Source organism: Streptomyces sp. TP-A0356 (genome assembly GCF_001417775.1).
Lineage (GTDB): Bacteria > Actinomycetota > Actinomycetes > Streptomycetales > Streptomycetaceae > Streptomyces.
This window is the reverse complement of the sequence record NZ_BBZJ01000031.1, coordinates 56,647-112,475: the sequence shown is the minus strand read 5'-3', so window position 1 is coordinate 112,475 and position 55,829 is coordinate 56,647. Positions and strand designations below refer to the sequence as shown.

The window sequence follows — 55,829 nt, the reverse complement described above, 5'->3', positions numbered from 1 at the left end:
CGGCGTTGGAGGTCGACGAAGACGCCGATGCGGCAGCGGCGGGCCCAGCCGATCCACCGGTCCAGTGCCCGCAGGGCGGCGGCGGGGCGGGACTTGGCCAGGGTGAACACGGCCCGCAGGGCCTCCTTCAGGCGCCAGGCGCGGTGCAGGCGGGGATCGGTGGCGGCGATCCAGGTGAGTTTCGCGGCCTGCCGGTCGGTGAGGTCGGCTTCGTTCTTCCACAGGGCGAAGCGGGAGTCTTTCAATGCCCGTGCCCGCTCGTGTCCTGGGCCTGGCGGCGGGCGCGGTTCCAGCTCGAGCGGCGTTCGGCATCCAGGGCGTCGGTGGCCCAGGCGATGACGTGGAAGGGGTCCATGACGCGCAGGGCATGCGTGGCCCGGTGTTCCAGGACGTCGGCGATCCAGGCGGCGCCGTCGGCGCTGATGTGCGTCAAGCGGGCGGCGCGGTCTGCGCCGAGTTGGTCGAAGAAGCGGTGCAGGACGTCCTTGCCGTGTCCGTCGGCCATCCACACCACCCTCGCGGTGTCGTGGTCCACGGCGACCGTCATGTACTTCTGTCCGCGGCGGTGGCTGATCTCGTCGATGCCGATCCGCCGCAGCCCCGACAGCCGGTCGACCAGCCGGTCGCGGTCGGCGACGTACCGCTCGACGATCGCGCCGATGGTCCGCCAGGAGGTACGCATCAGTTGCGCGGCCGCGCTCTTGGAGCACTCGGCAGCCATCCATGCCGCCTGGGCGTCGAAGGCGTGGGTATGCCCGGCGCCGTGACGGGCCCAGGGCACCGCGGCGACGGTCGTCCCGTGCTCCCGGCAGGCCACCCGCGGCGCGTCCGCCTCCAGGAACACCCGCAGCACCCCGTGGTCGAAGTGCCGTCGGTGTGTGGCTGTAATGAGTCGCACACCCGTGGCCCTGTCCTTGCCGAAAACCTCATCCGCCCAGGTGGCGAGGCGGTGGGCGGCCGTCGCGGAGCTTCGACGATGGATGCTCACGCCGCGGTTGCGCGGAAGCCGATCAGCACTGCAACGTGATCGTCCGTGCTGCTGCGACTGGCCTACATCGGTGTGAGCAACGCGCTCGCGCTGCTGCGTCTACTGCCGATGAGCGATCGGGACCAGGACATCGAGACCTTGGTGCTACGGCATCAGATCACGGTGCTGGAGCGGCAACTGGGCCAGCGCAGACCGCGGTTCGATGCGGCCGACCGGGCGTTCCTGGTGGCGCTGCTGCACCGGTTGCCGATGGATGCGCTGCGCCGGGCGCGGCTGCTGGTGCGCCCGGAGACGGTGCTGCGGTGGCACCGGGACCTGCTCGCACGCCGGCATGCCGCCCGGTCCCGGCCGAAGCGTCCGGGCTGGCCGCGGACCGTGCACTCCATACGCGCCCTCGTACTCCGCCTCGCGCGAGAATGCCCACTGGGGCTACAGGCGCGTGCACGGCGAACTGCTCGTCCTGGGCACCAAGGTCGCTGCCTCCACGGTCTGGGAGATCTTGAGGGAGGCCGGAATCGACCCAGCGCCCGAACGCGGTGCCGGCACGTGGGCCGATTTCCTGCGCTCCCAGGCCGACGCGCTGCTGGCCTGCGGCTTCTTCGAGGCGGTCACCCTGTCCGGTGCGCGTCTGCAGGTGCTGGCGGTGATCGAGCACGCCGGCCGACGGATCCGCATCCTCGGCGCCGCCGCGCACCAGACCGCGGCCTGGGTGGCGCAGGCGGCGAAGAACCTCGTCATGGACCTGGAGGACGCGGGCTGCCGGGCCCGGTTCCTGATTCCGGACCGGGACGGGAAGTTCCCCGCCCTGTTCGATGACGTCCTCAAGGACGCGGGCATCCAGGTTGTGCCAAGCGGTGTCCGGATGCCGAGGATGAACGCCGTCATGGAGCGGTGGGTACAGATCTGCCGGCGTGAGCTCCTGGACCGCACCTTGATATGGAACCAGCGCCATCTGCTCCATGCTCTGCGCGAGTTCGAACACTTCTACAACTCGCATCGGCCCCACCAGGGCATCGCTAACGCCCGCCCGCTCCGCCCGTTGCCCGAGCCGATCAACGACCCGGCCCGGATCCTTCGCCTTGACGTACGAAGACGCGACCGACTCGGCGGCATACTCCACGAGTACCAGCATGCCGCTTGACCTGGACGGATGAGGTTTCCGGCAAGGACAGGGCCGACTCCGCCTACGCCGGCCAGCTCGTGACCTGGGCCGAGGACTTCCTCCACATCACCCTCAAGACCGTCTCCCGCCCGAAGGGTGCCAAGGGGTTCGTGGTTCTCCCGCGCCGCTGGCGTGCCGAAACTGAGCGAAGCGTGCAACGTCGGGATGACCCCGGTCATCAAGGCGGACGTCCCGGCGCTCACCCGGGCCCGCCTGGTCCACTTCGAGGTGCCACCCGGATGGCCTTCGCACACTCGTTGCGCTTAGGCTCTCCGCTGGCCCGCGTCGCGCCCGGTGGCTGCGGGAGGTCAAGGAAGGTGGAAAGCCGATGCCCGAGCAGGCTTCGGCATCCGAGGACGGCGTTCCTGGCAAGCGCCTGCATCTGGTGCCCGACGAGGTCGTCGAGGCCGGCCGGATGGAAGCGGTGCGCCGCTACGACATCCTCGACACCCCGCCCGACGGGGCGTTCGACCGGGTGGCTGCGCTGGCAGCCCGCCTGTTCGACGTCCCGGTGGCGACGGTGACGATCGTGGACGAGGACCGGATCTGGTTCAAGGCCACGCACGGCCTGGACGGGGTCAGTGAGATCGGCCGCGACCCGGGCCTGTGCGGCTCGGCGGTGCTGCGCGACGATGCCCTGGTGATCCCCGACACCCTGCTCGATGACGTCGCCTGCGGCAACCCGCTGGTCACCGGTCCGCTGGGGGTTCGGTTCTACGCCGCCGCGCCGATCACCACCGCGGACGGGCACAAGCTGGGCACCGTCAACGTCCTGGACACCAAGCCCCGCTCCATCACCTCCGAACAGACTGCCACCCTGACCGATCTGGCGGCGATCGTGATGGACGAGATGGAGCTGCGTCTGTCCGCGCTGCGCACGGTGCGCCAGGAGCAGCGGGCCGCCGAGGCTGAGCGGGCGGCCCGGGAGCAGGCGGAGAGGGACAAGGCGGCGATCGCCTCCTTCGCCTCCACCTTGCAGCGCACTCTGTTGCCGCCGGCGCTGCCGACTGTGCCCGGCCTGGAGCTGGCCTGTCATTACCACACCGCGTCCGTGCACGATGTGGGCGGCGACTTCTACGACGTCTTCCTCCTGCCCTCCGGGAAGTGGGGATTGTTCCTGGGGGACGTGTGCGGCAAGGGCGCCGAGGCGGCCACTATCACCTCCCTGGCCCGCTACACCCTGCGGGCCTCCGCCCAGCACACGGACGATCCCGTCACGGTACTTGAGGCCCTGAACAGCGCCCTGCTGGCCGATGTGTGGGCGGGCAGCCGGTTCTGCACAGCTTTCTTCGCCACCCTCACCCCTGATGCGGCCGGGGGCTTCACCGTGGAGCTGGCCACCGGTGGGCACCCCCCGGCCTACCACCTCAGCCCCGCCCCGCCCGAAGCCGGGCCCGCCACGCACACGCGGGTGGGAGCGGTCCGCCCCAAGGGCGGCATGCTCATCGGGGCCTTCCCCGGCGCCCGCTTCGCCTCCACCACCCTTCACCTCGCCCCCGGCCAGGCCCTGCTCCTCTACACCGACGGCCTGACCGAGGCACACACCAGCACCGGCGCCATGCTCGGTGTCGAGGGCCTGACGGCCTTCCTCACCGCTCGTCCCGCCTCGTGTGGGGCGGCGCAGTTGATCCAGGACACCGTCGGTTTGCTGGACGCCCTGCCCGAGGGCGCGAGTGACGACGTCGCCCTGCTGGCTCTGTCGGTCCCCGCTCCCGACCAGGCCGCCGCCGCGACGGGGGCCGGATCCCCCGCCCACACCACCGCCGCGCCCGTCGGCGAGGAGCACTGACGGCCATGACCGACGACATCGAGCTGGCCCTGACCGCCACCCCCGGTCCCGCAGCGGTCGCCACCGTCGCCGGCGAGATCGACCTGCATACCGCACCCGGCTTGCGTACCCGCGCGCTGGAGCTGATCGACCAGGGCCACCACCACTTGATCCTGGACCTGTCGGGTGTGGGCTTCTGTGACTCCGCCGGGCTCAGCGCACTGATCGGCATCTGGCACGGCGCCCAGGAAGCGGGCGGCTCCCTGGCCCTAGCCGCCGTCCCCGACCGGCTGATGCGTATGCTCACCCTCACCGGAGTGGACAGCCTCCTGCCCCATTACCCGAGCACCACCGACGCGCTCAGCGCCCACCAGGGCGCCCCCGACGCCGCCTGAACCGCTCCTTCGCCAGCCTCTCGCGTCGCTCCCCGGCCGACAAAGCCCCGGCCTGCGCGGTGGTACAACGAACGGGCCAGGCGCCTCGGGTGCGGTTCAGTCTTCGGCGTCGTGCTCGCCGGCGTCCGGGTCGCGTAGCGGGCGCAGGCCGCAGTCGGCCGGGACCGAAGCGCGGATGCTGTAGCGGCCCAGCACGTTGAGGTTGGCGTGCTTGAGCGGGGAGAGCCGGGTGACGTCCTCATCTCGAACGTCGTGCTCACGCTCCTCGGGCGTAGGCGAGGAACGTGCCGATCTGGCAGTTCTCGGTCCGGCCCGCGGTGCCGGCGTACTGCCTCTGCACTCCAGCCGAGCGGGCTCCCTTTCTCAGGAACCCGGTGTCGTCACCGATCAGGACCGCGTCCTTGTCACCGATGCTCTCGATGATGAAGTCACGGACGTCATCGCGGACCCCGTCAGCGTCCCAGTCCGCCTCGCCCAGCAGCCGCTGCATCCCAATCGGATGCGTCTCACCGGCTCGTTCCGCCAGCGACCAGCCGTTCTTGCGCTCCAATGGCGCAATCAGCCCGGCCATTACTCCAGCGCCCGGCCCCTCGGCTCCGAGCGGGCAAACCGCACAGCGAACCGCGCGTGTAACCCCGCCAACGCCTCACGCCAGGACTCGACTTGACGCACATCAAGATCCACGGACACCAGGACACTCAATCACACCTGACCCCATAACTGTGATTGCAGTACTAGCAGGTTCGGGCGGGCCGGGGGAGTGGCGGAAGCAGGCAGACATGCGGGCCAGAGGCCCGACCTGAATTCGCCTGCTTGGGGTACTCGCGCCCGCATCGGATGGTCGGGCGCATGACGCAGTCCGGCCCGCAGGAACTTGAGAGGGACGGGAGGTGACCGCCGTGTCGAGCACGCAGCCGCACCATGCCGGATCCGGCCAGAGCACGGACCGCTCCAGCCAGGAGCCCGTGGGCGAGCTGGTGCAGCGGGCCTCGCAGCAGCTGACCGAGCTGGTGCGCGGCGAACTGCGCCTGGCGCAGGCGGAGATGAAGGAGAAGGGCAAGCTCTACGGCAAGGGCGGTGGCCTGTTCGGCGGTGCCGGCGTGGTCGGCTTCCTGATGGCGCAGGCGCTGGTCGCCACCGCGATCGCCGCGCTGGCGGTGGCGCTGCCGGTGTGGGCGGCCGGGCTGATCGTCACAGCGGTGCTGGGTGTGATCGCCGCGGTGCTGGCCATGAGTGGAAAGAAGCAGGTCGACCAGGCCGCGCCGCCCACGCCCGAGCAGACGGTAGAGAACGTGAAGGCCGACGTGGCCGAGATCAAGGAGAGTGCGCACCGATGACCCAGCCGCCTCACGACGAACCCACCGCCTCCAGCCCCGAGGAACTGCGCGAGCAGGTCGAGCAGACCCGTACCGAGCTCGGTCAGACGGTCCAGGCACTCGCGGCGAAGACCGACGTCAAGGCGCGCGCCCGGGACAAGGCCGCCGAGGTCAAGGAGCAGGCCGCGGCGAAGGCCGGCGAGCTGAAGGAACACGCCGCCCTCAAGGCCGGGGAACTGAAGGCGAAGGCCGCCGACCTGGCCCACCAGGCACAGGACCAGCTGCCCGACCCGGTCAAGGACAAAGCCGCCCAGGCCGCCGGGCAGGCCCGGGCCAAGGCCGCTCAGGCCGGTCAGCTGTGGCAGGAGAAGGCACCCGAGCCGGTAAGGGAGAAGACTGCCCAGGGGGCGCAGCTGGCGCGTGACAACCGCAAGGTGCTGCTCGCGGCGGCGGGTGTGGCCGCCGTGATGTGGCTGGCCTGCCGCCACCGGAAGGGGTGAGCGGGGTGAAGGCATCGAAGATCGCCTACAAGCCGGTCGGTCTCGCGCTCGGTGCCCTCAGCGGCATGGCCGCAGGAGCACTGTTCAAACAGGCCTGGAAGATGCTCGGCCACGACGAGGACGCCCCCGACGCCACCGATGAAGACCGCTCCTGGCGCGAGGTGCTCCTCGCCGCCACGCTGCAAGGCGCGATCTTCGCCGGAGTCACAGCGGCCGTCGACCGCGCCGGCGCCACCGCCGTCCGCCGCCTGACCGGAACCTGGCCCGGCTGACGCGCATAAGAAGGTGGGAGGGCCGGTACCGGCCCTCCCACCACGATTGATTACCCGGACGAAGGACGCTCACAGCCATGTCCGATCGACACGCAGCTGCCGCACTGACAGCCACAGTAGTCATCGCCACGATCCTGGCCGCCCGGGCAGTCGTGTGCCGCCGGAGCAGCCAAGAACGCGTCGTCCGCGTTGCCCACCCGGAGCGGGGTTGCACCACGCACCGAGCCGACACGGTCACGCCACCTGCAGCGGCGCTCTCAACCGAGGCCTCCTGGGCCGTGCGAGATGCTGAGCAGCACGTCCACGACTGCTGGCAGCGGCTCCGAACACAGGTGGACCCACCCGGAGGGACCGGAGGGAATGGACTCCCCGCATGAAATGGCGGGGCCTCGCGGTGCGGTCCGTGGTCGGTGTGGATGTTGCAGCCGTCCTCCAAGCGACCTGTCCGGCGTCCATGGCAAGGGTGTCGGCGACCAGAGCGGCGCGGTGGCGGCCCAGTCGCGCCAGGTCGCCGGGCGGTGCCGGCCTCGGCGTTGGCGGCGTAGTCGTCGGCCAGGTGGGCTGCGCAGACGCCCTTACGGCAGGACGATAGGGACCATGACGGAAGACATCGAGATGGATGCGCCCCCTGGCGTGGGTTCCAGACGGCACCGGTTGCTGTGGTACGAGCTTCTGCAGTGTGCACGGCGCGGCCACCACCTGGAGGGCCTGGACGCGGCCCAGGTGCGGAGCCGGGACGCGGTGTTGGTCAGAGACTTCGGGGACGGGCTTCGCTGGCATCGGTGTCTGCGCTGTGACGCTTGGCTCCCGGTGCGGCCGGCAGCACACCCGGGCCGCACGTTCCCGCCCGAGCGCGAGGAGGTCGCCATTCCGCTGCGGGGCAAGGCGCTGCGGGACCGTTACGTGCTGCGCCTGATCGCGCTCGACCGCTTGGTTCACTTTCTGGTGCTCGGCGTGCTCTCGATCGCCGTGCTGGGCTTCGCGCACGAACGCCGACGGCTCAGCGGGGCCTTCTACAGGACGATGGATCTGCTCCAGAACAGTGTCGGGGGGCCCACCGGCAGATCCGGGCATGGATTGCTGGGCGAGCTCAGCAGGGCCTTCGCCGCCCGCGCGTCGACCTTGTGGGCCATCGGGCTCGTCCTCGGCGCCTACGCGGTCCTCGAAGGCGTCGAAGCGATCGGACTGTGGCTGACCCAGCGCTGGGCCGAGTACCTGACGTTCGTGGCCACGACCGTATTGCTCGTTCCGGAGATCTATGAACTGGCCGAAGGACGCATCACACCGACCAAGATTCTCACCTTGATCATCAACGTAGCGATCAGCGTCTATCTCCTCATCGCCAAACGCCTGTTCGGCCTGCGTGGCGGCGGGAAAGCCGAAGCGGCAGAGAGAGCACGTGACACCAGTTGGGAAGCCCTCGAGCGTGTCCTGCCAGGACCGTCACGGTGACTGCAGGGCGGCTGGCGTTAACGGTCTGAACTGGCCTTATTTTTCCGGCCCGACCTGGCCCCGCCGGAGGGGCCGTGCGGCGATTGTTCCGGCTTGAGGTGGCCCCGGCTTCCGGTCTGCTCCGGCCCCGCCTTCGCCGGGACGGCTGCTGTGCTGGGCACTTGCTGTGGGAGAGAATGCTGGGCATGACGACTTGAAGAGCACCGGCCGGGCGGCAGCACTGGCGCAAGGTCGGGACCTGGGACACGGTTTCCGACGGGGACTGTCGGATCTGTGCCGCCTGCGGAACGCCCGTCCGCTCGTACCAGTACCGCTTCTATCCGCCCGAGTCGTCCATGTTCGAGCGGTGCATCGGGCTCGCCTGGTGTTTCAGTTGCCGGATCTACTCCGGCAATATGGTGCACGTCCCGCGAAAGCGGGTCCTGGTCGACGTGCTCGCTTCGCTTCCTGGCGAACAACGGGAGAGGCTTGCACGTTCGGAAACACGGCTGATTGAGTTCCTGGACCGCCAGGCCCGAGGCAACAGGGATTAAGATCCCATCGGTCAGCTGGTCTTGGGGCTACTTCTTCGTGTGACTGGATCGGTCCGTACCGGGACCCGATGAGGCCTGTCGCCACTTCGTCGCCGCCGGTCAGGCTGGGGAGCATGACCCGAGCACTGATCGTCATCGATGTCCAGGAATCCTTTCGCGCCCGCCCGCTCTGGGAGACCATCTCCAACCCGAAGATCGCCGACCAGGTGGACCGCCTTGTCCGGCTCGCCCGCCAGGCCGGGGACCTGGTGGTGTGGGTGCTGCACGCCGAGCCCGGCAGCGGCGATGTCTTCGACCCTGCGCTCGGCCATGTCCGGCTGATGGAGGAGTTGCAGCGTCGGGACACGGAACCACTGATCCACAAGACCTCGCACAACGCCTTCACCACCACCAACCTGCAGCAGCTCCTCACAGAGCGCGGCATCCGCGAGCTCACTGTCTGTGGCATCCGAACCGAGCAGTGTGTGGAGACCACCACCCGCGTCGCGAGCGACCTCGGGTACCGGGTCACCTTCGTCATCGACGCCACCGCAACCAACCCTATCCCGCACCGTGACGCTCCCGCCGACCAGAGCGTCGCCGAACTGCTGGCGGACCCCCGCACCCTGAGCACCGAGGAGATCATCAGGCGCACTGAGTACGCCCTTGCCGGACGCTTTGCCACCATCACCACTGTCGGGCAGCTGGAGGCCTCGGCCGGACCTCGGGCATGATGACCGGACAGTGAGCCACATCGTCTTCCTCCTGGTGCCCGGACTCCATCTACTGGACCTGGCAGGCCCCGCGCAGGTCTTTTCCACGGCCTCCGACTTCGGGCACTCCTACACACTCAGCTACATCGCCGAGGAGCGGCTGGTCCCGACCGCTCAGGGCCTGCCCCTGCTGGCCCGGCTCGACTGGCCCGAGCTCGGCCCCGAGGACCTGATCGTGGTGCCCGGCTGGCGGGCGCTCACCCTGGCCGGCGGTCCTGTCATCGGCGCGGCCTGCCTGCAGGCTCTCCGGGACCACCACGCCAGGGGCGGGACCGTTGCCAGTGTCTGCGCCGGAGCCGAGGCGCTCGGCCGGGCCGGCCTGCTCGACGGCCGCCACTGCACGACCCACCACGATGTGCAGGACGAGCTTGCACGCCGCTACCCCGGGGCGACGGTCGTTCGCGATGTCCTGTATACCGCCGACGACCGGGTGGTCACCTCGGCCGGCATCGCGAGCGGCATCGACCTGGCCCTGCACCTGGTCGCCACCCGGCACGGCCCCGCCGTCGCCGCCCAGGTGGCCCGGGACATGGTCGTCTACGCGCGGCGCAACGGCCATGAACCGCAGGCCAGCGCCATGCTCCGGTACCGGTCCCACCTCGACGACACCGTGCACCACGCCCAGGACCTGCTCGACGCCCGCTTCGACCAACCGCTGCCCCTGTCCGCCCTGGCCGCAGCCGTGGGCGTCAGCGAACGCACCCTCACCCGCCTCTTCACCCGCGCCACCGGCGGCCTCACCCCTCTGCGCTATCAGCAGACCCTCCGTCTGGAACGCGCCGAGCACCTCATCAGCCACGGCGCCACGGTCGATGCCGCCGCCCGCGCGGTCGGCTTCGAGGACCCCCGCATGCTGCGCCGCCTGCGAGCTCGCGAGCGCGCGACCTGACGGCGCTGCGGGCCTTGCGGGAGTCCCGCACGGACGTGGAAGCCCTCGATCTGACGGCCGAGCGGCTGCGCCACCTCCAGGACGCGTTCATCAAGGCGGCCGACGACTCCCGTGCCCGCGCGGACCGCTACGCCGACCGGGACGATGCCGACGCGGGTGCACGAGGACGACCAGCAGGCACATCGCCCGCAGCAGCCCGGACCGCACCGCGGCCGGGAGGCCGGCCACTGAGTGTCCCCGATGCCGCCGGCATCCACTCCACCGAGTGGAGTCCTTTGGCCGGGGGTGCACCGCATGGTGAGGGAGTGCGGGGCATCGTCGGTGACGATGCCCCGCGTGCACTTGCCCGTGGTTAGTTCGGGGCTTTGGCAGCACCGCCGTGACGGACACGCTCGAGCACATCGAGATGGAGTGTCTTCAGCCCGCCGGAGGGTAGCGGGGCGGGGCTGCCGGTGAGGCTGTACCACTCTTCGGCGCCCGCGTACTGGATCGCGATCTGGGCCCTTCCGTCAGCGAGCCGCGTCGTGGCCACGGTCAGTTCGCCGGTGATGACTCCGACCTCGTCGGTCATGGCGCCGCCCGGCCCTGCCTCCACGGTGTCGACGAGTCGCTCAGGGATTGTCTCGGCGCCATCCTTGTTCATGAGGCGCAGCCTCTTTCCTCGCACCGAGTGATCATCCGCATCCAGAGCCTAGCTGTTCCCACTCACCAGCCCTGGCTGATCCACGCCGCGTCACCCGGTAGCGGGAGGCCGCCCCCCGGCGGAACGGTTCTCCGTGTCCACTTTGTGCAGCGCCATGCCGCGATGGGGGGACAAAGCAGCAGCGCCGCCGCGTGCTCCGGTAGTTGATGCCTCGTGATCATCTCATCTGTGCGGCGCCCGCGCCGCCATTCCGGCCCTGACGTGCCTGTCCCTCCTCGTCACGGCAACCCCCGCGTCTGCATCCGCTGCGCCCCCCACAACCACGGCCGCTCCCGCAGTTGTGCGGCGTGACCTGCCCGAGCCGCCGGCCACCGACGTCGCCCTGAAGGAACTCGGCGAGCTCACCATCGACGTCCCGTACTCGATGGCCGGCTACTCGCGGGCGAAGTTCCCCCACTGGATCAGGCAGTACGGGGAATGCGACACCCGCGAAGTTGTCCTCTCCCACGACGGCCAGGGCATCACCCAGGACTCGATGTGCAGGGTCACCACGGGGACCTGGTACAGCCCCTACGACGGCAAGACCCTCGATGCCGCGTCCAAGGTCGACATCGACCACATGGTCCCGCTGGCCAACGCGTGGCGGTCCGGTGCGGACACCTGGACCACCGACAAGCGCAAGTCGTTCGCCAACGACCTCGCCCACTCACAGCTGATCGCCGTCTCCGCCGCTTCCAACCGCTCCAAGGGCGATCAGTCCCCGGACCGGTGGGCGCCCCCGAACAAGGACTACTGGTGCACCTACTCGCGGGCCTGGATTGACATCAAGTACCTGTACGGGCTGAGCATCACGCCGCCTGAGAAGTCCAAGCTCACCGAGATGCTCAACACCTGCGACTGACGCCCAGCGGCGGCCCCTGCCCCGCATGCTGGCGTCAGGGTGCAGGGTCCATCGCCTTCCGTTGCTCGGGCTGGCAGTACTGCCTCTCAGCGGCGTCACACTGGTCCGGGGTCGAGCGTCACGTGCCACCGGCAGTAGTCGTTGACCGAGCAGACAGATGGGAGCATCCGCCACCCGAGCAGCCCCCAGGGAAGAACAGGAATGTCGGTAGGACTGGACAACGCCGAGTTCGTACAGCTGGCCGAAGACGTGAAACTGCGTCGAAGCCGGACAACGACATCCTTCCGAAGTTCTATACCTACTTCAAACAGGCGATTGTCGGTGACAACGACACCGCTGCACCCGGGATGTTCGACCTCACCGGGAAGGCGAAGTGGAACGCCTGGAAGGAACTGGGGGGCATGTCGCAGAACGATGCGACGCTGAAGTACATCGAGACGGCCAGGGCCACGATCGCCAAGCACGGCTGATGCCTCAGCCGACGGCCTCCGCGAGTCGCTGGCCGTCGCGAGGGCCCTGGCTCCTTGGCCGAGGACACAGATGCCGAACAGAGGGGGGCGAGGAGCGTAACGGTCCTCGCCCCCTGTGCCGGGGGCCCATCTCTTCGCAGTCGTCCGGCACGAAGCCCGGCCACGGGAACGTGCACAACTGCGCCGTGACGCCGAGAACCGATTTTGCCGACGGATGCGAACAGACCAGGCGGCGGTCGCTGCCCGTTGGCGTGGGGTTGTACCGCGCTGGCGCCGCGGGTGGCGCCAACGCAGGGTCTCACGTCTGGTTGAGGGTGACCGGGAAGCCCTGGAGTACAACTGGGGCGCTGTTCGGGTCGGCTCCGGGCGGGCCGAGAGGCACGGGCCTCAAGAGGTTGAAGAGCAGGTTCTGCGGCGGGAACTGCGGGACGTCGGGCGCGAGCAGTTGGGCGGGCTGCAGCGTGGATACGACCATTGGTCCGCCGCCTCCGGGCGCGTTGCTGATGGTGAGGGTGAAGTCGAGGAACGCCAGCACTTCCGGCGTGGGCGGGGAGGCGGGGCCCATCCGCAGGACGCTGAGCGGGGTCAGCGTGGTGTCCGATTGCTCCATGGTGGCGGTACTGAAGCTTCCCCGTGATCTTGGACACTCGATGCTTACGCTACGAGGGCGCGTCCTTGCTCGTGTCGCTGTCGGGTCTCCAACGGGGTGAGGTAACCCCAGACCGGATGCCTGCGCAGACGCTTGCGGTTATAGAAGGTCTCGATGAAGGCGAAGATCTCCGCGCGGGCACTGGCCCGGTCGGGCCGGCGACGGGTTCCGATCTCCTCCTTCAACAGTGCGAAGAACGACTCGGCGGCGGCGTTGTCGAAGCACGAGCCGGTGCGGCCCATGCTCTGCCGCAGCCCCAACTGGCCTATCTCACGGCGGAGGTCGTCGGAGGTGTATTCACTGCCGCGGTCCGAGTGGGCGATGCATCCGGGCTGGAGCCGACTGCGTCCGGCGGCCATCCTCAGCGCATCCACGACCAGGGATGCGCGGTGGTGGTCGGCCATCGAGTAGCCGACGATCTCGCGGGTGGCGAGGTCCAGCCAGGTCGCCAGATACAGCCAGCCCTCGTCGGTGGGGATGTAGGTGATGTCGCCGACCACCTTCATCCCCGGCGCACTCGCGGTGAAGTCGCGGCCGAGCAGGTCCGGGGCGGGCACCGCCCTTTTCGAAGGGCGGGTCAGGCTGCGGCGCTTGCGCCGTGTGACGCCGCTGATGCCGCGTTCACGCATGACGCGCTCTATGCGCTTGCGGTTGATCAGGTGTCCGAGCCGCCGCAGCCCGGCATGGATCCGCGGCACCCCATAGGCGCCGCGGGAGGCGAGGTGCAGCACGGTGATCTCGTGGGCCAGGGCGTCGTCGGCGGCCTGCTTCGCCCGCCGGGTCAGCACAAGCGGGCCCGATCACATCCGGCCGTGGCCGCGCTGGGCGTGAGTGGCCTTCCCCGGTGTCCGTCAAGGGCGCCCCCGGGTCATCTGGACATGTCGGCCGTAACTCGGCGCCCCAGAGGCCCCATTCGAGTGCCGCGCGCACCGGGCGGTCAGCGCGGCGGATCCCGCGGTCCGGGCCGTGAACCGGCTCTCAGCAGTCAGGACGGCCCCCGCTCCCGCCCTGTGCCTCCCAGTGGGTGGATGATCGGTACGCCCAATTCCGTGGCCATCGGGGCGCGTTGTTCGGTCAAAGCGTGAATACGTGTTCATGGCACCTTGTGTTGGGAACGCGTAACGCAGCACGACACAGCACAAGGGAATATCGCTTCCCCCGCACGTTTCCGTGATCACTGGGTTCCCCATTTCTCCGCCCCCTCCGGGGCGTCATCCGTGCTGTCGAAAACAAGGAGTATCGTCATGGCCTTAGCCGACGGCCGGCGCGAAGAAGCGCCGGCTACCGAACTGCTCGACTGCACCCTGCGCGACGGTTCGTACGCCGTCGACTTCCAGCTCGACGAGGAGTTCGTGACACACCTGCTCACCCGGCTGGATGACATCCCGGTCGCCAAGGTGGAGGTGGGCCACGGAATCGGCCTGGAGGCCGAACGCAACGGCATCAAGCCCTGCAACATCGACCACTACCGCTGGGCCGAGATCGCCCGTACGGCCCTCACCCGCAAGCCCTGGGGCATGTTCGCCCAGCCGGAGTTCACCCGCCTCGACACCATCGCGGAGATGAGCGACCGGGGCATGTCCTTCGTCCGGGTCGGCATGGAACCCGACCGGGTCCCCGAGTACCTCGACTACCTGCGGCGCGCCACCGAGCTGTGCGGTCAGGTCTACCTGAACCTCATGAAGTCCAGCGCGACGCCGGTGCGCGAGCTCGTCCAACTGCTCGACGGAGTGACCCCCGACATCGCGGGCGTCTACGTCGTCGACTCCTACGGCGCCATGCTCCCCGCCGACGTGCAGACCTACGTGAGCGCGGTGCGCGAGTACTTCCCGGTCGTCGGCTTCCACGGGCACGACAACCTCGGCATGGCCAACATCAACAGCATCACCGCGATGCAGGCGGGCGCCGCCATCGTCGACGCCACCCTCGACGGCATCGGCCGAGGATCCGGCAACGCCGCCATCGAGTCGCTGGCCGGGGTCATCAAGAAGCTTGGCGCCGACCTCTTCGACTACCAGGAACTCGCCAAGCTCGCCGCGTACTGCCGGGAACAGATGGACCCCGTTCCCGAGGACCGCACCATGCAGGTCCTCGGCGCGGTGATCGGCATCCACTCGGGTTACTTCCCGCTGGTGGAGGAGCTGGCCGAGGAGTACCACACGGACCCGGCGCGGCTGATGGAGACGGCCGTGGAGATCGCCGACCACAGCCCCCGCAAGGCCGACTTCCGCACCGCCGCCAGCAGGATCAGCGCCTGAGCCTGCCGTCACGACCCCGGTCAAGTCACCGGACCGGCACTGCGGGTGCGCGGCGTCGTCCTCACCGCGGATGAACGGCGCAGCCCCGCGCACCCACGCACACCACCCACCGGAGACCCCATGAGAATCACCAGGACCCGCACGTCCGCCGCCGACCACCGCATCGCCGTACACCGGCACGACCAGTGGTGCGACCTGTCGGACGTTCCCGGGTACGCCCACACCACCCGGATCAGCGACCTCCTCGGCGACACGGCGTCGCGGGAGCTGACCGGCGCCCTGGACCGGCACGCGGGTGCCCTCTGCCCCGTCCAGCCCGCCCTGGACCTCGCCGCCACGGTCGTCGATCCGGGAGCCGACATCTGGGGCGCCGGGCTCAACTACCGGCGCCACTCCGAGGACCTGGAGTCGGAGCAGCCCCGCTCCGGCCCCGGCTCCTACCTGCGCCCGGCGGGCTGCCTCATCGGCAACGGCGATCACATCGAGCTGCCCCGGCAGTCCCGGCGGGTCACCGCCGAGGCGGAGCTGGGCCTGGTCATCAAGACCACCTGCAAGAACGTCGAGCGCACCGACTGGCGCGACGTCGTCTCGGGCGTCACCGCCGTCCTCGACATGACGGCCGAGGACGTCATCCGGGAGAACCCCCGCCACATCCCATGGGCGAAGGGGTTCGACACCTTCTGCAGTGTCGGCCCGGTCCTGGTCACGCTGGACGAGTTCAGCGACGACGACCTCGCCGCCCTGCGCATCGCCACCGTCCGCAACGGGGAGACGATCGCGGCGGCCACCCCCGCCGACATGAAGTTCGGCCTCGATCGCCTCGTGGAGTACTTCAGTGCCGGACGCACCCTCGAAGCCGGCACCGTCATCTGCACCGGCACCCCCGGAGCGGCGGTCGTCAACGCCGGCGACACGGTGCAGGCGGACGTGCAGGACGTCGGCACGCTGACCCACCCCGTCCGGCAGCAGGCGGCGGCCCGCCAGGAGGCACGGTCCCCGGCAGTCCACGGTGAAGGAGGGTGACATGCGAACAGGACGAACAGGAGAGGGGTCCGTGCTAGACGCGCTGGACGGCGCCGTCCGGGAGTTCTGGGAGAACGAGGCGGTGCGCACCGCCGACTCCGTTCTGACGTACCGGGAACTCGGCGCCCACGCGGACGAGTTCGCGCATCGATTACGGCAGCGGAGCGAACCGGGCGAGTTCGTCGCGCTGCTCGCGACGCGCAGCGCGGCCGCGATCGTCGCCATGATCGGTGCCCTGAAGGCACGGCGGCCGTTCGTTTTCGTCGACGAACGGGACAGCGACACCTCCAACGCCGCCAAGACCGGCCTGCTCGGTGTCCGGCTGCTGGCCCGCGGCTCGGGCGGCGACGGCCATGTGGAACTCACCGAACTGCCGGCCCGCGGGCGCCCCGCCGGCGGCACGCCCGCGCCCCGCCCGCTTCCCTTCGCCGACGGCGAGATCGGGTACGCGATCCACACCTCGGGGTCCACCGGCACCCCCAAGTGCGTCCTCGTCCGGGCCGCCCCGCTCGCGCCGGTCGTCCGCGACCATGTCAGCCGCCTGTCCGTCGGACCGGGCAGCCGGACCCTGCAGTTCGCCCGGCTCACCTTCGACGGTTGCCTGACCGAGATCCTCTGGACGCTCACCGCCGGGGCCTGTCTCGTCGTTGTGGACGAGGAGCGTCTGGCACCGGGGCCGGTCCTGCAGGACACGCTGGAACGGTTCGGGATCACCCATCTCAAGACGACCCCGTTCGCTCTGACGGTCACCGAGCCCAGCGACGGGATGCGCCTGGAGCACGTGATCAACGGGGGTGGCCCGTGCCGGCCGGCCGTGGTCCGCACCTGGTCCAAGGCGGCGAGCTTCCACAACGCCTACGGCCTCACCGAGACCACGGTGTGCAATCTGCTCAGCGACGCCCTCGACCCGGACGACTGTCGGGACGCGGTGCCGCTGGGCGATCCGGTGGGCGACTGCGCCTACGTCCTGCGCGACCTCGGGACCGGGACCACGGAGGAAGGGACACGGCGAGGCGAACTCGTCGTCACCGGAGCCTCCGTCGCGGCCGGATACCTCACCGAGGACGGGGTCGGCCCGCTGACCGGTCCCGACGGGACGGGCGGTTACGCCACCGGCGACGTCGTCGAACTGCGGGACGGCCGCCTCTACTTCGTGGAGCGGCTGGACCGCCAGGTGAAGGTCCGCGGCTACCGGCTCGATCCCGGCGAGATCGAGAGCGCGGTGTGCCGTCACCCGGCCGTACGCGAGGCCGTGGTCGTGGCCGAGGCGCACGCCGACGGCGACCCCGCCGCCACGGACACGCTGGCCTGCTACTACCAGGGCGAGGCCGACCCGCGCGCCCTGCGCCGGCATCTGGACGGCCTCCTCGACCCGTACAAGATCCCGTCGGTGCTGGAGAGCGTCGACGTCTTCCCCAGCACCCCGAACGGCAAGATCGACCGGGATGCCCTGCGCACGCGGCGGCAGACCCGCACCACCGGGGACGGCCCCGACCGCCTGGACGAGCAACTGCTGCACCTGGTGCGGACCCTCACCGGGGTGCGGGACGCCCGGCTGGACGACAACTTCTTCGAGCTGGGCGGCGACTCCGCCTCGGCCGTGGTCCTGGTGAACGGGATGAAGAAGCTCGGCTGGACCGATGCCGGGGTCCGGGACGTGCTGCGGGCGGAGAACCTGCGGGAACTCGCCGACCGGCTGCGGGAACGGGGGGTGTGACACATGTGCGGCCTGTGCGGGACGTACGCCCCGGACAAGACCCTCGACCGGGCTGTCGTCGCCGCGATGCACACCCGGCTGGTGCACCGCGGACCGGACGAGACCTACTCCCTGAACACGCCCACCCTGTCCGCGAAGCTCGGCCGTCTCGGGATGACCGCGCTGAAGGACGGCTGGCAGCCGGCCGAGGACCCCGGCGGCCGGTACGCGGCCCTGACCAACGGCGAGATCTACAACACCGCCGAGCTGCGCGCCCTGCTCGGCGGCGCCGCGCCCGACAACCGGGTCGACGTCGCCGTACTGCCCGAGCTGTTCGCCCGCTACGGGCCCGCGGGCCTGGCCCGGGTGGACGGGCAGTTCGCCACCGTCATCCACGACCGGGCCGACGGCAGCCTGTACCTGGGCCGGGACCGCTTCGGCATCTGCCCCCTCTTCTACGCCGTGCTCGGCACCCGCGTGCACTTCTGCTCCGAACTGAAGCCGCTCGTGCGGAGCGTGCCGCACGCCTGGCGGCTGGACCTGGGCGCGGTCGACCAGTACCTGGCGCTCGGCAACATCGTCGCGCCACGGACCCTGGTCGAGGACGTACGCGCGGTACCGCCCGGGTGCGTGGTCCGCTTCGGTGACGGGGCGCCCGAGACCGTGCGGTACTGGCGGTACGGGAACTTCCGGGAGGCGGACCGTCCGGTCACCGGGGAGGAGATCCGTGCGGCCGTGGGGCGGTCGGTGGCGGACCGGTTGCGGGCGGACGTCGAGATCGGGGCCTACCTCAGCGGTGGCTTCGACTCCAGCACCCTCGTACTGGAAGCGGCCCGCGCCCGGGAGAAACCCACCCGGACGTACTCCGTGCTCTTCGACGACGTCACGCTCGACGAGGGCCGGTTCCAGCGGGAGGTCGCGGACGCGGTCGGCAGCGAGCACCACCAGATCCGCTGCACGCCCGCCCAGGTGGCCGCCGAGTTCGAGGACATGGTGCGCCACTGCTGCTATCCGCAGCGGGAGACGTACAACGTCGCGGCCCTGATGCTCGCCCGGCAGGTCCGGCTCACCGGCCTCAAGGGCGTGATCTCCGGCGAAGGCGCCGACGAGCTGTTCTTCGGCTACGACTCCTACGCGTTCGACGGCGCCCGCAGGAAACCGCCCGAGCGGCACACCGAGAACGAACAGGCCTGGGGCAGAGCGGACTTCGCCTGGGAGACCGACCGGAGGCGGACGGCCCGCCGACGTGAGCTGTGCCTCAGCGGGCAGGCCCTTGACGCCCTGCCTGGGAAGGAGTTCTGGCGGGACCGGCTCATCCCCTTCGCCGACCGGGAGACCGCCGGGCTGACCCGGATGCAGCTGAGGTCGATCGCCGACGTGTACGTGCAGCTGAGCGGGCATCTGCTCGGCGACCACGGCGACATGATGCTGATGGCGAACTCCGTGGAGGGCCGCTACCCGTTTCTCGGGAACCCCGTCGTCGCGCTCGCGCTCGCCGTCCCCGACGAGCGGAAGACGGCCGACTTCGAGGGCAAGGCATGTCTGAAGGAGGCGTACGCCGGCATCGTGCCCGAGCGGATCCTGCACCGCGCCAAACAGGGCTTCACGGCGTACGGCCTCGCCGACACGGCCGACGAGCGGACCCTGTCGCGCTGGCGGGACCTCGTCGCGGCCAGCGGTGTCTTCCGACCCGATGCCCTGACCGCCCTGGAGGCCGACGCCACGCCCGACAAGTGGGACGTCCGGCTCAGCCTGATCAGCGTCAGCGCCATCATCGACGAGTTGGGACTGCGGTCATGACGGACACCTGGCACGAACTGCTGCACGGCCGGCAGTGGTCCTCGCAGGACACCGTGTGGGTCGAGGACGGCACCGAGTACAGCTGGGCGGACGTGTCACGGCTCGCCGTGGCGGTCGAGGCGTGCCTCCGCGCGCACGGCCCGGCCCGCGTGGTCGTCGTTAGGGCCCGGCGCAAGCTCGGGTGTTTCGCCGGGCAGTTGGGTGCCTGGCGGGCCGGTACCGTGGCCGTCGCCGACGATCACACCCTCAGCGAGCGGGAGTTCGACCGTATACGGCCCGATCTCACCCTGACCGTGTCGGCGGTCCCGCACCCGTCGGTCGAGCCCGCCGGGCAGCCCGCCCGCCGACTGCCGCCGGACCGCATCCCCGAAGACGTCGTCGCGGTCAACTTCACCTCCGGCAGCACCGGCAGCCGCAAGGCCGTCGCTGTCACCCGGGACAACCTGCTGGCCCTGTTCGCCTGCCCGGACCTGGACGTGCCCGTGCCCGGCCCGCTCACGGCGGGCAGCTTCGCCACCCCCACCTACGACGGCTGGTGGTTCGACACCTGGCGCACGGTGGCGGCGGGCGGGCGCGTGGTGTGCCTGCCGCACGTCAACGACGACGTCTTCGCCTGGCCCGGCCTGGCCCGGACCTACGGCATCGGCCGCCTGCTGCTGCCGGCCGCCGTGCTCGCCACGGTCGTCGAAGTGCTGCCCGAGGCCGTCGCGGACATCCCCTGGCTGTTCAGCGGTGGCGAGCAGTTCCAGGTGGCGACCTACCGGCAGGCCCGCCGGGCAGGCCTGGCACACCACTTCGTCAACCTGTACGGGCCGACCGAGGCCACCTTCGCCACCCACCACTACCGGCTGCCCACGGACCTCGCCGCACCGGCCGTCCCCATCGGCCGGCCGCTCGCGGGCTGCCGGCAGCTGCTGCGCACACCCGAGGGCGGCCCTCCCCACGCCCGCGAACTGGTCGTGACCGGCCCGTTCGTCTGCCTGGGCTACCTCTACGGCGGCGTCCTCACGCACCGGTTCCGCGACGCGGCGGCCGAGCCGTCGTACCGCACCGGAGACCTGGTGCGCACCGACGGCGACGGCGACCTCGTGTTCGCCGGGCGACTGGACGGCGAGGTCAAGGTGAACGGCATGCGGGTCGACACCGCCGCCCTGGAACAGCGAGTCACCGCCCTGCCCCGGGTGCAGGACTGCCGGGTCGTCCAGCACGAACGGCACACCGTGGCCTTCGTCCGGACCGACCCCGCCACGCTCCGGGACACGGCCACCCGGTCGCGGATCGAGACCGTCGTCCAGGACTTCTCACCCGCGATCGGCGTCCGCCTGGTCGACCGGTACCCGGTCAAGGCCGGCGGCAAGGTCGACGTCCCCACCCTGATGGACCACTACCGAACGACAGACAAGGCCGAGGAGACATGACCGACATCTCACCAGCTGCCATCACCGACTGCGTACGTACGGTGCTCGACCTCGAACTCGCCGACGACACCGATATCTTCGCCGCCGGCGTCGACTCACTGGCCGTACTGCGCTGCCGCGCCCTGCTGAAGGAGCGGACCGGAGTGAAGGTCCCGGGGCACGTCTTCTTCGAGGGCCGCACCCCGGCCCGTATAGCCGACCTGATCGGAGGCGCCCATGCTGGTCGTTGAGGACAGCCCGCTGTACTCGCCGGAGTTCTTCGCCGACGACGACCCGTGGGCGTACCTGGCCGACCTGCGCGCACACCACCCCGTGTCCGTGCACCGCCGGGACGACGGTTACGAGTTCCACGCGCTCACCCGGTACGCCGACATCTACGCGGCCTACGTCGACCACCGGCGGCTCAGTTCGTCCTACGGGACGATGGTCGACGGCTCCTACCTGCCGCAGAAGGACTCGGCGTCCGGCCGCATGCTCATCGTCACCGACCAGCCGGAGCACACCGCCATCCGCAAACCGATCAAGACCAGCGGGTTCAGCCGGGAGATGCTCGGCAGGGTCGGCAGCACGGTCCGCCGCAACATCCGCGACGCCCTGGGCAAGCTGTCGGTGGGCGACCGGATCGACTTCAGCAGCGTCGTCGCACCGGAACTGCCCAAGGGCGTCCTGGAAGTGCTCTTCGGCATCGGCCCCGGCGACGCGCACCAACTGCTGGAAGCCACCCGCACGATGATCGGGTACCGCGACGAGGTGTACGCCGGGACCTCCCCGCTGGACGCGCTCGTCGACGCCCAGCTGGAGGTGCTCGAATTCATCGACGAGCTCATCGGGCACCGGCTCGCCTCCGGCCGGGCCGACGACATGATCGGCTTCCTCGCCACGTGCGTGGCCGACGGAACCATGCCCCGCGACGTCGCCGTGCTCAACGGCCTGAACGTCGCCGTCGGCGGGAACGAGACCACCCCGCACACCGCGAGCCTCACCGTCCACACCATCGACCAGGAACGCGACCAGTGGCGCAGGGTCGCCGACGGCGACGTCGGCTGCGACGTGGCCACCCAGGAGTTCCTGCGCTGGACCTCGACCAACAGCTATGTGCAGCGGCTGGCGGTGGCAGACTACGAGGTCGGCGGGCACGTCATCCCGGCCGGCAGCTTCGTCACCCTGTGGAACATGTCCGCCAATCGGGACGCCGACGTCTTCGACCGCCCCGACGACTTCCTGATCGACCGCAGCGACAACAAGCAGCTCGCCTTCGGGGCCGGCGTACACCGCTGCGTCGGCGCCCCGGCGGCCACCCTGGAGATCCAGACGTTCGTCGAGGAACTGGCCGCCTGGGACAAGGCGTTCGCGGTACTCGAACCGCCCCGCAAGCTGCGCTCGAACTTCATGCTCGGGCTGACCGAGCTGCAGGTCGAGGTGGTCGACGCCAAGGAATTCGGCACATGAGCGAGGCCGGCGCCGGTCAGGACCTGTGCGTGTGCTTCCCGGCCGCCGGGGGCGGCGGCACCACGCTGACCCTGCTGAAGGACGCCGCCGCCCGCCACGGCCTGGCCGCGCTGGCCCTGCCGAACGCCGGCTCCGTGGCCGACCTCGACTCGGGCCGGTGGCAGGAACGAACCGTCGAGACGATCCTGCGGGCCGCGGAGCGCGGGGCCGCCCGCCGCATCGTTCTCGCCGGACACTCCATGGGCGGACTGTCCGCCGTCCGTCTGCATCCGGCCCTCACCTTGAGCGGCGCCCGGCCGGCCGGGGTACTGGTCATCAACACGCCCTGTCCCGACTCCTCAGGACGCATACCGACGATGTCACAGCTCACCGACCCTCAGATCGCCCGGGCACTCGCCGACGACGGCTTCCCCCCGGAGTTACTCGACGACGAGGACATGCTGGCCGAGATCGCGGACGGCCTGCGCGCCGACGCCGTGGTGGCCGACCGCCTCGCCGAACGGATCGGCCCCACCGGCACCCTCACCGCCCTGCACGTACTGTGCGGGCGGGACGACCGGTTCATCCCGCCCGAACGCTGCGCCGCCTGGGCCCACCGGGTGCCTGGGGAGTTCCGTCTGACGGTCGTCCCCGGCCGGCACAGCCCGGACGCGACCTGGAGCACCGCCCTCGACCGTGCGCTCACCGGCGTGCTCGCCGCGCCCCCGGCCGAGGAGGGCGCGGCGTGAGCGGACTGCAGAAGTCGCTGGGCGGTGCCGTAGGCACCTTCCTCGCGCTGTCCACCATCCTCGGCAGCGGCATGATGATCCTGCCCGGCACCAGCTACCAGGACCTGGGCCGCTCCGCCTGGCTGCCCTGGGCGGTCGCCGCCGTGTCGGTCGTCCCGCTCCTGTACTGCTACGCCTGGCTGGGCCGCCGCCACCCGTCGGCGTCCGGGGTCGCCCACTACTCCGAGGTCGCCTTCGGCCGGCCCGTCGGGCGGTCCGCCGGAATGCTGGCCACGCTCGCGCTGGTCGCCGGCATCCCGGCGACCGCCATCACCGGCGGGCGCTACATCGCCCTGTTCTCCGGCCTGCCGAGCCTCGCCTGGCTCTTCCCGGTCGCCGTCCTCGCCCTCGCCACCCTGATCGGCTGCCTGGGCACGAACGTCTCCGGCAAGGTCCAGGTCGCCCTCGTCCTCGGCCTGTTCGCCCTCGTCACCTGCACCGCGCTGGTCGCGCTCGGGACGCACGGGGTGCGGGCGCCGAGCACCGCCGTGCCGCCGCTGGGGAAGCTGGGCAGCGTCCTGACCGCCGTGTACGTAGCCTTCACCGGCTGGGAGACCGTGGCCTTCACCTTCGAGGAGCACAAGCGCCCGGACGCCATCCCGCGCATCTTCGCCGCCTCCTACGTCATCGTGGTGGCCCTGTACGGGCTGGTGCTGCTGGGCCTGTTCAGTACGGTGGACCCCGACGACAAGGCGCTGGACCAGGCGCCGCTGCTGCGGCTGGCGGAGCGCTCGCTCGGGGACCTCGGCCAGCCGGTGACGCTGGCGCTGGTCGTCGCCGCCATCGCCGCCAACGTGTGCGCCTCCGTGCTGGCCCTGTCCCGCCTCGTGTACGGCATGGCCCGCAGTGGCTACCTGCCCGCCCCGCTGGCCCGGGTACGCCACCGGGACGGCAACCCGGTGACGTCCGTGCTGGCCGTTGGCGCCGTCCTGACCCTGATCGCGCTGCTGGGCTCGACGGGCGTCATGTCGTTCCAGCTCCTCTTCGTGCTGTCCGGCGGCATCTACTTCGTGCTCTACGGCCTGGGCGCGGCCTCCTACACCAAGCTGGCCGGGCCCGGCGCGCCCAGGGCGGTCGCCGGGCTGTGCGCGCTCACGGTGGTCGCCGTGACCGTGCTCGCCGGTCCGCCCATGTGGACGTGCTGGGCCCTGTTCGCCGCCCTCTGGCTGACGACCGCCGTCCTCACCCGCCGCCCGTCGAGAACGGAACCCGAGTACGAGCCCGCGAACCGGTGAACGCCGCCGACCCGGGGGCCCTCGGCGCGGACAGGAGCAGGCACGGACGCAGACCTACGGAGACCACCATGGACGACGTCACGAACGCCACCGTCTTCTTTCCCGGTGCCGGTTCCTTCGGGACCGAGTTCCGGCCACTGGCCCGGGCGCTGGGCCGGGCGTCCTGGCCGGTGCGCTACCCGGGGCGCCCCGGCCGGGACTTCGGGGCCCCGGCCGCCTCCTTCGACGCGGTGGTCGAGGCCTGCGCCGAACAGATCACCCGCCGGGCGGCCGTATGCCCGCTGCTGCTGGGACACAGCTACGGCGCCTATGTCGCCTACGCCACCGCGGCCCGGCTGCGTGCGGCCGGCGTCGAGATCGCCGCGCTGGTGGCGGTGGGCGCCGCCGGGCCCGCCCGGCTGCGGGTACCGGAGCAGGCCGGCACCGGCCCGGCGGAGGCGGCGGCCTACCTCGACCAGGTGGACCCCGGCGTCCTGGCCGGGGCCCCGTCCGACGACTGGCGTGCCGTCGTCGCCGAGACGACGGCCCAGGACCTGCGCCTGCTCAGCCGGTTCACCCCCTCGACGGATCCCGTCCTGCCATGCCCGGTCCTGGCCGGCCGCGGCACCGAGGACCCTCTGACGACGGACGACACGATCGCCGCGTGGCAGCAGACCACGACCGGCCCGTTCTTTCGGCGCACCTTCCCGGGCGGCCACTCCGACCTGCTCGGCTCACCCGAGTGCGCGTCCTGGCTGCAGGAGGTCCGGCAGATGGTGGGCGCCCGGTGACCGGTGCACGCCGTTCAATCGGTCAGCCCCCTGCGGAGCCCCGGTAAACTGGCGAGTTCCTTTCTGCGGCGCATACCGAGTTTCCGATAGACCTTCGTCAAATGCTGTTCGACGGTGCTGACCGTGATGAAAACCTTCTGCGCGATCTCCCGGTTGGTGAGACCGCGTGCGGCGAGTTCGGCCACCCGCCTTTCGGCTTCGCTGAGTTCGTCCTCACCGGGCCGTGCCGGAGCGGTGCCCGAGACGCGGGACAGGTGGCGGGCCCGGAGATCGGCGGTCCTCGCCTGGGCGGGGTCGCCGAGCGCGCCGTGGACGGCGCTCAGTTCGGCGAGCGCCGCGGACAGCTCCAACTGGTCGCCGGAGATCTCCAATGCCTGCACCGCCCGTTCCAGCAGCGGGGTCCGCTCAGCCGACTCGGCAGCGGCGGCCCGGGTGCGCAACGCCATTCCCAGGATGCGGGGCCGTCCGAGACCGGGATCCCTGAGCTGACGGTCCGCCAGAACACGGGCGGCGCCGGGGCGGCCGAGGGCGAGCTGGGCGCGGGCGGCGCCGATGCGCCAGGGAACGAGGCCGGGCAGGTGGTCCAGGTCCCAGCGGGCCATCGTCGCCCCGCACTCCTGGTAGTCGGCGAGGGCCGCCTCGGCGTCGCCGACCGCCAGGTAGTGTCCGGCCCGGGCGTGGCGGTAGTGCCGTCCCATGGGGGTGCGGAACATCGCCCCCGGCACGGGCATGGCCAGGAAACGGGCGGCCTCCTCGAGCCGGTCAAGGGCGGTCCGCACGGCGATCACGGTGGCCGGGGGGAATCCCACTCCGACACCCCAGCGGCCGGGACCGATCTGCTGGAAGGCCGCGCGGGCGTACTCCTCCGCGGTGGACACATCCCCCTGGCGCAGGGCGGCTTCGGCGGTCAGCGCCGCCAGCAGGGCGTCCTCGGTCGCGTCGTCACCGCGACCGGGCCGGTTGGCGACGGCGGCACACCAGCGTGCGGCGCGGTCCGACTGGTCGGCGTAGAGAAGTACGGTGAGCGCCGCCGTGAGGGAACGGACCGGAGTCTCACCGAGCCGGCTCTCGCGCAGGACGGACGCGGCCCGCGCCACTGCGTCCGCTGCGGGCAGTCCGCCGAGCAGCTCCGTCAGCACCCCCATGCCGTCCCGTGGCGTGGGGCGGGTGCCGCCGGGGCGGTCGCGTTCGACGTCCGGCCCGGCGCCGATCCTCGGGAGAAGGGCCGGGTAGCAATAGCGGATCCAGTCGCGCAGCCGCGACCGTGCTCCGGGGTCCGCCGGGTGCTTTCGGGGGCAAGGCCCGCTGCTGACCAGGCCCGACAACTGAGCGTCAGTGCGGCATGTTGCGAGGACCGGGCCCGGAGTTCGGCGGGTTGGACGGCCGTCCGGCAGGCGGCGAAGAATTTCTGCGGCCGACCACGGGGCACTGGCTCGGTATCGGCGGGCAGTGCCCGCACCGTGCGCATGACCGCATCCAGCAAGGGAACTTCGGCTCAGCGCCCGGCTGCGGCCCTGACTACAGCCATGTCCTCGCCGGTTAGTTCGGCGACGCGGTCGGGTAGGAGGCCCGCGGCCAGTGCCCGGGCGAGCATCTCGTCGCGGCCGTGGGCGCAGTCACGGTATGCGAGGAGTTCAGCCTCGACCGCAGCCAGGGCTTCGGGAGCCGTCCGGTGGCGCAGTCGGCGCAGTTCCTCGTCGGTCAACGGAACCGGCAGCCGCTCCGCCTCCTCCGGGATGGCCCCGGTGTGCTCGGGCGGCACGAGCCGCAGCCGGGGAGACGCCTCCGACGCATGCTGCGCGTTGAGCCAGGCACGCACAGCGGGGGTCTCCATGCAGGCGAGTGATCCCACGGCGGACGGTGGCACGCCTGGCGTCTCAATGGGTTCGTCTACGAGAAACAGATACGCGTCATCAGTCATGGCATACTCCTCGTCCCAGGTTCCTGAACCGGTGGCATCCCTTTTACCCCGTTCGCCTCCGCACAGCCGCAGGCATCGTTCCGGTTGCCGGTCATTCGGGCGGCACGTGGGCTCTGGTCATCTTGTGCACCTGACCGCACAAGCCACAGGGACGCATTCCGCTGGCGCAGGGCGATGGCCAGAGTTCCCGGGAGTCGCTTTTCAGGCCTGCGGAGAGCAAGACCGCTGTCGGCTGGGCCGGGCAGGGCCCGATTCACGGACGTCGGCAGGCCCCGGGGCGGCTCAGTCCAGGTCGACTGCGCTGGAGACGGCGCGGGGCTGACCGGTTGCGGCCCAGCGCTTGAGGCCGCCGCGGGTACATGAGTTCGGCGTGACGCTTGCACCGCTGGACTTTCGAACGCGGGGGGGCGTTGGCGCCTCGCGCGGCTCTACCGCGTGTTGTGCGCACTCGTTCCGTCAGGCCGTCGTCACGGGGCAGGGCTACGTAGGCAGGCTCCCCACGTGACGTCGCCACTGGTCCCCCGAAAAGGTGCCCCAGAGGCAGGGATGGTGGACTTCGAGCAGCAGCTGGACCTCGAATTCGACGGCGAGTTCTTGATGCCGCGGATCAACCAGCAAGCCTACCGAGACATCTACACCTTGGAAGGGTGGCTGCACAGACTCTGCCTGGCTTCCTGGATGCGCGCCTACGGAGCCCTGTGGCACCAGCACCTGGACCCGAAACTGCGCAAGAACCTCGAGCGCCTCGCTGAGAGAAGCCGCCAGCGCCTGCACCTTGACGCCGAGACCAGCGGTGACCTCATCTGGCAGTCCGACATCGGCCAGCTCCTGTCCACGCTGACCGACCCGCAGATCGCGGGCGACGTTCACCATTTGGCAGGGCAGGATCAGCAGGCGATCGCGAGAGACTTTGACGAGATCTGCGAGATCCGCAACGTCCTCGCCCACAACCGCGCACTGTCGCCACAGACCTACGCACTCCTACGTGTCAGCATCATCCGCCTGCAGAAAGGCGTCGACCACTTCCGGTCATGCCTCCTCTACAACAGCTCGAACATCCTGGATGATGACGACGGCGACCTCGGGTCGTACCTTGCGATGCTGCTCGAGGGCAACGACTGGAGGAAGTTCCAGGCGTTCGTCGCCCGGGGCCACGGGTTCATCGAGTACGTCACCCTTCCGACTACGCCGTTCGACAAGGGGTCCGACCCCGACGACTCTTGGAAGTGGGCTCCGACCACCTGGACTACATCACCGCGTTCACCATGAACCGGCTGGGCGACGAGTTCATCATTGTGGCCCCGGATGAGCTGGACGAGGACTCCCAGGCCGGCCTGTGTCGGGCCTTTGCCGCGAACCCCGACGTCTGGACCGATGTGCCCTATGAGGAGCAGCATCCTCGCTTCATCTGCAGGGCCAAGATGTGGATTTACGAAAGCCAGTCGCCCTTCCGCAGCCAGGAAGAGCCGCCCTGGTGAAGACGCGACCCACGGTATGACGCTGCATCGCAGCCGACCTGGCAGCCCACGGCACCTGGCTCTCGGAAGGGGCACGTCATTTGATGGGACTGAACTGGCTCCGCCCTCTCGCCGCCCGCCTGGGGCGCGTTCGTCGACTGGGCGTGGGCGAAGACCGCCACCGTCTGAACGCCCCGAGGCCCCCTGTACGGTCTCAACGGCCGCACAGGGAGGCCTTTCGTCGTTTCCGCCTCGTACCGCCGACACCGCCCGCCAGCAGTACCGTGGAGCCACACATACCTCTGGCGGGGGTAAATATGAATACGTCCATGGGCGACCGCATCAAGGGCCTGCGAGAGTTTCGCGACCTCACGCAAGAACAGCTCGCCGACCGGGCCGATGTCCACGTCGACACCATCCGCAAGCTGGAGCAGGGCCAACGGCAATCCGCACGCATCAGCACGCTGCGAGCGCTCGCCCGCGCCCTCGATGTCCAGCTCGAGCAATCGGCACGACGAGCGGCCGCCCGCCGCTGCTGCGGCGTGCTGGTCTGGCCTCCATCGACCTGGGACTCCTGGAGTTGCCGTGGGTGCGGGAAGAGGTGATCCACGCCCACCCGAGCTCATCGTTCGCCGTCGCCCTGCGCACGGGCAGGTCTCACCTGGAGCCGGTGCTCGACACCAGGCCGGTCCGTGGGTCGACCACGACCCGGTGCGGGCGCAGAAGGTGCGGGACAGCGGCGTCCACTCCTTGATGGTCGTGCCCATCCGTGCGCGGCGCTGCATGCTGGGGCTGGCGCTGTTCGGCCGCTCCGAGGAACAGACGCCGTTCCAGGAGGACGACCTGCTCCTCGCCGAGGAGCTCGTCACCCGGGCTGCGCTCAGCCTGGACAACGCCCTGCAGTATGCGCGAGAGCGCACCGCGGCCCTCACCCTGCAACGCGACCTGCTTCCCCACCGTGTGCGGGGCGGTGCCGCCATCGAGGTTGCCTCGCGCTACGTGCCGGCCGACATGGACCACGGCGTCGGGGGTGACTGGTTCGACGTGATCGAGTTGTCTGGCGCCCGGGTGGCCCTCGTCGTCGGCGAGTGGTGGGACACGGCATCAACGCCGCGGCGACCATGGGCAGGCTCCGCACCGCGGTGCGCACGCTCGCGGACCTCGATCTGCCCCCCGACGAACTGCTGACACGCCTCGACGACACGGTGCACCGGTTGACCGACGAAGACGCCGACGTCTTTGACCAAGTCCCTACGGTGGTGGGTGCCACCTGTCTGTACGCCCTCTACGACCCGGTCTCGCGGCGGTGCACGATGGCGCGGGCAGGACATCCCCCGCCCCTGATCATCGACGCGCAAGGCCGGGTCACCATCGCCGACCTGCCCGCCGGAGCCCCACTCGGCCTCGGTCTCGGCCTGGTGCCCTTCGAGTCCGTGGAACTGGAACTGCCCGAGGGGAGTCTGCTCGCGTTCTACTCCGACGGACTGGTCGAGTCCCGTGGCGACGATTTCGACGTCGGCACGAACCGTCTGGGGGCCGCCCTCGCTCAGCCGGGTTCGTCCCTGGTGGACCTGTGTTCACAAGTGATCGAGGCTCTGCCGACCCAGGCGCACCCCGACGATGTCACCTTGCTCCTCGCGCGCACGCGCGCGTTCGAACCGGCCCAGGTCGCCTCCTGGGACCTGCCGAACGAGCCTGCCGCCGTCCCGGCGGCCCGCCGTCTGGCCGCTCGCCGGCTCGGCGACTGGGGGCTGGAGCATCTCGTGACCACGGTGGAGCTGATCGTCAGTGAGCTGGTCACTAACGCCATCCACTACGGCGACGGCCCGATCCATCTACGGCTCATCCAGCATCAGGTGCTGACCTGCGAAGTCTCCGACACCAACACCAGCCACCCACGCCCGAGGCATCCGCGCACCCTCGATGAGAATGGCCGCGGTCTCTTCCTCGTCGCCCAGCTTTCGCGCAGGTGGGGCTCCCGCTGTGCAACGGACGGCAAGATCGTCTGGGCCGAACAGGACCTGCCCTCCAGCGCCAGCGCCCGGTGACCTGTCGACGAGGCGCGCCTGACAGTAAACGTCCGCACATGCCGCCACAGCGCTCAGCGGCCCCGCCGGGAGCGGGGATCGGGCACCGCCTCCAGGAAGAACCGCAGGTCAGACATGTCGTCCGGATGGAGCGGACCCAACTTGGCCAAGACCGCATCCGCGCCGCCCGCGCCACCGGCCTGACCAAGCTGCCTCTCCACGACACCGCGCAGGACCGCATCTGGCTGGAGATCGTCCAGATCGCCCTCGACCTGCTGGCCTGGATGCCGATGCTCGCCCTGACCGGCCCCGCCCGGCTGTGGGAACCCAAGCGCCTGAGGCTGCGGCTGTTCTCCGCCGCAGCCCAACTCGTCACCACAGGCCGACGCCGCATCCTCCGCCTCGCCAAACACTGGCCCTGGACCGACGTGATCACCGAAGCCCTGCAACGGCTCGCTGCCCTGCCGAACCCTGGCTGACCAGTAGCTTCCCGTCCCTACGAACAGCACCACCCCGGCCGGAGACGTGGAACCCGGCGCCCACCCGACGCGACCGCCGGGCCACAGACCTGCCCCTGATCAGCCCGGACGACCGAAAAGACCCACCAGAGAAACCGACGGACCGTCACGAAAGATCGAGGTTAGGCCTCACGGTCCTGGAGACCCGCTCTGAGACTGGCGCCGCCGCCCACCGGTGGGTTCCGTGGCGGTGACGTGGGCTTCGGGCAGCTCAGATCTGCCAGGCGACGCGCTCGGACAACTGCTGCCAGTAGCCCAGCTCGTGGTCGATGGCGGCGGGGTCGAAGCCGCGCACCTCAGCGACCAGGTTGTTCATCGCCTCTTCGATCTCGTCAGGGGCGTTGAAGTCCGGATGGAGAGCTTCGGCGTCGCGGTGGAACGCGGCGAGGAAACGGGCGAACAGATCGATGCCACTGTTGACGAGGTTGATCGTGCCCTCCCCGTCGGCGCTGATCCAGACCACTCCCGTGGCGCCGTCGAGCAGGAACATGTCGCCCATGAACGAGCCGAGGACGACCCAGTCGCCGACCGGCTGGTCGGTGTAGTCGCTGAGGTCTGCCTGACGGCCCAGGGCGCTTTCCAGGCCGGACGCCAATTCCTCGTCGATGGTGTAGAAGAACTCCTCGAGGTCGGGCATGCCGACTTCCGTCAAGAAACGGGCCGTAGGGGCGTGGGTTACAGCCGGGTTGAGCCGGTCCGCCGGTACCGTGACCAGGTGGCCGGCGCCGAATTCCTTTTCCATCGCCTCGCGTGAGATGGCCAACGTCATGTGCTTTCCTCGGTGGTATGGTCGGCGGGATGGGCGCGCCGGTCAGCCCCTACTCCGGTTGAACTCGTGGAGTCCGATGGTCTGGGCGCGTCGTAGTCGATGATCAGGCCAGTCGGCGAGAGACAGGCGTCGATCAGGTGAGGCCGGTACCGGATCTTCTTCAGCTTCCGCTTGATCACACGCGTCAGGTGGGCCAAGTCGGCCGCAGCGAAGTCGGCCAGGTGTCGCTTGAGGAGCGACCAGATTCCCTCTGCCGGGTTCAACTCCGGAGCGTAGGAGGGCATCTGGACGATGCGTAACCAGTCCTGGTGCTCCTCGGCGAAGTCCGCCAGCTCCTTGACCAGGTGCACGTTCAGATTGTCCCAGCACCACACCACCGGGGTGCCGAGCTGCACATGGGTCATGACGATCAGATCACGGTACTGACGCCAGGAGAACGCCTTCGGCTCGCCCCGGCGACCGTGCCAGATGTGCAGCTTGAAGAAGAAACGGGACCGGTGCCCGGCGCGGTAGCAGACCACTCCGGCGACGCTGACCCGGCCGCGGTTGCGACCGCGTACCCGCACCACCGGCCGCTGTCCGCGTGGGGCCCAGGTGCGCCCCCGTGGCGGCCTCAGCCCCTGGCCAGCCTCGTCCTCGAAGCAGATGTGGGCGCCCAGGTGGGCCGCGGCCCTTTTACCTGCGGCCACACCTCCCTCTTCCACACCTCGATCGCCTCCTCGTCCCGCTCCAAGGACCGCCGCACGGGAACCTGACAGCTCCAGCCGTGCCGGCGCAGCAGCTTCCACACGCCCTGGATGGTGTAGCCGACGTGGAACATCCGGCCGATCAGCAGCTTGACCCGCTTCAGCGTCCAGCCCTGAAACTCGTCGTCAAAGCCGTGCGCGAGCGGACCACGCCGTAACTCCCGCTCCAGCCGCTCCCACTGCGCAGCACTCAACCGCTCCACCGACGCTGGCCCCGCCGAGCGCAACGCCTCCGCACCGCCCTGCTCCCACGCCCGCCGCCAACGCCGCACCGACCGCGCCGTCACCCGCAGATCCCGCGCGACGGCCTCGGTCTTCTCCCCACGAGCGAACCGGTCGGCCGCCTCCAGGCGCACCCGCTCCCGCTTCTCCTGTTCCCTGGGCGCCAGTCCGCCCCCATGCGCATACCGCCTGACGACGTCGTACCGCAACGATCAAGAACCGTCACGACCGAGGGACTCCACGAGTTCAACCTGAGTAGCCAGCTGTGGCCGAGGACGGTGGTTGGCACATGACGTGCGCTAGTTGGCGGATCTGGATGCGTCGCCGTCGCCGGATGCGCTCACCTGCGACGACGTTCTCGTGCTCGGGTTCGGCGATGGCGTGAACCGCCGACTATGGTCCTCAAGATTCGCCGACTATCGTTCTCTGAACGCCCGTGACCTGCACGGATATACACGTGTACCGTCAACTACCGTCCTCGGTCACACCGTGGACCGGGTGTGATCAGCCCGGTCGGCGTTCACTCCCTGCCCACTCCGGTCAGTGTGCGGAGCTCGGCCTCCTCGTCGCGGCGGGCATCCGGCCCGGTGCGGTGCCGGGCACTGCCGAACCAGCCCAGTACGAAGCCGAGGGGGATCGTGACGGGCCCGGGCATCCGCAGCGGAAACCAGGCGAAGTCCCGGTGCGGGAAGAGCGATTCGGGTGTGCCCGAGACGAGCGGGGAGAACAGGGTCAGGGCCGTGACGACGGCGATGCCGCCGTACAGGCACCACAGCATCCCGCGCTCGGTGTAGCGGTTCCAGAACAGGGTGTGGACGAGCACCGGCAGCACCACGGAGGCCGCGAGGGTCAGTGCCAGGTAGATGAGCGACAACAGGTTCCAGTCCCTCGACCACACCGCGAGAAGGATCGCAAGTGCTCCGACCACGGCTGTCGCGCCGCGGGCGAGCACCACTTCGCGCTTGGGTGACACGCGTCCGCGCAGCAGCGCTTGGGTGAGGACGTCGTGAGCGACCGAAGACGCCGCGGCCAGGAGCAGACCCGTGACGGCGGCCAGCGCGGTGGCGAAGACCGCGCAGCCCATGGCGGCGACCAGCACGCCCGAACCGTCGCCGAGCGCCCGGGAGAGCAGCAGCACGCTGGTCGTCCCGTTCGGGTCCGAGGCGCCGATCGTCGCCGAGCCCACGACGGCGGCGGCGCCGAGTCCCAGCACAACGGCCGCTGCGCAGAAGACGCCGGTCAGGCTCACGGCCCAGCGCATGGACACGCGGGCCGCCCTGGCGCTGCGGGCGCCGTACAGCCGCATGGTGACGTGCGGCATGGTCGCGGCGCCGAGGACGATGGTGAGCTGGAAGCCGAGGAAGTCGAGTCGACCGGTGGACGAGTCGCCGAACTCGAGGCCGGGACGGAGATAACCGTCGCCCCTGCCGCTGCCTGCCACCGCCGCGTCGAGGAGCCTGCCGGGGTTCCACCCGAATCGGTTCAGGACGATGAAGGTCACCACCGTCACGGTGGCGAACAGCACCACGGTCTTCACCATCTGCACCGCGGCCGTGCCCCTCATCCCGCCGAGCGCCGCGTAGCAGACCATGAGCACGCCGATGATGACGGTGCACAGGGGCTTCGCCTCGTTGCCGGTGAACCCGAGCAGGAACGTCACCATCGCGCCGGCACCGGAGAGCTGCACCGTCAGATAGGGCAGGGTGACCGCGAGGGTGACGACGCCGACCGCGATCCGCGCCCGGCGGCCGGTCAGCCGGCCGGCGATGGCGTCGCCCATGGTGTAGCGACCGGAGTTGCGCAGGGGTTCGGCGAGGAGGATCGCCGTCAGCAGCAGTGACATCACGGTGGCGCATGCCACCAGCATGCCGTCATAGCCGGCCAGCGCGATGACGCCGGTGGTGCTGAGCACCGTGGCCGCGGAAATGTAGTCGCCCGCGATGGCCAGCCCGTTCTGAAAGGACGTCAGTGCGCCGGTGCCGCTGTTGCCGGTGTAGAACTCGGCCGGATCGTCCTTCTCGGGGCCGGCCAGCACGCACAGCAGCAGGCACAGGGCGACGAAGACCATGAAGACCACGAGGGTGGTGGCCGGCGAGGCGGAGGACGGGTCGCTCATGCCGTCGCTCCCTTCGTCGCGGCGCGGCGCCGTTCCGCGAGATAGCACCGGAGCCGGTCGGCGAGCGGATCGATGCGCTGTCTCGTATGCCGGGCGTGCCGGACGAGGACGGTGGCGACGAGACCCATCTCCCCGAGGCCGAGAGCCATCCCGAGGGTCAAGTGGCCCGTTGTCCGCGCTCCGATCAGGGAGGGGGCGAGGCAGGACAGCGCCGCGTACGACAGATGGCCGCCGAGTACGAGTCCGACGGTGCTGCGCCGCAGTGAGCGGTGCGCCCGGCGCAGCGCCGCCGCGTCGGCCCGTACGTATGCCAGGGGGTCGCCCGTGACGGTCACGGGGGGACCGGCCCGGTGGCTACGCGGAATCCAGGGCTCTTGAAGGTCGTCCGATGCTGTCACGAGCTGCCTTTCCGGATGCGCTGATCAGGGGGCGAGGCGAGGGCCTGCGCGAGGGTGGGCACGGAGCTGTTTTCTGTGTACCGCGGCCAACCCGTTGCCGTGGGCGAACATCCTGACCGCCGGTCGCGGGCCCACCCATGGACCGGCGAACAACGCTGGGCCGGCATGACTGTTCCGTGTGACAAAGCCCGTTCGGGGCTGCCGGCGGTACCGCGGGCAGCTGGCATCGACGGTCCGGCGCACCGCATTGACAGCGGGGGCCACCCGGAACGCACCGCGGGCGCCCGGGGATCCCGCGAGCACCGGGGGCTCCGGCGAGCACCCGAAGGGCGGGCCTATCGCAGGCCGAGGACGACCCGGGCGGTCTGCAGCGCGGTGGCCAGGTCCGCGACGTCCTGGGGGTTGTGCAGTGACCGTCCGGTGAGTGTCTCCAGTCGGCGGAGCCGGTAGCGCACGGTGTTGGGGTGGCAGTACATGGCCTGCGCGGTGTCCGCGGCCGAGCCCCCCGCGGTGAACCATGCGTCGAGCGTGCTGATGAGCAGCGAGCAGTCCTCGGCGGGCAGTTCGCGCAGGGGGCCGAGGATCGTCGAGACGACCCGCTCGGCCTCCGCGGGCGCCGCCGCGACGAGTACCGCGAGCGGCGCGGTGTCCTCGAACCGCGCGAGCCCGGCCTCACCGGCGGGCAGTGTCCCCCGGGCGAGGCGGGCGAACTGCAGGGCCTGCGGAGTTTCCCGCAGTGAGGTGAACGGCCGGCTGACGCCGATGCGCGAGACCGCTTGCCGGCCCAGTACCTGCAGAGCCCGTTCCCGCATCCGCACACTGCGCGAGCACACCACGCCGATCTGCTCGTGGGGCAGCAGCCGCCAGGCCGACCTGACCGCCTCCGCCTCGAGCCGCGATTCGATGTCGGCAAGGGCCTGGCGCCCGATCGCGGGAGTCTCCGCGGCCACCACGACGAAGTCGCCCTCCAGCGGCAGCCGCAGGATCTCGGCGGTCTCCCAGAGGGTGCGTTGCCCGTCGATGAAACCGGCGAACAGCGCCTCGACGAGGACGGAACGCTCGTGCTCACGCTGCAGCATCAGTTGGGCGGAGGCCTCGCGGTAGCCGCTCACCATCGTGTCCGCGTACTCACCGCTCATCCGCCAGATGTCGGCTGCGAGGTCGACCAGTTGGGAGTCGCCGAGCCGGCTGCCGGCGCGGGCGAGGGCGACCAGTTCCTCCCAGAAGCAGCCGAAGCCGATTCTGTAGGCGCTGAGTACTTCGGGGAGCGGGGCGCCCTGCAGGGCCCGTTCCCGGCCGGTCGTCCGTGGCGCCTGAAGGGCGGCGGCGAGACCGCCGCCCGCGAACTGCTGCAGGACCCGCATGACGTTGTCGTGGACCGACTGCCGCAGCGCGTCACGCGACACCGAGCCCCCGGCCAGGTAGAAGCCGACTTCGGCCCGGATGCGGTCGACGATCGTGTCGGTGAGCCGATCCGCCCCGGCGAACAGGGAGTCGACGACCGCGGGATCGAGCTCTGCGTGCACGTCGGCACTCTAGTGCGGCCCCTTCCCGCCGAACAGAGAGCCCGGCAGGCATGCGTCCGGCCACCCGAGCGCTTCGTCGCACAGTTGCTTCCTCGCGCAGCGCTTCGTCGCACCAGCTCTCCCCCTCACCGTGACCGGGTCTCACCGACCTCCTGGAGAAGGCGCCTCGCGCGAGCTCATGTACAGGAGCGGTCCTTCTGATCGGTAGTTGGTGGCCTGGCCTGCACTGATCAGTTTGTGGTGCGTCGGTGGGCGGGGGATTGCAGTGTGCCGGTAGCTGCAGTGATTGCGGACGCTGTGCTGGACCAGGAGCCTGGCCTGCGGCATCGTCAGTTAGCTGGTTCGGCGATCAGGTCGTGTCATCTGCGTTGCGCAAGGTTCAGGTTCAGTGATCCTTCGTATGCAGCGGCGCTGGATGAGCCAGACGCCCGGGTATCCGTCGCGGGAGTCGGTGTTGGCCGCGTTGCCTGCAACGGTGGTGCGCGAGGGGCCTTTCGCGCTGCGGGCCGGGCTGCCGGTCCGGTGGCGCGCAGCAGGACGGCTCGGTGCCGAGGGGGCCCAAGGGGCGGCGTTCTGGGCCTTCCTGCATTGGTGGGTCGATAAGGACATCGGTGATCACCCGACACGGGAGCCCCCTGTCACACGGCAGCAGGGGGCTCCGCCCCGCGTTCTGCAGCGGCGAGGCGGCGGCCTGGAGAGGGCCGCGGGCGTGAGGAATCGGCACGATTGGCGTCATGGTCAGCCGGAAGTGCACGAGGTCGGCCGCCGGACGGTCTTCAGCCGAACAGTGGGAACCGTTCCGCCGCTGCGCCCAGCCTGGCGCGTTCCGCGGCCCTGAGCCCGATCCGTCCGGTGCCCACGCGTGCGTGGTGTTCGTCCGTCCATTGCGGTGGGGCCGGCTGGCCGAGCAGACCGTCGAGCGTTGCACGCACCGCGGCCAGGCCCTCAGGCGCTGGTCCCGGTAGGTGCGGGAGCTTCACAGTCATATCCAGGTGGTGGATGGTGGCTCCACCGCAAGGGTGGTCAGAAGGTCTCTGGCCGTCAGCACGTGTCCCTGTGTACGGACGTGCTGTGCCGGGTCCGCCGCCTCCGCCGCGTGCACGGTCGCTGCCAAGGTCTCCAGATACAGGCCCTGCAGCTGGCCGAAGTCGAGGAACATGCTGGCGTTCACCCGTACCCAGCGTCGACCGTTCGCCGCCCCCGTGGTGTCTGGCCGCCAGTCCTGCCAGTACGTCACCGCGTCCCGGTCTGTCGGCTCCGACGCGAACGTGTGCAGAGCCACCAGAGCCCGCTGGGCGTCCTGCAGGCAATGGAAGACAAGGTCGCGGACCGCCCAGCCGATGCACCCGGTCGGCTGCCACGACTCTTGATCTCCCAGGCTGGCGACGGCGACTGATGCTGCCTCGTAGGCCGACCGCAGCGCCTTGACCGGGCCGACGACATGTCCTGTGCTCATACGTCCCTGTCCTCGTGCGACCTGTAGGAAGAACCTTTCAAAGCGTTGTGCGGCCGATCACTTTTCCGATCGTGTGCACCTGCTCGACTCTGCTCGGTACCCGGCTCGGTCGTGATGCGTTTGAGACCTGGACCCCCGTCATCGGGGGCAAAGAAGCCCGATCGCCCGGCCCAGCCGTCGGCCATGGCTGGGCGGTGATCGGCGATTACCCCGACACCCCTCACCGACGCCATCGCGCACCTGCACCGCACCTGCCCCCGCTGCTGTCGCGCCGGGCCGCGCACAGCCGGCAGCCGAATGCCACCGGCCCCCACTCGCTGCACCCTGCCCGCCACTTCGCCCGCCCCTGACCGTTGCCGTCGCGGCCGGCCAGTGCCACCGGCCCGGCCGCCCAGGACGGCAACGCCCGTGCCAGATGCCCCATCGGCACACGGCACCAGGCGGCCGGGGTCACCGTGCTGCCGAAGAGGTGGTGGAGCGCACGTTCGCGTGGTGATGCATTCACGCCGACTGGCCCGCGGCTACGAGACGCGCACCGATACCGGCATCCTCCTGGCCGGTGCGGTATTCGGTGAAGGGCAGTGCTGTTCGGCGCGACGGCCCTGGGGCGGTGACCGCTCTCGCGGTGGTCGGTGTTGTCCATCGCGGCGCCACCAATGGGCGGGGTCGGACGGGGTACTCGTGTCTCCCCTGTGACCGACCGCGAGAGCCGAACGGAATGCCAGTTGATGAACGCGCAAGACGCCGGGAAGCTGCTCGATGGACTGACTGTGGACGCCAGTCGGCGGGAGCAGCCGATCGTGCTGGACGCGGAGGGGCGCCCCATCCGGACGTGGCGAGAGAACTACCCCTACGAACGGAAGGTGGGACGCCAGGAGTACGAGCGTGCCAAGCGCGTGCTGCAGATCGAGCTGCTCAAGCTCCAGCGCTGGGTCAAGGACACCGGCACGCGCGTTGTCGTCGTGTGCGAGGGACGTGACGCGGCGGGCAAGGGCGGCACGATCCAACGGCTCACCGAGCGGCTCAACCCGCGCGGCGCACGCGTGGTCGCCTTGGACAAGCCCACCGAACGTGAAGCGGGCCAGTGGTACTTCCAGCGGTACGTCGCGCAGTTGCCGACGGCCGGGGAGATCGTGTTCTTCGACCGCTCCTGGTACAACCGGGCCGGTGTGGAGCGCGTGATGGGCTTCTGCTCCCAGGAGGAGTACGAGCTGTTCCTCGACCAGTGCCCGACCTTCGAGCGGATGCTGGTCGACAGCGGCACCGTGCTGGTGAAGTTCTGGTTCTCGGTGTCCCGTTCCGAGCAGCGCACACGCTTCGCGATCCGGCAGGTCGACCCGGTGCGCCAATGGAAGCTCTCGCCCACCGACCTGGCGTCCTTGGACCTCTGGGACGCCTACACCGAGGCGAAGGTCGGCATGTTCCGCGCCACGGACACCTCCCACGCCCCCTGGACCGTCGTCAAGAGCAACGACAAGCGGCGGGCCCGACTGGAGACCATGCGAAGTCTGTTGTCGCGCATCGACTACGCTAGCAAGGACCACGAGGCGGTGGGCACACCCGACCCGCTCATCGTCGGCGCTGCCGACACCCTTCTGGAGCCCGGTGAGGAGGACACCACGCTCACGCCCACGCCGCTCTCACCCGGTCTCGGCGTCCCCGGCAAGCACCCCGGCAGCGCCTGACCCTCACCCGTCCAGGGCCCGTCCGACACGGCAGGCCCTGACGACTCTCGGCCAAGGCCAGCGGCGTTCATGCTCCGTAAGGTCTGCGCACGCAGTGCCCTCACCGCCGCCGCCGCTCGCGTCCTGCCCACCGCCCGCGCCGTCACCCCGCTCAAGTCGGCGTGGGAAAGTGGCTGGCCCGGCAGCGGATCTTCTTGTAGGTCAGGACCGTGTGGCGTGGTCGCTGGGCAGGGACTGCACACCGAGTTGTTGCACGCTCGTCGGCGCTCATGGCGCCGCCCTCTCGCTCCGCAACACGGCAACTGCCCCCGACGGACGCAGGCTCGACGAACACCTCGCGACCGTGCTGGCCACCCAATGCGGCCGCATCACCGCTATCGACAGCTACCTGTCGGACGTCGAAGGCATGAGCGCCTTCTTCAGCGAGCCCTGAGCTCGTCAACGCCGTCGGCCGCAGTGTGACCGACGGCGATATTCCATAGCCGGCCTATGGCTTGAGTTTCGCTGGCCTGACATGCTGTGCCTTGTGGGGACGGAAACGATCTGGCAGACCGTGTCGCGCTGGTTTCGCAGAAAAACGGGAGCCTACGGTTTGCGTATAGCAGACCGACAGGTTGAACTACTCAGGCGGGACATTCAGGTACTCTTCGGGCTCAGTAGTCGGCCTCCGGCGCGTGTGTGTTTGGGGCTGCGCCGCTTTCTCGTCAGTCGCCGCCCCGCTATGGCTGGCCGCCTTATCGCTGCACTGGCCTTCTCGGAGATTGCAATGGGCCTGGATCGTGGCGTGGTGTCCGCGGCGGCTTCCCGTGCGCCCAGCCACACAACGGGCGCCTCGGCGGAGTCCGGTCTCCCCCCGGCGATTCTGCAAGGGCCGATAGTTCTGGCAGTTCTCGCGCTGATGGCCGCATTGATCGCCGCATTGGTAGTCATGTTCGCTGCGCCTGTGGTGGCCTTCGTCGTGGTGTGGCGAGGATCAGCATCTACTCCCTGGCGATCGGGCCGGTGGGTCACTCGTTACCGTTTGGTCCACAACGCTGCCCTGACCCTCCGCGCCTGTACGGCGGCCTCGACAGCGTCGGCGGACGACCAGCCGCGGCGGCTGCGTGAGGTGGCCCGTCGTCTGGCTGTGACCTCCAGACTGATCGCGAGGTCCTACCGCGACGCGGGCAGCGTCCGGTGGCCCTCTCACCGTAGGAAAGCGCTGCGGCGCCACACGGGCCTGGTCATCGCCAAACTACGTGTCCTAGAGAGCCGTCTGGACACGGACTGCGACGCGGCGCTGCGGGAACTGGCAGCAACCCTGATCGCCGTGTGCGATCGATACGTGCACGGGCGGGTCGGCGCACTTCTAGACGAGGAGGCGCTGACCGGCCTGGAACCGGTAAGGGACTGGGAATGGCTACGACTGATAGCGGCACTGCTGGCCTGTACCGGTGCCGCCGCGGGCGCCTCCTTCCTTCCCATACCGGATGCCGGGCAGCCCTACGCGATCGGAGGAACTGCAGCTGCCGCATTCATGCTCGCCTACACCGATCAACCAGCCAGGGCGTTGGAGCTGTGGGACCGTATCGGCAGAACTGGAGCCTGACCCGCTGTGCCGTGCGCTGTGTGCGGTGAGCACCTGTGCTCTTCGGAGCCGGAGACAGAAAGGCACCCGGGCGGCCGCACCACGCCAGCTCCGGGAACTCGTGAGCCTCTACAACGCCTCCGTCGGCGCACACAGCCATACCACCGGCAGCGCGACCGCCCGCGAGATCCTGCTCCTCACCTCCAACCTGCAGTTCCCATGCAGCAGCGCCGCGGCACTTCCGCCCCTGACCGACTTCGCCGAACAGCGCAGACTGCGGCCGCCCCGGGCCCCCGGCTCCGCACGGGCAACCGGAAGAAGCGACGCTCCGAGGTCCTATTCCCAGCCGGGCGTGATGTGGTTCGGCGAGCTCGTCCCGTATGCCTATGAGCTCACTGTGTACACGACCTGGTCCTGGGGGGCGATCTGGCGCAAGTAGTTCACGCACTCGGAGTTCTCGTCAGTGTGGGACAGCGAGCTGCAGCGGCGCGCCGTGCTCGAGTGGCAGGGCACCGCTGTCCATCTCCAGCACGAGCGGGCCTGCCGGTCGCGGGACCCCCACAGCAAAGAGTTATTTAGCAGGAAAGTTCAGATAGCATCCTATATGTCGGTTCCTGGGTCTGAAGGGAGCGAAGTGATGGGCGTGGCGACCGTCCCGGCGACTACGCCTCCGGCCCGTATGTCGAGGGTGGGTGGGGAGCGGCTCGGGGAGCCTGGCACCCAGGTTGACCCGGCTGCAGGGGTGCCGGTCCTGCCCGAGGACATCACTGCCCGTTCCTGGGTCGTCTCCGACGCCGAGTCGGGCAAGGTGCTGGCGGCGCACAACGCGCACTGGCGGCTGCCCCCGGCGAGCACGCTGAAGATGCTGTTCGCGGACACGGTGCTGCCCCGGTTCTCCAAGGAGATCCGACACAAGGTGGTGGCGTCCGACCTGGCGGGCATGGGGGTCGGCTCCAGCGTGGTCGGTATGAGGGAGGGCCACACCTACACCGTCCACGAACTGTGGCTTGGTGTCTTCCTGCGCTCGGGCAACGACGCGGTGCGCGCGCTGGCCGCGATGAACGGCGGAGTGGCGCGGACCCTGAAGGAGATGCAGGACCACGCCGACGAGTTGCAGGCCCTGGACACCCACGTGGTCAGCCCCGACGGCTACGACGAGCCGGGGCAGGTGTCGTCGGCGTACGATCTGACGCTGTTTGCCCGCTCCGGGCTGCAGAAGAAGGAGTTCCGCGACTACTGCTCGACGGTGCGTGCCCGGTTCGAGTCCGGGGTGATCCAGAACACCAACAGGCTGCTGAGCGGCGACACCGACGTCCCGGTGTATCCGGGCATCGCGGGCGTGAAGAACGGCAACACCACCAAGGCCGGTGCCACTTTCACCGGCGTCGCCAAGCGGAACGGCAAGGTGCTGTTGGTCACCGTGATGAACCCGGCCAAGCAGGAGCACAACGAGGTCTACAAGGAGGCCGCGAAGCTGTTCGACTGGGGCTTCCGTGCGGACGGAAGGGTCAATCCGGTGGGCGAGCTGGTCGCGCCGAAGGACGCCGCCCGGGCCGGCACCCGACCCAGCACCTCCGGCCATGAGGCGCAAGGGACCGGCGGCTGGACCGCCGCGGGAATCGCGGGCGGGCTGCTGGTGCTGCTCTCGGGCGGGGCGTTCCTGATCAACCGCCGTTGGCCGCTGCCAGATCTGATGCGTCGTCGCAACCGCTCCTGACGTCCTCCACTTGCACCTCCTTCCAGTGGAGGTAACGCACGCTGGCCGCCTCGTCGGCGGACAGGAGTGCCCTGGTCCAGGTGACCTCAGGGGGGAAGTTCTCGAACAGGTCGCGGTTCTCGCCGTACCCGCGCGTCGCAGCGAGCAGAGCACGACGTGCGAAGTTCGCCCCAGCGTCGGAGAGGTCTGGATGCGTCAGCAACTGCTCGGCCTGCCCGGCTGCCGCCAGGTGGGACCGGAGGTTCTGGCCGAACCTCTGGCTGGACAGCTCGCCGCTCAAGAAGCAGGCGACCATCTCGTCCTCACTGCTCATGCCCAGTACCTGCACGACCGTCAGCATAGGGTCGACCTCGTTCGCCTGGCGGCGCCCGGGCAATCCGTCGCTCCGCGCCACCAGCCCACCTGACACAAGCCAGCGGTCGAACCGGGTAAAGCGGTTCAGAACGTCCTCTCATCACGTACGCTGTCGCTCGTCGCATGAAACCCGGTGTCCACTCCCGAGGTTGAGCCTCAGGAGACTCCAGCCCCCTGCCGGTGACCACAGTGAAGGCCCCGAGACCGGGGCCCTCGACGTGTTGAGCAGGTGCTCACTCAGGGCCCACATGATGTGCAGCCGGGCTGCCGAGGCAAGAAGCCCGAACGCGGCGGCCGCCTCGGCCAGTACCTCCGCAGACGGGTCCCGGAAGCCACCGACGTTCCCCGCCACAGTCCTCTCCCCTCCCGCCCGCACCACCGCAGATGCCCGTGCGCCCGCCCAGGTAGGCGCTCGCGCACCACCGGCCCGGCCGCCCGCCTGCACCACGGACCAGGGGCGAGGGAAGGGGGGAACGGTCAGTCCTCGTGGCACTTGTTGACGACCACTTCCGGCTCGTCGTCATCGAACACCTCGTTCAGCAGCGCGCCGCCGACCAGGCCCGCCGCACCGGCGCCGATGAGCGCGCCCGCACCGAAGCGGCGCCCGCCCTGCTGCTGATGGTGGTCGTGGTGGTCTCCGTACGGCGGCTACGGCGCCGTACGACGCGGTCGCCGCTGGGTGCGGCGGGCGCAGCGGGCAGGCCAGCACGTGCCGCGGTGGAGACGGCCGTCACCGTCGCCGCCGCCGACCACCTGCGGACGGGCGTGTACCGCCTATGCTTCCGCCCGCTTCAGCGCATGGTCGAGTACCACCAGCAGTGCGTCGAGCACCGAGCCCCGTTCTCGGGCGTCGAAGACGAACAGCGGGACGTGGTCGCTGACGTCCAGCGCCCAGCGCACCTCGTCAAGCTCGTGCGCGACCTCGCCGTCAAAGGCGTTGACGGCCACCGCGAACGGGATGTCCCGGTGCTCGAAGTAGTCGACCGCGGCGAAGCAGTCGTCGAGGCGGCGGGTGTCGACGATCACCAATCCGCCCAGGGCGCCCTCCACCAGGTAGTCCCACATGAAGCCGAAACGCTCCTGGCCCGGCGTCCCGAACAGGTACAGCTTCAGGGTCGGATCGAGGGTGATGCAGCCGAAGTCCATGGCGACCGTGGTGGTGGTCTTGTGAGGGGTGTGGCTGAGATCGTCCACGCCCGCCGCGACCTCGGTGATCGACGCCTCGGTGGTGAGCGGTTCGATCTCCGAGACTGACGCCACCGTCGTGGTCTTGCCGACGCCGAACCCGCCCGCGATCACCATCTTCACGGGAAGGGGCGGCCGTTCGGTCTCGTGTGGGACGCACGGTGCGTCAATCCCGTTGGCTGTCACGGTGTATCCCTTCGGATTCGGCGACGCCACGGAGACCATCGATCACCCTTCGCAGAACGGAGACGTCGCGGGAGGCATCGGCACTGGGCACGTATACGGCGAGGAGCGCATGGGCGCGCAGGTCGGCCGCGAGCACACGGACGACGTTCAGATGCAGGTGCAGCTTCGCGGCGACCTCGGCCAGCGACTGCGGCCGCCGGCATACGGCGACGATGTCGCGGTGTTCGAAGGCCAGGGTTTCGAGGGTGGCCAAGCCCAACGAGGTGGTCACGACCTGGGTCTCGATGGGGAGCGGCGCTACCGCGTCGCTGCCCGCAACCCTTCCCGCGGTCAGCAGGAACGGCCGGATCGCCGAAGGGCGGCCGGCGGATCCCGAACCGCCGGAGCCCGGGTGGTGCTGACCACCCTCGGACGCCATTCTGGGTCTTTCCTTCCTGCTGCATGTGGTGGCGGACGGTTCACCCGGTGGCCGGGGAACCGACGCTGTTCTTGAGCTCGAGGACCAGCTCGGGGCTGAGGGCCGCGCCCACCCGGTTGGCGAACAGGGTCATCTCGTAGGCGACGTTCCCCAGCTTCGCCTCGTTCGAGGTGACGACGCCGAGCACGGATCCGCTGCCGATCGCGGAGACGAGGAGATGGCCTCCTTCCAGATCAATGATCACCTTGTTGAGGGCGCCGAGGCCGTAGTTGCCAGAAGCGCCGGCGGCCAGGCTGGTGATTCCCGAGACGATCGCCGCCAGACGCTCGGAGTCCGCGTGGTCGCACAGCCGCGAGACCGCTATCAGCAGACCGTCGGAGGAGACGGCGATGGCATCCACCACGCCCGCGGTCTCCGTCGCGAATCGGTTGAGCAGCCAGGTGAAGTCCTCTGCGGCGGCACGCAGGTCAACGGGTTCCACTGGGTTGAATTGAGTTCCACCTGTCGACGTGGTCACTGCCCCACTCCTTCCGGTCCCTCCGGGGATTCTGGTGATGCCGGCATCCGAGTCGGCTGTTGTCCCGGCTGCGCGCTCTCGCGCTCGGCCCGGGCCACCGCCTCCTCGAACTCTTCGATCGAGGAGCGGACCGCCTCCGCGTCGAGCGGCCGGCGCGACGTCGGCGTCGGCCGGCGTGCCGCCGCGGCGTTCTCGAGCGTGGCGCCGCGCACGCGGCGCCGTAGCGGCGGCGCGGCCGGTGCCGGGGTGAGTGCCTCGCCATCCGGGTGTTCCTGCGCCTGCGCTGCGGCCCTTTCGGCGGTGTTCGCGGACCGGGTTTCGGGGGGCGGACCGGCCGTGTGCGCGGTCCGCGGGACACGTCGCGGCAACGGTGCGGGCTCCTTCCCGGTGCTGTCCCGCGGTGCGCCATCCGCGGGGGTTCGCCGCGAGGGCTGGGGATGCTGCTGGGGAACGGCGGATGTGACGGCAGGCCCGGTGAGCGCTGGGGGCTTGGCGGGCCCCACGGGCCGACTCCGGGTGGGGAGGACCGACGAGGAAAAGTCCTCGCCCGCGAACACCGTGGGCACGTGGCTCAACGGCATGAGCAGCGTCGAGGGGATGAAGACCCTGCCCGTGACCCCACCGCCCATCGTCGCGGTCAACGTGACCCTGATGCCCCAGCGCCGGGCGATCCGGCCGACCACGAAGAGCCCGAGGACCTTGGTGGGGACAAGGTCGAGCCGCTCGCGGCGCACCAGCCGCTCGTTCTCCTCTTTCAGACGCTCGGCGCTCATGCCGAGCCCGTGGTCGACGACCTCGACCACCGCCGCCTCGCCCTGGGAGCGCACCCGCACCTCGACGGGGCTCTCGGCAGGGGAGAACGCCACCGCGTTCTCCATCAGCTCGGCGAGCATCAGGGTCAGATCGCCGACGATGTCGGGCGCGACGGTGACCTCGTCCAGCACACGCAGGTGGATCCGCTGGTACTCCTCGATCTGGGCGAGCGCGCCCCGTACGACGTTGGTCAGCGCCGTCGGCCGGGCCTCGAGAGCGGTCTCCGCCAGCCCGGCGAGCAGCATCAGACTGTCGGCATTGCGCTGCAGGCGCACCGCCAGGTGGTCGATGTGGTAGAGCTGGTCGAGCAGCGCGGGGTCGGTCTCCTCACGCTCGACCGCATCGATCAGCGCCAGCTGGCGCGCGGTCAGGTTGCCGACGCGCCGCCCGACGTTGCCGAACATCTCCGCCACATTGCGCCGGCTGAGCACCTGGCGCTGCAGCAGGGCGGCGGCCGCCTCCTGTACCTCGTTGAACGCCTCCGCCAGCGTGCCGATCTCGTCGCGTGCCCGCACCGGGACTGCGTTCAGCCTGAGCGGGCCGTCGTCCTCGGCCTCGTCGTCCGCCACCCGCGCGAGCTCCTGCCCGGTCGCCCTGGCCACCTGCTGGGCCGCGGCGGTCAGCATCCGCACGGGCCGCACGACGGAGCGCCGGACCAGGAGGGAGAGCAGCAGCCACAAGGCGAAGATCAGCACCACCGCGGTCAGCAGCCACCCCACTCGCCACCAGGCCTGGGAAGAGGCCCGGTCGCCGTCGTTCGCGATCTGGTGGATCAGTGACCGGGTGATCTCCAGCCGGGTGGACGCCTGCTTCTCGTACGTCGGATACGCCGCGATGGCCTTGTCGACGGCCGCCCGCACCTCGTCGAGGTCCCTGGCCTCCAGGGAGGAGGGATCGAACTGGAGGGACGCGAACTCGGACCGGATGGCGTTCTGGTGCGCGTTGCGCTCGATCCGGGCCAGCCGGCCGCTCTGGGCCACCGAGGCGATCCGGCTGAAGCGCTGGGCGTGGTGGTTGTAGAGCTGGAGGCTGCCCACCGCGCCGGTGAATTCCGTGAGCGCGCTGGAGTCGCCGGTCTGGGCGGAGAAGACACCGGTCTCGAACGCGGCATGCGCGGCGTCCGCGCGCAGCAGGGTGTCCAGGACGTTCTCGGGCGACGACACCGCACCGCCCGCGGATCCGCCGAGGCCGAGCCCGTCGATGAGGTTGGACACCATGGAGCCATAGGCCGGGTCGATGCTGTCGGCCGGGAGGTAGGCGCCTTCGACCGTCTTGCGCAGCCCGGTCAGCCCGGCGGCGCCCCGCAACGCCCTGGTCTCCGCCGCGGGAAGGCGGGATCCGAACGCGGAGCGGACCTCGGCGACCTGGCGGTCGACGGCCCACTGGGCCCGGCGGTAGTCCCGCGGCGACGGTGCGGGCCCACCGGGCTCCGCGGCCTGGTAGCGCACCGAGAGCAGAATCGCCTGCTGATGCTCCCTCTGCAGGTCGTCGACGAGGGAGGCGACCTGCTCGCTGCTGCGGACGAGGGCCGCGGTGCGCGCCGCTGACTGCGCCTGTGCGACCTGGCCCGCGATGACGTAGGCGAGGATGGCGGCGACCACCGCGGCGGGGATGATCACCAGCACATTGAGCTTGCGCTGGAACGGCCAGCGGTCGAGGAACACGTCGGCCCTTCGCCGAACCCGCGCTCCCCGACGTGCCTGTTCCGCTGCTTCCACCTTGTGCGGGGACACCAAGCCTCCGGAACGATGTCGTACGGGCAAGCTGCTCTGTTGCCTGGGTGAGTTGCCGTGCTGATCTGTATCGCTTGTCCGAACGGGCGGAGACTACAGCCTCTTTGCCCGTGAAGTTCAAGCGTCGTGCAGAGAGAACGGTGACGATGGGCGTGCCGGCCGGTCCGGGGCCGGGCCTTCGAGGAGCCCGGCGCTCGGGCGGCGGTCTTTGCCCTGCCGGGCGGCGCCCGTGCACGGCTTCGGCCCTCAGCCGTCGACGGAGAAGTCGCGGAACCGGTAGTCGGACAAGGGGTGGCTGGGGGTCGGGACCAGTCCGCCGACCCCGGCCGCGTACGCGTCGACCTGGTTCTTGAAGCCCCAGACGATGTAGCCGCCGCGCTCGTACTCGATCTTCTGGGCCGCCTTGAGCAGTTCGTTGCGCTTGCCCTCGTCGAACTGGCCGCGGGCCTGGTTGACGAGGGAGACGAACTCCGGGTCCCTCCAGTGCGTTTCGTTGTAAGGGGAGCCCTTGATCGATCCCTGTTCCACCTGCGCCAGGTAGTTCCGCGTGAACCAGTAGTCCATGGCGAACGGCCAGCTCAGGTACTTGTCGCCGTAGAAGGTCGCGGAGTCCGTCTTGCGGACCCGCACCGTCACCCCGGCGCCCCTGGCCTGCTGGGCGAAGAGCTGCGCGGTCTCGACCGCGCCGATGCCGATGCCGTTGGAGGTGACCAGCTCCACGTTGAGCCCCTCGTGCCCGGCGGCTTTCAACAGGAATCTGGCCTTGTCGAGGTCCTGGACGCGCTGCGGCAGATCGTGGTTGTACGCCGGATCGAAGGGTGCGTAGAGGTCGTTGCCGATGCGTCCCTGTCCTCTGAGCACCTGGCGGACCATCTGCGGCCGGTCGACGATCAGCCGCAGCGCCTGGCGGACCCGCTCGTCGTCGAAGGGGCCGGTATCCAGGCGCATGGTCAGCGGGGTCCAGGCCCCGGGCTCCGAGATCAGGACCTTGCAGCCCTGGGCCTCGACCAGCTCCATCTGCTCGAGCGGCAGGTTGTCCATGGCGTCGATCTCCCGGCTGAGCAGCGCGTTGACCCTGGCCGTGTCGTCGGGGAAGTCGATGATGTGCAGTTGGTCGACATGGGCCGGGCGACGCCAGTAGTTGTCGAACCTGGTGAAGACGCTCTCGTCCCCGGGGGTGAAGGACTTGTAGACGAACGGGCCGGTGCCGATGGGTTTCCTGAGGTCGAAGTCCGCCGGGACGACAGCCATGACGGTCTGCGCGAGCAGGTCCTCCAGCAGGGCGTACGGAGTCTTCAGCGGGATCCGCACGGTCAGGGAGTCGATCCGCTTGAGGTCCGCGACGTCGACCACGGCGAGGCTGCTGGCCCCGGCGGCGGGCGCCTTGGGGTTCGCGATCCTGCGCAGGGAGGCGATGACGTCGTCGGCGTCCAGGGTCTTGCCGTTGTGGAACTCCACCCCGGAACGGAGCCTCAGCGTCCAGGCCCTGCCGTCCTTGGACGGCTCCATCGAGTCCGCGAGCAGGGGCTTGACGCGGTATCTCTCGTCATGGACGAACAGCCGCTCGAACAGGTTCACCGCCCGTGCGTGGTCGGGCCAGATGACGGGATTGTGAGGGTCGAGGGTGTCCTTTGCGCTGCCGCCGGTGCAGCCGACGCGCAGGACGCCGCCCTTCTTCGGGGTCCTGGCTCCCGAGTCGTCGCCGCCGGACCCGGAGCACCCCGGGAGCAGGCCCGCCGCGGCCGTGGCGAGCAGGCCGCCACCACCACGCAGGACGGTTCTTCGCCTCATCGCTCCGCTGGGGTTGTTTCCGTGCTCGGTCATGGGCAGGTGTCGCCTTCACTTCGGGCCGTTCTCATGGCGCGCTGACTGCTCGGATGACGCGCAGCACCTCTGCAACGCGGGCAAAGGCCAGTCGGCCGGGCTTCGCGCACGCCACAGCCGACCGCCTCGCCAACGCGGTCATCGCCCCATTACGGATCGTCAGGAGGTTAGAACACATGCCCATCGAACACCCATCGAACATCGGGAAATGGTGCAAGAGATCGGGCCGGGGCTGCCGGACGGGGGTGGACCGGACCACGGCCGGGGATCTCAGCAGTTCACCGCGGCGCCGCGCCGGCCACCGAATCGGTCAGCCTCTCCACGAACTGCGGCACCGGCACGAGCGCCGGCCCGGCAGGCGACCAGGCAGGCCGACCGCGCGCGGGAAGGGATGGGTGAACTCCTCGTCGCGGAACAGCGGCCCAACTCGCCCAGCAGCCGGAGTGCCAGGCTTCCCCTCGGGAGCACTGCCGCGCCACCGGCACCGTCTCCGCCGGGACCTCCCCAGGCCCGTGAGCCGCAACGACATCCACTCGCACCCCACATGACGACGTCGGCTGACGCTCAGGGGGGGTTGTGGTGTATGGGGTGGCGGCTGGCCTGGTGTGTTGCTGATTGGTTGAGAGGCCGGGTGAGCGGTTCGAGTGAGGAGGACAGCACTGACAGGGCAGGGTCCTGCACCGTCGGATGGTGGGCTGACGATCTTGCTGCCTGTGAGGTCTCACTGATGCTGCGGTGACCGCGTGTCGTCGCCCTGCCAACGCCGCAGGTGGACTGCGACGCCTTCTGAGGCCTGCGCCGCCGCTTGACCTGCGGTCCTGCAGGATGGATGAGACTGCCGCAGATGTGGTGAGAACACCGAATGAGGCGAGGCTGGGAGAGTGCGTGCGGTGGCGGAAGGAGCTGGAAAAGGTGTTCGGGCCTTTTGATGGCCGAGAACATCGCCTACCAGCCTGGGCCTTGCGCCCATCGAGCGGGCCCTGCTGTGCAGCGGCCCCGACCGCACGGTTCACGTCGTCGACCCGGCCACCCAGGAGTGCAGGCTCTGTGCGGTTGGCATTGTCAATCGCACATCGCACAGGGCCGCCGCCCTCAGCCGAGCGGGGCGGCCAGCCGCCAGCCCTCTTCAAGCAGCCGGTCGACTGCCTCCAGGGCGAGTCGCAGCCGGGTTGAGCGGTCGCCGCGCACCTCCAGCCAGGGCACGCCGCGACCGGACAGCACCTTGCGGAAACGCTCGGTCATCCAGGGCCGCAACTCCTCGCCGTCGCGCAGGCCGTCATCGTGGAACGGCACACCCTCATGGTCGGTGAGCAGATACAACGCCCTGGGCGGCATGGCGTTGGCGAGGATGTGCACCGCGTCGGTGGTCCGGCCGAGATAGCGCTCCTGCCAGACGGTGGTGGCCAGCGCGTCGGTGTCGCACACCAGCACAGGCCTGCCGGTTCGGGCCGCGCGTTCCTCCTCGGCCGATTGGCGGGCGGCGACGGCCTCGAAGTCGGCGTCGCTCCACTCCAGGTCGAAAACACGGCGGCCACGGCCCTTCGCCGTGAGCGGGGTGCGGGGTGCGGATGAGCTGGGCTCAGTCCTCGTCCTGGGCGCGCTGGTAGAGCTTGGCGATGTCGTCGTCGAAGTACGCGGCGTAGGAGACATCGTCCTGGTCGCCGCCGCCCTCGTGGCCGCCCAGGACGCCGATGACCGTGCCGGTGTGGCTCTTGGGGTCGTAGTCGGCGAGCCAGGGGCTGCCGCTGGTCCCGTCCTCGAGACCGGTGCACTGGATGCTCAGCTGGGTGTCGCTGAACTTCGTGGTGCGGTTCTGGCACGCGACCGGGGTGTCATGGCTGGCGGGATAGCCGGTGATCTTGACCTTGTTGCCGAAGCCGCGGTTGATGCCGAGGGTGTTGCCGCCCAGAACGTCCTGGATGTCTTTGCCGTCCTTCTGGTCGAGGACGAGGAAGGCGACGTCGAGGTCCTCGTCCTGCGACTTGGCCCAGCGGTCGTCGACGACCACCTTGCTGACCTTCCACAGGCCGGTGGGTTCATTGCCGTTGCGGTAGCCGGGGGCGAAGACCAGGTCGTTCAGCGGCTGTCCGGAGTCGGCGTCGAAGGCGCAGTGGGCCGCGGTGATCAGCATGTTCCGGCCCGGACTCCGCACCACACTCGCCGTGCAGAAGTGGCTGCCCTGGTCGTCCTTCTCGAAGACCGCGCCGATCCGGGCGTTCTCCTCGGTCCTGCGGGGGGTGTACGCGTTGCCGTCCTTGGCCGGGGCCGTCGCGGAGAGGTCCTGGTCCTGGCTCTGCGAGGACTGGCCCGGCTCGCCGGACTTGCCGAAACCGCTGCGCCCACTGCTTCTGACCGTATGGGTCTGCTCCGCGGCGTCGCCCACCACTGCGGCCGCCCCGACGATGACCAGCGTCAGGGGCAGTATGGAGTTCCTGGCTAGCGATCGCACAAGGTCATTATCGACGCGGGCCGGGAATTCGGGAGGTGCTTCACCGGGAGGCTCCCGTCACAAGCCACCGCCCGGATCGGCCATCGGCACCCCAGTCGAGCGTGCCACCCGGGACGGTCATGCTCCTGCACCTGCCCGGCGACCACGGCACCGGACACCGGCGAGCTGGTGTGCTGCCCGCCCAAGGACGACAGCGACCGCACCATCGACTCGACGGACTGGCTGTCCGCCCTGGTCGCCAACCACATCGCCCGTACCAAGCCGACGCCTTGCCCCTGCCACGGGCGGCCGTACGTCTTCCGGGGACAGGGCGCCGCTCGTACCGGCGGTCACGAGGGGGCAAAGCTCGTGGATGTTGCGCGGCTCGCAGGGGTGTTCGGCGGATGCAAGAGCGGCCATCGCGCGCGCGACGACGCAACGCGGAAACGCTAGGGGGTGACGAACTGGTAGCCGGCGTCGAGCAGGCGGGGGAGCACTAGGCGCAGGGCGGCCACTGTCTGAGAGCGGTCGCCTCCGCCGTCGTGCTCGAGGATGATCGATCCGGGATGGGCGTGGGCCATGATCCGCTCGACGATGCGCGAGGTGCCCGGTCGTGACCAGTCGTGGGGGTCGACGGACCAGTCCAGCAGTCGCATGCCCATCTCGCGGCAGGTGGCCAGGGTCGGCTCCGACCACACTCCGTAGGGGGCACGGAAGATCGTGGGGCGCTGGCCGGTGACCTTCTCGATCGTGTCGCTGGTGCGTTCCAGCTGGGAGCGGACGGTCGCGGCGGATGCCCGGGCCAGATCGGCGTGGGTCCAGGTGTGGTTGGCGATCAGGTGGCCTTCGGCGGCCACCGCCCGCACGAGGCTGGGGTACGCGCTCACACGGGCACCGACCTGGCAGAACGTGGCGGTCACGGCGTAGCGGCGCAGGAGGTCCAGCACCTGCGGAGTCCATTCCGGGTTCGGACCGTCGTCGATGGTCAGCGCGATCGCTCGCGGACCTTGATGGACGTAGAACTCCGGACTGCCCGGCAACTCGACGCGGGTCGGCTCGCTGGCGTGGGAGTCGCCCGGATGAGTGGGCTTCACGGTGTCCGGTGCCGACGTCCCTGTGTGCTCAGGCGTACCGCCAGGGGCTGTGCAGGCGCTGAGGAGCATCAATCCGCCGGCTGACAGTAGGGCCCGCCGGGTGACATGCGTACTGCCTGTGTTCTCCATACCTTTGATAACTGCACTGCTCCGGAGGGTGGTTGCGCTCTTTGGGGTAAGAACACTGGGGGCCTGATCCACTCGACGGAACGGGCTCCTGGCCGACATCAGGGGGCTCGCGTTCAGTGCCGTTCGACCGTCGCATGCCGTCGGTCGCAGTCCGGGCACACGCCGGACAGTTCCACCGTGTGCCGGACGTTCGCGAAGCCGGAGGTCCGTGCGATGGTGTCGGCCCAGTTCTCCACTGGGCCGGAGTCGACGGGCTGGCTCAGGCCGCATTCGGTGCAGAGGAGGTAGTGGCGGTGGTCGGGGCCGGGGCGGTAGCGGAAGAGGCGTTCGCCGCTCGTGTCGCGGACCATGTCGGCCCGGCCGGCGTCGGCCAGGGCCGTCAGGGTGCGGTAGACGGTGGACAAGCCGACCGGTGAGCCGTCGGCGGCGAGCCGGTTGTGGAGTGCCTGGGCGCCGACGAAGCCCTCAGCCCGGATGAACGCCTCGATCACGACGGTGCGTTGCTGGGTGTGGCGGCCGATCAGCGTGACGTCGGCCAAGGGTGTGGGGGAGGGCTCTCGGTCGCGTTCCATCGGGTGCCTTCACTCATGTGCCAGTGGGGACGGCGTTTCTGGTACGAGGGCTGGAGGCGGGCCGTCGTATCAGGAACGTCGCGGCGTAGACGGCCGTGGCGGCGGCCATGATGGCGAAGCTCGGTGGCATTCTCGGCACCGCGTACGAGGCGAACAGACCGGCCCACATCTGCAGGACCGCCAGTGCGGTGGAGAGGGCGAGTGCCTGGTAGGGGTGGTCGGTGAGCCGGATGGCGGCGCCCGCGGGGGCGGCGAGCAGGCCGAGCAGGAGCAGGGAGCCGACCGCCTGGGTGGCCTCGGCGGCGCTCATTCCGGCGACGGCGAGGAAGCCGTAGCCGAGCAGGCGGACCGGTAGCCGGCGGGCCGCGGCGACGGCCTCGTCGAGCGTGGCGAACAGCAGCGGCCGGGCGATGAGGACCACCAGCAGCCCGACCCCGGCGGCCACCAGGGCGGCGACGACCGCGCCGGCGGAGGAGATGCCGAAGACGGAGCCGAACAGCACGCTCACGCCGGCGGTGCCATTGACAGTGCTGCGGGAGGTCGTGTAGAGGGTGATGAAGAAGGCGCCCAGGCCCAGGATCCAGGAGAACACGCTCCCGATGACCACGTCGTCGGGGCGTGCGCGGCGGCCGAGGGTGCCGAAGAGCAGGGCCATGGCGATGGTCGCGGCGAACAGGCCCAGGCGCAGGTCGGCGCCGAAGGCCAGGGCGGCCATCGCGCCGGTGAAGGCGACGTGGCTCAGCGCGTCGCCGGTGAAGACCTGGGCGCGCAGGACCAGGAAGTAGCCGACCAGCCCGGAGGCAGCGGCGATGGCGGTTCCGGCGAGGAGGGCGTGCTGGAAGAACGGCTGGGACAGCGGGGATGCGGCCAGCAGGACGGTCATGCTCCCACCTCCACGGAGTTGAGCCGGGCGCCGGTCCGGCTGCCTAGCAGCGTGTGCAGCGAGCGCCGGCCCAGGGCGAGCACGTATCCGGCGAAGGCGATGGTCGTCACGAAGAAGCCCAGGGGATAGGGCGAGTAGTAGGCGGCGGTCAGGCCGAGCCAGGTGGCGGCGAATGCCAGCAGGACGGCCAGGGCCAGGCTCAGCGCCGGGCGGGCGGTGAGGACTTGTGCGGTGGCGGCCGGGATCACCATGAGGGCGAAGACCAGGAGGGTGCCGGTGATCTGGCTCGCCTCGGCGGTGGCCGCGCCGAGCAGGACGAGGAAGACCACCGACAGCGCCCGGACCGGCACCCCGCGCCCGGCGGCGACTTGTGGGTCGACGGAGGCGAACAGCAGCGGTCGCCCGATCACCGCCAGCACTGCGAGCACCACGGCGCCGACCACCGTCAGCACGGTCACCTGG

General features: G+C 69.9%; 53 protein-coding genes and 9 pseudogenes (2 of these 62 only partly in view). 34 read left to right on the top strand and 28 right to left on the bottom strand.

What is annotated here, in order from left to right:
- Positions 1–913, bottom strand: a pseudogene (locus tag ASC56_RS42375) (ISL3 family transposase) (its annotated part extends 208 nt beyond the left edge of the window); the annotation flags it as partial.
- 120 nt (positions 914–1,033) lie between these two features.
- On the opposite strand from ASC56_RS42375, the pseudogene ASC56_RS31900 reads away from it, so the two are divergent.
- From ASC56_RS31900 to ASC56_RS31890, 4 genes and pseudogenes are all read left to right on the top strand, one after another.
- Positions 1,034–2,129 (top strand): annotated as a pseudogene (locus ASC56_RS31900) (integrase core domain-containing protein).
- 32 nt (positions 2,130–2,161) lie between these two features.
- A pseudogene (locus tag ASC56_RS43265) lies at positions 2,162–2,290 on the top strand (IS5/IS1182 family transposase); the annotation flags it as partial.
- A 188-nt stretch (positions 2,291–2,478) separates the two neighbouring features.
- Positions 2,479–3,939 (top strand): PP2C family protein-serine/threonine phosphatase, encoded by a 1,461-nt coding sequence (locus ASC56_RS31895; protein WP_107309398.1) that lies wholly within the window; start codon positions 2,479–2,481, stop codon positions 3,937–3,939.
- 5 nt (positions 3,940–3,944) lie between these two features.
- A complete protein-coding gene (locus tag ASC56_RS31890) occupies positions 3,945–4,313 on the top strand; it encodes an STAS domain-containing protein (RefSeq protein WP_055495061.1) in 369 nt (122 codons plus the stop codon).
- Positions 4,314–4,572: 259 nt separating this feature from the next.
- On the opposite strand, the pseudogene ASC56_RS31885 reads toward ASC56_RS31890, so the two are convergent.
- A pseudogene (locus ASC56_RS31885) lies at positions 4,573–4,985 on the bottom strand (transposase); the annotation flags it as partial.
- Between the two features lie 293 nt (positions 4,986–5,278).
- Between ASC56_RS31885 and ASC56_RS31880 the strand changes: the two are divergent.
- The 6 genes from ASC56_RS31880 to ASC56_RS31855 all read left to right on the top strand — a co-directional run bounded on the left by ASC56_RS31880 (position 5,279) and on the right by ASC56_RS31855 (position 10,027).
- Positions 5,279–5,650 carry a phage holin family protein gene (locus tag ASC56_RS31880; protein ID WP_055495084.1) on the top strand — a complete coding sequence of 124 codons (372 nt, stop codon included), beginning with the start codon at positions 5,279–5,281 and terminating at the stop codon, positions 5,648–5,650.
- The gene (locus tag ASC56_RS31875; protein WP_055495059.1) at positions 5,647–6,129 is read left to right on the top strand and encodes a DUF3618 domain-containing protein; all 483 of its coding nucleotides are present in this window, start codon (positions 5,647–5,649) and stop codon (positions 6,127–6,129) included. Before ASC56_RS31880 ends, ASC56_RS31875 begins: the two co-directional genes overlap by 4 nt.
- A 5-nt stretch (positions 6,130–6,134) precedes the next feature.
- Positions 6,135–6,401 carry a DUF4235 domain-containing protein gene (locus ASC56_RS31870; protein WP_055495058.1) on the top strand — a complete coding sequence of 89 codons (267 nt, stop codon included), beginning with the start codon at positions 6,135–6,137 and terminating at the stop codon, positions 6,399–6,401.
- Between the two features lie 597 nt (positions 6,402–6,998).
- Positions 6,999–7,853, top strand: a complete 855-nt coding sequence (locus ASC56_RS31865; protein ID WP_055495057.1) for a DUF2127 domain-containing protein — start codon at positions 6,999–7,001, stop codon at positions 7,851–7,853.
- Between the two features lie 646 nt (positions 7,854–8,499).
- Complete coding sequence (locus ASC56_RS31860) at positions 8,500–9,099, top strand: cysteine hydrolase family protein (RefSeq protein WP_055495056.1); 600 nt, start codon at positions 8,500–8,502, stop codon at positions 9,097–9,099.
- Between the two features lie 10 nt (positions 9,100–9,109).
- Entirely contained in the window at positions 9,110–10,027 is a 918-nt protein-coding gene (locus ASC56_RS31855) for a GlxA family transcriptional regulator (protein WP_055495055.1), read from the top strand.
- Between the two features lie 352 nt (positions 10,028–10,379).
- Here the strand turns inward: ASC56_RS31855 and ASC56_RS31850 are convergent, their stop codons facing one another.
- Complete coding sequence (locus ASC56_RS31850; RefSeq protein WP_055495054.1) at positions 10,380–10,670, bottom strand: hypothetical protein; 291 nt, start codon at positions 10,668–10,670, stop codon at positions 10,380–10,382.
- 340 nt (positions 10,671–11,010) lie between these two features.
- Here ASC56_RS31850 and ASC56_RS31845 point away from each other — a divergent pair, with 340 nt between their 5' ends.
- The gene (locus tag ASC56_RS31845; RefSeq protein WP_234377155.1) at positions 11,011–11,571 is read left to right on the top strand and encodes an HNH endonuclease family protein; all 561 of its coding nucleotides are present in this window, start codon (positions 11,011–11,013) and stop codon (positions 11,569–11,571) included.
- A gap of 122 nt (positions 11,572–11,693) precedes the next feature.
- A complete protein-coding gene (locus ASC56_RS31840; RefSeq protein ID WP_079102833.1) occupies positions 11,694–12,041 on the top strand; it encodes an acyl-CoA-binding protein in 348 nt (115 codons plus the stop codon).
- Positions 12,042–12,339: 298 nt separating this feature from the next.
- Here the strand turns inward: ASC56_RS31840 and ASC56_RS31835 are convergent, their stop codons facing one another.
- Together ASC56_RS31835 and ASC56_RS31830 are read right to left on the bottom strand one after the other, a co-directional pair.
- The gene (locus ASC56_RS31835) at positions 12,340–12,651 is read right to left on the bottom strand and encodes a hypothetical protein (protein ID WP_055495052.1); all 312 of its coding nucleotides are present in this window, start codon (positions 12,649–12,651) and stop codon (positions 12,340–12,342) included.
- 44 nt (positions 12,652–12,695) lie between these two features.
- The gene (locus tag ASC56_RS31830; protein ID WP_055495051.1) at positions 12,696–13,478 is read right to left on the bottom strand and encodes an IS3 family transposase; all 783 of its coding nucleotides are present in this window, start codon (positions 13,476–13,478) and stop codon (positions 12,696–12,698) included.
- Positions 13,479–13,934: 456 nt separating this feature from the next.
- Here ASC56_RS31830 and ASC56_RS31825 point away from each other — a divergent pair, with 456 nt between their 5' ends.
- From ASC56_RS31825 to ASC56_RS31780, 10 genes are all read left to right on the top strand, one after another.
- Positions 13,935–14,948 carry a hypothetical protein gene (locus tag ASC56_RS31825; protein WP_079102832.1) on the top strand — a complete coding sequence of 338 codons (1,014 nt, stop codon included), beginning with the start codon at positions 13,935–13,937 and terminating at the stop codon, positions 14,946–14,948.
- A 120-nt stretch (positions 14,949–15,068) separates the two neighbouring features.
- Positions 15,069–15,971 (top strand): fumarylacetoacetate hydrolase family protein, encoded by a 903-nt coding sequence (locus ASC56_RS31820; RefSeq protein WP_055495050.1) that lies wholly within the window; start codon positions 15,069–15,071, stop codon positions 15,969–15,971.
- Between the two features lies 1 nt (position 15,972).
- On the top strand, positions 15,973–17,688 hold the full coding sequence (locus tag ASC56_RS31815; protein ID WP_055495049.1) for a non-ribosomal peptide synthetase: 1,716 nt from the start codon (positions 15,973–15,975) through the stop codon (positions 17,686–17,688).
- A 3-nt stretch (positions 17,689–17,691) separates the two neighbouring features.
- On the top strand, positions 17,692–19,467 hold the full coding sequence (gene asnB, locus ASC56_RS31810; protein ID WP_055495048.1) for an asparagine synthase (glutamine-hydrolyzing): 1,776 nt from the start codon (positions 17,692–17,694) through the stop codon (positions 19,465–19,467).
- The gene (locus ASC56_RS31805) at positions 19,464–20,885 is read left to right on the top strand and encodes an AMP-binding protein (RefSeq protein ID WP_055495047.1); all 1,422 of its coding nucleotides are present in this window, start codon (positions 19,464–19,466) and stop codon (positions 20,883–20,885) included. Before asnB ends, ASC56_RS31805 begins: the two co-directional genes overlap by 4 nt.
- Positions 20,882–21,115, top strand: coding sequence for an acyl carrier protein (locus ASC56_RS31800; protein WP_055495046.1), 234 nt, complete (start codon positions 20,882–20,884; stop codon positions 21,113–21,115). Before ASC56_RS31805 ends, ASC56_RS31800 begins: the two co-directional genes overlap by 4 nt.
- Positions 21,102–22,334, top strand: coding sequence for a cytochrome P450 (locus tag ASC56_RS31795; protein ID WP_055495045.1), 1,233 nt, complete (start codon positions 21,102–21,104; stop codon positions 22,332–22,334). Before ASC56_RS31800 ends, ASC56_RS31795 begins: the two co-directional genes overlap by 14 nt.
- Positions 22,331–23,062, top strand: coding sequence for a thioesterase II family protein (locus ASC56_RS31790; protein WP_055495044.1), 732 nt, complete (start codon positions 22,331–22,333; stop codon positions 23,060–23,062). Before ASC56_RS31795 ends, ASC56_RS31790 begins: the two co-directional genes overlap by 4 nt.
- Positions 23,059–24,336, top strand: coding sequence for an APC family permease (locus ASC56_RS31785; protein ID WP_107309397.1), 1,278 nt, complete (start codon positions 23,059–23,061; stop codon positions 24,334–24,336). The genes ASC56_RS31790 and ASC56_RS31785 overlap by 4 nt, the downstream gene beginning before the upstream one ends.
- Positions 24,337–24,404: 68 nt before the next feature.
- Positions 24,405–25,106 carry a thioesterase II family protein gene (locus tag ASC56_RS31780; protein WP_055495043.1) on the top strand — a complete coding sequence of 234 codons (702 nt, stop codon included), beginning with the start codon at positions 24,405–24,407 and terminating at the stop codon, positions 25,104–25,106.
- Between the two features lie 14 nt (positions 25,107–25,120).
- On the opposite strand, the gene ASC56_RS31775 is transcribed toward ASC56_RS31780, so the two are convergent.
- Both ASC56_RS31775 and ASC56_RS31770 read right to left on the bottom strand, forming a co-directional pair.
- Positions 25,121–26,251, bottom strand: a complete 1,131-nt coding sequence (locus ASC56_RS31775) for a helix-turn-helix transcriptional regulator (protein ID WP_055495042.1) — start codon at positions 26,249–26,251, stop codon at positions 25,121–25,123.
- A 350-nt stretch (positions 26,252–26,601) separates the two neighbouring features.
- The gene (locus tag ASC56_RS31770) at positions 26,602–27,027 is read right to left on the bottom strand and encodes a DUF6003 family protein (RefSeq protein WP_055495041.1); all 426 of its coding nucleotides are present in this window, start codon (positions 27,025–27,027) and stop codon (positions 26,602–26,604) included.
- A 546-nt stretch (positions 27,028–27,573) separates the two neighbouring features.
- Here ASC56_RS31770 and ASC56_RS31765 point away from each other — a divergent pair.
- From ASC56_RS31765 to ASC56_RS31740, 6 genes and pseudogenes are all read left to right on the top strand, one after another.
- Positions 27,574–28,296 carry a hypothetical protein gene (locus tag ASC56_RS31765; RefSeq protein ID WP_055495040.1) on the top strand — a complete coding sequence of 241 codons (723 nt, stop codon included), beginning with the start codon at positions 27,574–27,576 and terminating at the stop codon, positions 28,294–28,296.
- The gene (locus ASC56_RS31760; RefSeq protein ID WP_159039749.1) at positions 28,293–28,505 is read left to right on the top strand and encodes a hypothetical protein; all 213 of its coding nucleotides are present in this window, start codon (positions 28,293–28,295) and stop codon (positions 28,503–28,505) included. The genes ASC56_RS31765 and ASC56_RS31760 overlap by 4 nt, the downstream gene beginning before the upstream one ends.
- A gap of 296 nt (positions 28,506–28,801) precedes the next feature.
- A pseudogene (locus ASC56_RS42370) lies at positions 28,802–28,990 on the top strand (helix-turn-helix transcriptional regulator); the annotation flags it as partial.
- 205 nt (positions 28,991–29,195) lie between these two features.
- Entirely contained in the window at positions 29,196–29,672 is a 477-nt protein-coding gene (locus ASC56_RS43260; protein ID WP_055495037.1) for a GAF domain-containing protein, read from the top strand.
- Positions 29,606–30,532, top strand: coding sequence for a SpoIIE family protein phosphatase (locus ASC56_RS38670; protein ID WP_055495036.1), 927 nt, complete (start codon positions 29,606–29,608; stop codon positions 30,530–30,532). Before ASC56_RS43260 ends, ASC56_RS38670 begins: the two co-directional genes overlap by 67 nt.
- A gap of 146 nt (positions 30,533–30,678) precedes the next feature.
- A pseudogene (locus ASC56_RS31740) lies at positions 30,679–30,990 on the top strand (transposase); the annotation flags it as partial.
- Between the two features lie 250 nt (positions 30,991–31,240).
- On the opposite strand, the gene ASC56_RS31735 reads toward ASC56_RS31740, so the two are convergent.
- The 7 genes from ASC56_RS31735 to ASC56_RS31705 form a co-directional block, all read right to left on the bottom strand.
- On the bottom strand, positions 31,241–31,798 hold the full coding sequence (locus ASC56_RS31735) for an SUKH-4 family immunity protein (protein WP_055495034.1): 558 nt from the start codon (positions 31,796–31,798) through the stop codon (positions 31,241–31,243).
- Positions 31,795–32,487 (bottom strand): transposase, encoded by a 693-nt coding sequence (locus ASC56_RS31730; protein ID WP_079102831.1) that lies wholly within the window; start codon positions 32,485–32,487, stop codon positions 31,795–31,797. The genes ASC56_RS31735 and ASC56_RS31730 overlap by 4 nt, the downstream gene beginning before the upstream one ends.
- Positions 32,412–32,975, bottom strand: a complete 564-nt coding sequence (locus ASC56_RS31725; RefSeq protein WP_055495032.1) for a winged helix-turn-helix domain-containing protein — start codon at positions 32,973–32,975, stop codon at positions 32,412–32,414. The genes ASC56_RS31730 and ASC56_RS31725 overlap by 76 nt, the downstream gene beginning before the upstream one ends.
- Before the next feature lie 311 nt (positions 32,976–33,286).
- Complete coding sequence (locus ASC56_RS31720; RefSeq protein ID WP_055495031.1) at positions 33,287–34,882, bottom strand: cation acetate symporter; 1,596 nt, start codon at positions 34,880–34,882, stop codon at positions 33,287–33,289.
- Complete coding sequence (locus tag ASC56_RS31715; RefSeq protein WP_055495030.1) at positions 34,879–35,217, bottom strand: DUF485 domain-containing protein; 339 nt, start codon at positions 35,215–35,217, stop codon at positions 34,879–34,881. The genes ASC56_RS31720 and ASC56_RS31715 overlap by 4 nt, the downstream gene beginning before the upstream one ends.
- A 398-nt stretch (positions 35,218–35,615) precedes the next feature.
- On the bottom strand, positions 35,616–36,806 hold the full coding sequence (locus ASC56_RS31710) for a CdaR family transcriptional regulator (protein ID WP_055495029.1): 1,191 nt from the start codon (positions 36,804–36,806) through the stop codon (positions 35,616–35,618).
- 982 nt (positions 36,807–37,788) lie between these two features.
- Positions 37,789–38,262 (bottom strand): maleylpyruvate isomerase N-terminal domain-containing protein, encoded by a 474-nt coding sequence (locus ASC56_RS31705; protein WP_234377154.1) that lies wholly within the window; start codon positions 38,260–38,262, stop codon positions 37,789–37,791.
- A gap of 728 nt (positions 38,263–38,990) precedes the next feature.
- Between ASC56_RS31705 and ppk2 the strand changes: the two genes are divergently transcribed.
- The 5 genes from ppk2 to ASC56_RS31685 all read left to right on the top strand — a co-directional run bounded on the left by ppk2 (position 38,991) and on the right by ASC56_RS31685 (position 43,231).
- Entirely contained in the window at positions 38,991–39,947 is a 957-nt protein-coding gene (ppk2, locus tag ASC56_RS31700; protein WP_055495028.1) for a polyphosphate kinase 2, read from the top strand.
- Between the two features lie 211 nt (positions 39,948–40,158).
- Positions 40,159–40,380: a hypothetical protein gene (locus ASC56_RS31695; protein ID WP_055495027.1), complete on the top strand. Its 222-nt coding sequence runs from the start codon at positions 40,159–40,161 to the stop codon at positions 40,378–40,380.
- Positions 40,381–41,073: 693 nt separating this feature from the next.
- A complete protein-coding gene (locus ASC56_RS40810; protein ID WP_159039748.1) occupies positions 41,074–41,535 on the top strand; it encodes a hypothetical protein in 462 nt (153 codons plus the stop codon).
- A 100-nt stretch (positions 41,536–41,635) separates the two neighbouring features.
- On the top strand, positions 41,636–41,953 hold the full coding sequence (locus tag ASC56_RS31690) for a hypothetical protein (protein ID WP_055495026.1): 318 nt from the start codon (positions 41,636–41,638) through the stop codon (positions 41,951–41,953).
- 165 nt (positions 41,954–42,118) lie between these two features.
- A complete protein-coding gene (locus ASC56_RS31685) occupies positions 42,119–43,231 on the top strand; it encodes a D-alanyl-D-alanine carboxypeptidase (RefSeq protein WP_079102829.1) in 1,113 nt (370 codons plus the stop codon).
- Here ASC56_RS31685 and ASC56_RS31680 read toward each other — a convergent pair.
- The 10 genes and pseudogenes from ASC56_RS31680 to ASC56_RS31645 form a co-directional block, all read right to left on the bottom strand.
- Positions 43,179–43,571, bottom strand: a complete 393-nt coding sequence (locus ASC56_RS31680; RefSeq protein WP_234377152.1) for a hypothetical protein — start codon at positions 43,569–43,571, stop codon at positions 43,179–43,181. The genes ASC56_RS31685 and ASC56_RS31680 overlap by 53 nt on opposite strands.
- A 246-nt stretch (positions 43,572–43,817) precedes the next feature.
- Positions 43,818–43,937: pseudogene (locus ASC56_RS42365) on the bottom strand (transcriptional regulator); the annotation flags it as partial.
- Positions 43,938–44,359: 422 nt separating this feature from the next.
- Positions 44,360–44,887, bottom strand: a complete 528-nt coding sequence (locus ASC56_RS31675; protein ID WP_055495080.1) for an ATP/GTP-binding protein — start codon at positions 44,885–44,887, stop codon at positions 44,360–44,362.
- A gap of 49 nt (positions 44,888–44,936) precedes the next feature.
- Complete coding sequence (locus ASC56_RS31670; RefSeq protein WP_055495025.1) at positions 44,937–45,374, bottom strand: DUF742 domain-containing protein; 438 nt, start codon at positions 45,372–45,374, stop codon at positions 44,937–44,939.
- A gap of 40 nt (positions 45,375–45,414) precedes the next feature.
- Complete coding sequence (locus tag ASC56_RS31665; protein ID WP_055495024.1) at positions 45,415–45,891, bottom strand: roadblock/LC7 domain-containing protein; 477 nt, start codon at positions 45,889–45,891, stop codon at positions 45,415–45,417.
- Positions 45,888–48,368, bottom strand: a complete 2,481-nt coding sequence (locus ASC56_RS31660) for a sensor histidine kinase (RefSeq protein ID WP_055495023.1) — start codon at positions 48,366–48,368, stop codon at positions 45,888–45,890. The genes ASC56_RS31665 and ASC56_RS31660 overlap by 4 nt, the downstream gene beginning before the upstream one ends.
- A gap of 315 nt (positions 48,369–48,683) precedes the next feature.
- Positions 48,684–50,261, bottom strand: coding sequence for an ABC transporter substrate-binding protein (locus tag ASC56_RS31655; protein ID WP_234377151.1), 1,578 nt, complete (start codon positions 50,259–50,261; stop codon positions 48,684–48,686).
- A gap of 281 nt (positions 50,262–50,542) precedes the next feature.
- Positions 50,543–50,794: pseudogene (locus tag ASC56_RS42360) on the bottom strand (IS5/IS1182 family transposase); the annotation flags it as partial.
- A gap of 559 nt (positions 50,795–51,353) precedes the next feature.
- Positions 51,354–51,911 (bottom strand): AAA family ATPase, encoded by a 558-nt coding sequence (locus ASC56_RS38665; protein WP_079102826.1) that lies wholly within the window; start codon positions 51,909–51,911, stop codon positions 51,354–51,356.
- Positions 51,841–52,710 (bottom strand): serine protease, encoded by an 870-nt coding sequence (locus ASC56_RS31645; protein WP_055495021.1) that lies wholly within the window; start codon positions 52,708–52,710, stop codon positions 51,841–51,843. Before ASC56_RS31645 ends, ASC56_RS38665 begins: the two co-directional genes overlap by 71 nt.
- A gap of 153 nt (positions 52,711–52,863) precedes the next feature.
- Here ASC56_RS31645 and ASC56_RS42355 point away from each other — a divergent pair.
- A pseudogene (locus ASC56_RS42355) lies at positions 52,864–53,139 on the top strand (LacI family transcriptional regulator); the annotation flags it as partial.
- On the opposite strand, the gene ASC56_RS31635 reads toward ASC56_RS42355, so the two are convergent.
- The 4 genes from ASC56_RS31635 to ASC56_RS31620 form a co-directional block, all read right to left on the bottom strand.
- The gene (locus tag ASC56_RS31635) at positions 53,139–53,783 is read right to left on the bottom strand and encodes a polysaccharide deacetylase family protein (RefSeq protein ID WP_055495019.1); all 645 of its coding nucleotides are present in this window, start codon (positions 53,781–53,783) and stop codon (positions 53,139–53,141) included. The pseudogene ASC56_RS42355 and the gene ASC56_RS31635 overlap by 1 nt on opposite strands.
- 242 nt (positions 53,784–54,025) lie before the next feature.
- A complete protein-coding gene (locus ASC56_RS31630; RefSeq protein ID WP_055495018.1) occupies positions 54,026–54,484 on the bottom strand; it encodes a Fur family transcriptional regulator in 459 nt (152 codons plus the stop codon).
- A 13-nt stretch (positions 54,485–54,497) separates the two neighbouring features.
- Positions 54,498–55,367: a metal ABC transporter permease gene (locus tag ASC56_RS31625; RefSeq protein ID WP_055495017.1), complete on the bottom strand. Its 870-nt coding sequence runs from the start codon at positions 55,365–55,367 to the stop codon at positions 54,498–54,500.
- Positions 55,364–55,829, bottom strand: the 3' portion of a protein-coding gene (locus tag ASC56_RS31620; protein ID WP_267887648.1) for a metal ABC transporter permease. The gene runs 110 nt beyond the window's last position; only the last 466 of its 576 coding nucleotides appear in the window; the start codon falls outside the window, past its right edge; the stop codon is at positions 55,364–55,366. Before ASC56_RS31620 ends, ASC56_RS31625 begins: the two co-directional genes overlap by 4 nt.

Excerpts from the sequence above, each read along its gene's own strand:
- ASC56_RS31895 (WP_107309398.1), top strand. The coding sequence starts at position 2,479 with ATGCCCGAGCAGGCTTCGGCATCCGAGGACGGCGTTCCTGGCAAGCGC.
- ASC56_RS31890 (WP_055495061.1), top strand. The coding sequence starts at position 3,945 with ATGACCGACGACATCGAGCTGGCCCTGACCGCCACCCCCGGTCCCGCA.
- ASC56_RS31875 (WP_055495059.1), top strand. The coding sequence starts at position 5,647 with ATGACCCAGCCGCCTCACGACGAACCCACCGCCTCCAGCCCCGAGGAA.
- ASC56_RS31865 (WP_055495057.1), top strand. The coding sequence starts at position 6,999 with ATGACGGAAGACATCGAGATGGATGCGCCCCCTGGCGTGGGTTCCAGA.
- ASC56_RS31860 (WP_055495056.1), top strand. The coding sequence starts at position 8,500 with ATGACCCGAGCACTGATCGTCATCGATGTCCAGGAATCCTTTCGCGCC.
- ASC56_RS31850 (WP_055495054.1), bottom strand. The coding sequence starts at position 10,670 with ATGAACAAGGATGGCGCCGAGACAATCCCTGAGCGACTCGTCGACACC.
- ASC56_RS31835 (WP_055495052.1), bottom strand. The coding sequence starts at position 12,651 with ATGGAGCAATCGGACACCACGCTGACCCCGCTCAGCGTCCTGCGGATG.
- ASC56_RS31825 (WP_079102832.1), top strand. The coding sequence starts at position 13,935 with ATGGCCTTAGCCGACGGCCGGCGCGAAGAAGCGCCGGCTACCGAACTG.
- ASC56_RS31820 (WP_055495050.1), top strand. The coding sequence starts at position 15,069 with ATGAGAATCACCAGGACCCGCACGTCCGCCGCCGACCACCGCATCGCC.
- ASC56_RS31815 (WP_055495049.1), top strand. The coding sequence starts at position 15,973 with ATGCGAACAGGACGAACAGGAGAGGGGTCCGTGCTAGACGCGCTGGAC.
- asnB (WP_055495048.1), top strand. The coding sequence starts at position 17,692 with ATGTGCGGCCTGTGCGGGACGTACGCCCCGGACAAGACCCTCGACCGG.
- ASC56_RS31805 (WP_055495047.1), top strand. The coding sequence starts at position 19,464 with ATGACGGACACCTGGCACGAACTGCTGCACGGCCGGCAGTGGTCCTCG.
- ASC56_RS31800 (WP_055495046.1), top strand. The coding sequence starts at position 20,882 with ATGACCGACATCTCACCAGCTGCCATCACCGACTGCGTACGTACGGTG.
- ASC56_RS31795 (WP_055495045.1), top strand. The coding sequence starts at position 21,102 with ATGCTGGTCGTTGAGGACAGCCCGCTGTACTCGCCGGAGTTCTTCGCC.
- ASC56_RS31790 (WP_055495044.1), top strand. The coding sequence starts at position 22,331 with ATGAGCGAGGCCGGCGCCGGTCAGGACCTGTGCGTGTGCTTCCCGGCC.
- ASC56_RS31780 (WP_055495043.1), top strand. The coding sequence starts at position 24,405 with ATGGACGACGTCACGAACGCCACCGTCTTCTTTCCCGGTGCCGGTTCC.
- ASC56_RS31775 (WP_055495042.1), bottom strand. The coding sequence starts at position 26,251 with ATGGGGGTGCTGACGGAGCTGCTCGGCGGACTGCCCGCAGCGGACGCA.
- ASC56_RS31770 (WP_055495041.1), bottom strand. The coding sequence starts at position 27,027 with ATGACTGATGACGCGTATCTGTTTCTCGTAGACGAACCCATTGAGACG.
- ASC56_RS31765 (WP_055495040.1), top strand. The coding sequence starts at position 27,574 with ATGGTGGACTTCGAGCAGCAGCTGGACCTCGAATTCGACGGCGAGTTC.
- ASC56_RS31760 (WP_159039749.1), top strand. The coding sequence starts at position 28,293 with ATGAACCGGCTGGGCGACGAGTTCATCATTGTGGCCCCGGATGAGCTG.
- ASC56_RS38670 (WP_055495036.1), top strand. The coding sequence starts at position 29,606 with ATGGGCAGGCTCCGCACCGCGGTGCGCACGCTCGCGGACCTCGATCTG.
- ASC56_RS31735 (WP_055495034.1), bottom strand. The coding sequence starts at position 31,798 with ATGACGTTGGCCATCTCACGCGAGGCGATGGAAAAGGAATTCGGCGCC.
- ASC56_RS31720 (WP_055495031.1), bottom strand. The coding sequence starts at position 34,882 with ATGAGCGACCCGTCCTCCGCCTCGCCGGCCACCACCCTCGTGGTCTTC.
- ASC56_RS31705 (WP_234377154.1), bottom strand. The coding sequence starts at position 38,262 with ATGAGCACAGGACATGTCGTCGGCCCGGTCAAGGCGCTGCGGTCGGCC.
- ppk2 (WP_055495028.1), top strand. The coding sequence starts at position 38,991 with ATGAACGCGCAAGACGCCGGGAAGCTGCTCGATGGACTGACTGTGGAC.
- ASC56_RS31685 (WP_079102829.1), top strand. The coding sequence starts at position 42,119 with ATGTCGGTTCCTGGGTCTGAAGGGAGCGAAGTGATGGGCGTGGCGACC.
- ASC56_RS31680 (WP_234377152.1), bottom strand. The coding sequence starts at position 43,571 with ATGCTGACGGTCGTGCAGGTACTGGGCATGAGCAGTGAGGACGAGATG.
- ASC56_RS31675 (WP_055495080.1), bottom strand. The coding sequence starts at position 44,887 with ATGGTGATCGCGGGCGGGTTCGGCGTCGGCAAGACCACGACGGTGGCG.
- ASC56_RS31670 (WP_055495025.1), bottom strand. The coding sequence starts at position 45,374 with ATGGCGTCCGAGGGTGGTCAGCACCACCCGGGCTCCGGCGGTTCGGGA.
- ASC56_RS31655 (WP_234377151.1), bottom strand. The coding sequence starts at position 50,261 with ATGACCGAGCACGGAAACAACCCCAGCGGAGCGATGAGGCGAAGAACC.
- ASC56_RS38665 (WP_079102826.1), bottom strand. The coding sequence starts at position 51,911 with ATGTCTCCTACGCCGCGTACTTCGACGACGACATCGCCAAGCTCTACC.
- ASC56_RS31630 (WP_055495018.1), bottom strand. The coding sequence starts at position 54,484 with ATGGAACGCGACCGAGAGCCCTCCCCCACACCCTTGGCCGACGTCACG.
- ASC56_RS31625 (WP_055495017.1), bottom strand. The coding sequence starts at position 55,367 with ATGACCGTCCTGCTGGCCGCATCCCCGCTGTCCCAGCCGTTCTTCCAG.